This window comes from Amycolatopsis sp. NPDC059235, from assembly GCF_042754125.1.
GTDB classification, from domain to species: domain Bacteria; phylum Actinomycetota; class Actinomycetes; order Mycobacteriales; family Pseudonocardiaceae; genus Amycolatopsis; species Amycolatopsis albidoflava.
Window position 1 is genome coordinate 1 of the sequence record NZ_JBHZAG010000066.1, and the last position, 57,671, is coordinate 57,671.

A 57,671-nucleotide genomic window follows, 5' to 3' on the forward strand; every position below is an offset into this window, starting at 1 on the left:
CTGACGCGTGATGCCGAGGTCCGTGAGGGGAACCCTGAGGGACTCTGAGTCCCTCAGGGTTCCCCTCACGGACTTTCGGCAGGGACGGAGCCACACGGCCCGGCTGGCCCCAGGCGGTGCTCCGCATCCCCTGGCCAGGCGGTGCTACAACGAACCCGCCGCACACCTCACCACTGAGAAAACCTCATTGGGGCGCTCGCTCTAACCGCCATAAACACTCACCAAGCTCACGCGTGCTTCTGCGACGCCGCCTGCTCCAGCCCGAGCAAAGTCACCGACTGCTGGCGCATTTCCACCTTCCGCACCTTCCCGGTCACCGTCATCGGGAATTCCTCCACCACGTGGATATAACGCGGGATCTTGTAATGCGCCAGCTTGCCCTGGCAGAACTCGCGCACCGCTTCCGCGGTCAGCGCTTCCGCACCCTCGCGCATGCGGATCCAGGCCATCAATTCCTCGCCGTACTTGACGTCCGGCACGCCGATCACCTGTGCGTCCAGCACATCCGGGTGCGTGTAGAGGAATTCCTCGATCTCGCGCGGGTAAATGTTCTCGCCGCCGCGGATCACCATGTCCTTGATCCGGCCGGTGATGTTGAGGTAGCCCTCGTCGTCCATGATCGCGAGGTCGCCGGTGTGCATCCAGCGCGCCTCGTCGATCGCCTCGGCGGTCTTTTCCGGTTCCTCCCAATAGCCGAGCATCACCGAATAGCCGCGGGTGCACAGTTCGCCAGGAGTGCGCGCGGCACGGTCAGCCCGGTTTCCGGATCGACCACTTTGGACTCCAGGTGCGGGCCCACGCGGCCCACAGTGGACACCCGGCGCTCCACCGAATCGTCGGCGCGGGTCTGCGTGGACACCGGCGACGTCTCGGTCATGCCGTAGCAAATGGACACTTCAGTCATCCCCATCCGGTCGATGACCTGCTTCATCACCTCGACCGGACAAGGCGATCCGGCCATGATGCCGGTGCGCAGCGAGCCGAGGTCGAACGTCTCGAACTCCGGATGGTTCAGCTCGGCGATGAACATCGTCGGCACGCCGTAGAGCGACGTGCAGCGTTCGGCGGCGACCGCGGCGAGCGTCGCCTTCGGGTCGAACGCCGGGGCCGGGATGACCATGCACGAACCGTGGCTGGTGCACGCGAGGTTGCCCATCACCATGCCGAAGCAGTGATAGAAGGGCACCGGAATGCAGACCCGGTCCTGCTCGGTGTAATTGCACAGCTCGCCGACGAAATAGCCGTTGTTGAGGATGTTGTGGTGGCTGAGCGTCGCGCCCTTGGGGAAGCCAGTGGTGCCCGAGGTGTACTGGATGTTGATCGGATCGTCCGCGGACAGCCCGGCCTGCAGTTGCGCGAGCCTCGCCGGGTCGCCGCCGCGGCCGGAATCCATCAGCGCGGTCCACGAGGAAGTGCCCAGCAGCACGACCGCCTCGACGCCGGGGCAGTTCGGCCGCACCTCCTCGATCATCGCGGCGTAGTCGGACGTCTTGAACTTGTCCGCCGCCACGAGCATCCGGATGCCCGCCTGGTTGAGCACGTACTGCAATTCGTGCGAACGGTAGGCCGGGTTGATGTTGACCAGGATCGCGCCGATTTTCGCCGTCGCGTATTGGAGGAACGTCCATTCCGCCCGGTTCGGCGACCAGATGCCGACCCGGTCGCCCTTGCCGATGCCGGACGCGAGCAGCCCGTGCGCGAGGGTGTCGACCTCGGCGGCGAGTTCGCGGTAGGTCCAGCGAGCGCCTGCCTCACGGTCGACGAGTGCGTCCCGGTCGCCGAACGCGGCCACGGTGCGGTCGAAATTGTCCCCGATCGTGTCGCCGAGCAGGGGGACGCTGGAGGTCCCGGAGGCGTAACTCGGCAGTGCAGGCGCGTCAGGCATGGGTGCCTCCCGATGGCGGTCTTCGTCGACGAGCCTGAGTCTAAGCTTGATTTCGGACCTTTCCGCCACCCTCGTTATGGGGTGCGCTCGCACGAGCGGCCGATCGCCGTGCGCGTTCCGCTACCCTCGGTGCGGGTTGTTTCGTGCACGAGGGGACTGGGACGTTGCCAGAGGAATTTTCCCTGGGCTGGACCGAGACCGACGTGGCGGTGCGGCGCACCGGGCTGCCCGCGTCGTGGCATCCGTTCGAGATCCGCAGCGCGGGCGCGACGATGACCGAGCACAACCGGCTGGCCGAGGAAGCATGGACCGCGCTGCGCGGCCGGGGCCTCGCCGACGCGGAGAAACTCGACCGGGACGTCGAAGCGACCCTGCGCGCCTGGACGAGGCCGGACGTGCTGATCATCGTGCGCGCGGCCGAACTGCCGTCCGAGACGGTGTTGTACCGCGCGTGCATCGGCGAGGGTCTCGGCGTGTTCTCGGAGCAGGTCGACGACGGCCTCCGCTTCCGGCAGGTCCGGCCGGAGCGGCTGGTGGATCTGGTGCTGAGCATGTTCCCGCCGTATCCGGCGCTGCCCGTTCCCCCGGTCGCGATCACCCAAGCCCCGGCGCCGAAACGCAACGCCCCGGCTCCGGCCCCCTCGCGCCAGGACCGCGACGCGCTGGCGGGGTACTCGCAGTGGCCGCTGCACCGGCACGGAACCGTGGAACTTTCGCTGCGGCCAGGACAAGGCACGCTGCGCCCGATCTCGACGGCGACGTTCGTGGACACCGACGGCGGGCGGTACCTGACGTTTTCGGAACCGTTGGCCGACGGCGGCTTCCGGCTGCATTTCACGCCTTCGACGGGCACACACCTGCGGAAATGGCTGCTGGAGACCATCGAAGAGGGCGTGCGCTGAGAATTCAGGGCTAATCCCCGATGCCCTCGCCCGCTCAGCGGAGCAGGATCGGTGCCATGGACCCGAGTGCCCAGAACGAATTCCACCTCGTCGACGCCTTCACCGACCAAGCCTTCGCCGGCAACCCCGCGGGCGTCGTCGTGCTCGAACAGCCCGCAGACGCCGGGTGGATGCAGCAGGTCGCGGCGGAGATGAAGCACTCCGAGACCGCCTTCGTCGTCAACAGCGGCGAAGGAGCGAAATCGCTCCGCTGGTTCACGCCGACCGACGAGGTCTCGCTCTGCGGGCACGCCACCATCGCGGTCACGCATGTCCTTGGCGGACACCAGGTTTACGACACTCTCAGCGGCCAGCTGACCTGCACCAAGGTCGACGGATGGATCGAGATGGACTTCCCCGCCGACCCGCCCGTCGAGACCGGCGAAGACCTCACCTACATCCTCGACCTGCCCGCGAAATTCACCGGGCGAGCGCGCGAGAACCTCTTCGTGGTGCTCGAAAGCGCCGAAGCGGTCCGAACCGCGCAGCCAGACCTCGACGCCCTCCGCGCCACCTGGACCGGACGGCTCATCATCACCGCGCAGGGCGACGACTTCGTCAGCCGGTTCTTCGGCCCCGGCGTAGGCGTCGACGAGGACCCCGTCACCGGCTCCGCGCACTGCTCGCTGGCCCCGTACTGGGCCGGGCAGCTGGGCAAGAACACTCTCGTCGGACGGCAGATCTCCGCGCGGGGCGGAACCGTGCGCACCGAAGTCCGAGGCGACCGCGTGCTGCTGCGCGGACAGGCCGTCACCGTAGCGAGCGGGGAGCTGTACGTCTGATGCGACTGATTCTGAACGTGATCTGGCTGGTCCTCGCCGGTTTCTGGATGGCGCTGGGCTACCTGCTGGCCGGGGTCATCTGCTGCGTCCTGATCGTCACGATCCCGTTCGGCATCGCGTCGTTCCGGATCGCGAACTACGCGCTGTGGCCGTTCGGCCGCACGGTGGTCGACCGGCGCGAGGCCGGGGTCGGCTCGTTCGTCGGCAACGTGATCTGGTTCCTGGTCGCCGGGCTGTGGCTCAGCATCGGCCACCTGGTCACCGGGGTGCTGCAGTGCGTCACGATCATCGGCATCCCGCTGGGACTGGCCAACTTCAAGATGATCCCGATCTCGCTGATGCCGCTGGGCAAGGAGATCGTGGACGCGTGAGGTCCTGATCCGCCCGAGGTCAACCGGACACCCGGTTCACCTCGCGGCGGATCAGCACCTCCAGCCGAAAAATAATTTTGTCTTGACAACTCAAATCATCGGCAGCAGGCTGAGCCGCATGACAACCACACGCAAGCTGGTCCTGGGTTTCTACGTCTCGCTCGACGGCAAGAGCGCCGACGCCGACAACGGCATCCGCGACGTCATGATGGCCACCGACGACCCCGAACAGGAGGAATACTTCGTCGACCAGCTCTGGGACGCCGGGGCTTTCCTCATGGGCCGCAACACTTACGAGGCCATGGCGGCCTTCTGGCCCACCTCGGACCATCCGTCGGCCAAGGCCATGAACACGATCCCCAAGGTCGTCTTCTCCAGAACCCTGACCACCGCCGACTGGCCGGAGACCCGCATCGCCAGCGGTGACCTCGCGGAGGAGATCGCCAAGCTCAAGGCCGAGCCCGGCAAGGATCTCGTCGCCGCGGGCGGCACCGAATTCCTGCACTCGCTGATCAAGCTCGGCGCGGTCGACGAGTACCGGCTGTGGGTGCTGCCCGCCGTCACCGGCAAGGGCGCGGCCCTCTTCCCGGAACTGGACGAGGCCCGACGGCTGCGGCTGGTGAAAAGCACGGCCTTCCCGTCCGGGATTCTCGAACTGCGGTACGCCCCGGCGGACTAATCCTCCGGCTCGAAGGGCAGCTTCACCACGAGGCACGGCCCGCCGACGAACAGGCCGCCGTCGATGCCCAGCGCTTTCCCGCCGGCGTAGAGGTACGGGCCCTCGATCTGGGTCGGGTGGATGCCCAGCTGGTCGGCGATCACGCTGTGCCCGTGGACGATCCGCGAACCGCCCAGTGCGTCGAGGAGGCGGTCCGCGTTCTCCTCGCCGTCCGGGCCGCGGAAGGCGTACCGGGTGGTCATCCGGCGCCACACGTCCCACCAGGCCTCGATGTTGCTGCCGGAGAGAATGTCGCGCGCGGTGGCGTTGATCGCGTCGAGGTCCTCGCCCCAGTCGAGGTACTCGAGGGTGTCCGAGTGCAGCAGCAGATGGTCCTCGTCGACCGCGACCAGCGGCCGTTCGGTGAGCCATTCGATGTGCTCGGGGGTGAGCCGGTCCTGGTCCGACAGCAGGCCGCCGTTGATCTCCCAGCTGCGCGCGAAACTGCGCGGCCCGAAGTCGGACGGCACCGGGCGGTCGCCGAAGTGGTACATCCCGAGCAGCAGGATCTCGTGGTTGCCGAGCAGCATCTGCACCGAGCCGCCCGACTCCTCCGCCTGCTCCTGGAGTTCGCGCACGAGATCGATCACCCCGACGCCGTCCGGGCCGCGGTCGGTGAAGTCGCCGAGGAACCACAACCGGTCGTCGACGCCGGCCCACTTGCCGTCGCTGTCGACAAGGCCCTCGGCGCGCAGTGCGTCAACCAGGGCGTCCCGGTGCCCGTGGACGTCGCCCACCACATAGACGCTCATCGCTCGACGATATGCCCTGATCCCGGGCGGTGGGCGGTCAGCCTTCGCCGAACGGGTCGAGCGTTCGCCCGATCAGGTCGGCGACCGAGCCGATCACCTTCGTCGGCCGGTACGGGTAATTCTCCACCGACTCCTCGTTCGAGATGCCGGTGAGCACCAGGATGGTCTGCAGCCCGGCCTCGATCCCGGAGTGCACGTCGGTGTCCATCCGGTCGCCGATCATGAGCGTCGACTCCGAATGCGCGCCCAGCCTGCGCAGCGCCGAGCGCATCATCAGCGGGTTCGGCTTGCCGACGTAATACGGCGAGCGGCCGGTCGCCCGCTCGATCAGCGCCGCGACCGAACCGGTGGCGGGCATCGAGCCCTCGACGCTCGGGCCGGTCGCGTCCGGGTTGGTCGCGATGAACTTCGCGCCGCCCTCGATCAGCCGGATCGCGCGGGTGATCGCGCTGAAGCTGTACGTGCGGGTCTCGCCGAGCACGACGTAGTCCGGGTCGCGTTCGGTCAGCACGTAGCCGACCTCGTGCAGCGCGGTGGTGAGCCCGGCCTCGCCGATCACGAACGCCGAGCCGTTCGGCCGCTGCGAGGCGAGGAACTTCGAGGTGGCCAGCGCCGAGGTCCAGATGGACTCCTCCGGAATGTCCAATCCGGTGCGCAACAACCGCGCGCGCAAGTCGCGCGGGGTGTAGATCGAGTTATTGGTGAGCACTAAAAAGTCGATATCGTTGTCCCGCAGTTCGGCGAGGAACTCGTCCGCCCCCGGGACGAGGTGTTCCTCCCTGACCAGCACACCGTCCATGTCGGAGAGATACGTCCACCGGCCTTCGCTCATGCGCGAAAATCTATCACGCGCGCGAGACGTCTGCGGCATACGAGGAAAACGGCTACAGTGAAAATTGCCGGGCAACGCGAGGGGAGTCGCGCTCCCGGTCACCGAGGGGGTTCGGGGGAATCTTTTCCGTAAGCACCGGCTTAATGGTCGTTGCGCAATTCTTCCTGCCCCTTGCTTTGAAGGGGAGAAAGCACATGACAGAAATTGCCGAACGTCCGGCAACCGTGGGTCCGATCACCGGGCCCACCTGGGGGTTGACCAAGTTCCTCGACCCGCTTCCGGTTCCGCCGGTACTGCGGCCGCCGTGGTGGGGACAGGACATGATCACCATTCCGATGACGGCGAAGCAGCAGCAGCTGCACTCGCAATTGCCGCCGACGACATTGTGGACTTATGCGGGACATTTCCCGGGTCCGACAATCGAAGTGCGCAGCGGCAAACAGCTGCGGATATCGTGGTCGAACGAAATAGAAGGCAAGATCCCGCTGGTCGCCGTGCAGGGCCCGGTGACCGACGGGCCGACCACCCGCCCCGGCCGCGAACTCGACCGGCCCGGTTACTCGATCGTCGACGGCGTCGCGGACCTGCCCGCCTGGACCGTCGTCCACCTGCACGGAGCCCGCACCAACGCGGGCAACGACGGCTGGGCGCACAACGCCGGTCTCCAGGGCACTTCGCAGCTCGTCGAGTACCAGAACCGGCAGCAGGCGATGCCGCTCTGGTACCACGACCACGCCATGGCGATCACGCGCTTCAACGTCCACACGGGCCTGGCCGGGATGTACCTGATCCGCGACGACGAGGAGGACGAGCTCGACCTGCCGCGCGGCGATCGGGAGCTCCCGCTGATCCTCGCCGACCGCAACCTCGACATCGATCCGGCGACCGGCCGGCTCACCGGGCAGCTGCTGTACAAGTTCCCGTACGTGCCGAACGGGCCGATGATCCCGTTCTCCGGCCCGTTCACTCTGGTCAACGGCGTGATCTGGCCGCATCTCGAGGTCAGCGCGCGGTGGTACCGCTTCCGGGTGCTGAACGCGGCCAACGACCGGTTCTTCACACTCAACCTGGTCGACGAGAACAACGTGCCGCAGAACGACGCTGTCCGCCTGATCGGCACCGACGGCGGGTTGCTGCCCGCGCCCGCGCCGCTGCCGTCCGGCGGCTTGACCGTCGCGCCCGCCGAACGCTTCGACGTGCTGATCGACTTCAGCCGGTTCAAGGGGCGGAAAGTCAAGCTGCGCAACGCCAAACCGGGCGGGGTCGAGCCGGACGTCATGGAGTTCCGGGTGGACAGCCGCCCGAAGCACGATTCGTTCGAACTGCCCGAAAAGCTCTCGACGTCCTACGTCCGGATCAAGCACGGTTCGACGCTGCCGGAGGACCACGACCACGTCTGGGTCGCGCTGCTGCTCAACGCGAGCGGGCATCCGGAGATGTGGGACCTCGAACAGGTCGACGCCGATCCGGGCGGCAAGGGGATCATCCAGATCAAGGACCCGGCGGGCGGGCTCAAGACGTTCCGGATGATCGGGCGGCTCTTCGACGACACCACCGGCATCTTCATCAACCACGACAAGTGGGCGGTGTGGAACATCGTGCACGTCGCGAACGGCGGGCCGGCGCATCCGTTCCACATTCACCTGACCGAATTCCAGGCGCTCTTCCGGCGCGGCTTCACCACGACGTTCGACCCGGCTTCCGAGCGCACCACCAAGCCGATCGACGGGTTCGCCGACGTCCCGCTGGAAAAGTACGAGGAGGGCTGGAAGGACACGATCATCGTGAACCCCGGCCAGTGGGTGAGCGTCGCCGGCCAGTTCGGCGGCGGCACCGGCGAGTTCATGTACCACTGCCACATCCTCGACCACGAGGACGAGGGAATGATGCGGCCGTTCGTCGTGCACCCGCCCGAGGTGGCGAAGTTCCACGTCCACCCGGGCGGCGGCCACCACCACGGCGGCTGACCCGGGAGCCGAGCGCACGTGGGGGGCGCTCGGCTCAGGAGGCCGCGGCCGGGCGCACCGCCACGGTCGCGGCCTCCACCGGCTGTGCCGCCTTCAACGGAGGCACCGCGCGCACTCGATGCGGCGTTCGGCGCGTCCCGGGACCACAACTCCACCTCGGCGTGTCTCCGCAGCGGGCGCAGTGCCGCCAGAACGCGGCGTTTTCCCCAGCCGCTCAACGCAATCCGCCACCGCTGCGGCTGGGAGTGTGCTGTCCGTGAGGGGAACCCTGAGGGACTCTGAGTCCCTCAGGGTTCCCCTCACGCACCTCTGCCAGGGCAGGGCCGCGCACAACGGCAGCGGAGAAACCTCCCGGGACGGCGTGGCTCAGGAGGCCGCGGCCGGATGCACCGCTACGGTCGCGGCCTTCACCGACAGCGTCACCGCCGAGCCGGGCTCCAGCGCGAGTTCGGCGACCGCGGCCGGGGTGAGGTCGGCGGTCAGGCCGTGTGCCCAGCCGTCGCCCTCGGTCCGGACGCGGATGACCGGGCCGTGCGGTTCCAGCGCCGCGACGAGGGCGTCGGCCGTGTTGCGCGGGCTGCCGTGGTGCTCGCCGTCGTGCGGGTAGACAGCGACGGCGTTCGGCTCGAACACCGCGACCGCATCCTCGCCGACCACCGTGTCCGGCGTCAGCAAACCCGTCACCACCTCGCCCGAGGGCGTGCGCAATCCTTCCGCCACCGCCACTCCGGACACCAGGTTCAGCCCGGCGATCCGCGCGGTGAAAGGCGTCCGAGGCGCCGCGAGCACCTCCCGCGTCGGCCCGCGTTCCACGATCCGGCCGCCGTTCATCACCGCCACGTGGTCGGCCAAGGCCAGCGCGTCCAGCGGGTCGTGCGTGACCAGCACGGTGGTCGGGCCGTCGCGCAGCACCCGGCGCAGCAGGCCGCGGATCGCCGGCGCCGAGTCCACGTCGAGCGCGGCGAACGGTTCGTCCAGCAACAGCAGATCCGGCGCGGACGCCAAGGCCCGCGCGATCGCCACCCGCTGCTGCTGCCCGCCGGACAGCTGGCTCGGCCGCCGGTTCGCGAACTCCGCCGCGTCCACTTCGGACAGCCATCGCGAGGCGATCGCCCGCGCGTCCGCCCGGCCGGTACCGGTCGAACGCGGCGAGAACGCGACGTTGTCCATTGCGGACAGATGCGGGAAAAGCAGTGCGTCCTGGGACAGCAGGCCGATCCGCCGTTCGTGCGGCGGCAAGTCGGCCCCGTCCCCGGCCAGGCGCCGATCGGCGAGCGTGACGTCGGCCGAGGTCACCGGCAGCAGACCGGCGAGGCTGCCGAGCACAGTGGACTTCCCGGAGCCGTTGGGTCCGAGCAGCGCGAGCACGGACCCGCCGGGCACAGTGAACTCGACGTCGAGCGAGAACTCGCCGCGGGTCAGCGCCAGCTTCGCCGAAAGCGTCACCGCAGCCCGCCTTCCCACGACCGCGGCCGCGCGACCGCGATAACCAGGACCGCGACCGCGATGAGCAGCAACGCGAGCGCGACCGCGCTGTCGATGTCCACTTCGGCCTGGGTGTAGACCTCGAGCGGCAACGTCCGGGTGACGCCTTCCAGGCTGCCCGCGAACGTGATGGTCGCGCCGAACTCCCCGAGCGCGCGGGCGAAGCTCAGCACCACGCCGGAACCCAGCGCCGGGAGCAGCAACGGCAGCGTCACCCGGCGAAACACCGTCCACGGGCGCGCGCCGAGCGTCGAAGCGACCTGCTCGTAGCGGTCGCCGGAGCCGCGCAGCGCGCCTTCCAGGCTGACGACGAGGAACGGCATCGCCACGAACGTCTGCGCGATCACCACCGCCGCCGTCGTGAACGGCACCTGCTCGCCGGTCAGCCAGTTGATCAAGATGCCGAGGAAACCCTTGCGGCCCAGCAGGTACAGCAGGGCCAGGCCGCCGACCACCGGCGGCAGCACGAGCGGCAGCAAGACGATGGACCGCAGCATCCGCACGCCCGGTACCCGGGAGCGGGCCAGCACGATCGCCAGCGGGACGCCGAGCAGCACACAGGCCACTGTGGACAGTGCGGCGGTCACCAGCGACAGCCGGAGCGCGTTCAGCGACGAGGACGTGACCAGCAGCGACGGCAGCCGGGTGAGATCGGACCGCACCAGCAGGCCGACGACCGGCAGCACCACGAGCGCGAGCGCGGCCACGGCGGGGAACCAGAGGATCAGCGGAACCCGGGCGTGCGGCGGCCGGGTCTCGGCCGCCGCGCCCGCCTTACTTGCCAGGGCCGAACCCGATCTTGGCCAGTTCGGCCTTGCCCTCGGCGCCAAGGATGAAGTCGTTGAACTGCTTCGCCAGCGCCGCCTGCGGGGCGTTCTTGACCACCGCGATCGGGTACTGGTTCACCGCGCCCGAGGACTCCGGGAAGTCGACCTTGTCCACTTTGCCCGCGGCCGACGTCGCGTCGGTGACGTACACCAGGCCCGCGTCGGCGTCGCCCGACTGGACCTTGGCCAGCACCTGCTTGACGTTCGTCTCCTCGCTCACCGGCTTGAGCGACTTGCCGGTGCTCTGCTCGACCTTCTGCGTGGCCGCGCCGCACGGCACCTGCTGCGCGCACACCACCACGTTCAGGCCGGGCTTGGTCAGGTCGGCGAAGGTCTTGATGCCCTTCGGATTCCCCTTGGCCACGGCGATCGCGAGCTTGTTGGTGGCGAACACCGTCGGCTGGCCGTCGATCACGCCGTCCTGCACGGCCTTGTCCATGTTCTTCTGGTCCGCCGAGGCGAACACGTCGGCCTTGGCCCCGTTGTCCAGCTTCTGCACGAGCGCGGAGGAACCCTCGTAGTCGAAGGTGACCTTGACGCCCGGGTGCGCGGCCTCGAACTGCTTGCCCAGCACGTTGAAGGATTCGGTGAGCGAGGCCGCGGCGAACACGGTCAGCGTGCCGCCTCCCGGAGCGGGGGCGGACGCGGAACCCGCACCCTGGCTGGAGCTGGGCTGGTCGCCGGAGCTGCAGGCGCCGGCGAACAACGCGATCGCCGCGGTTCCGGCGACGGCGAGGGCGAGCTTCTTCATCTGGATCCTTCCGGGGTTTCCACCACGACGGTGGTCGCCTTGACCACGGCGACCGCGAGCACGCCCGGGCGCAGCCCGAGTTCGCGGACCGCCTCGGTGCTCATCAGTGACACCACTCGGTGCGCCCCGCACTGCAGTTCGACCTGCGCCATCACCTTGTCGGCGACGACCTCGGTGACGAGCCCGACGAAGCGGTTGCGGGCGGAGCGGCCGACCGCCGACGGGTCGTCCGGTTCGGACGCTTGCGCGCGGGCGAACCCGGCGAGCTGAGCGCCGTCGACGACCTTGCGGCCCGCGGCGTCGTCCGTCGCGGTCAGCTGACCCGCGCGGACCCACCGGCGGACGGTGTCGTCGCTTACGCCGAGCAGCCGAGCGGCCTCGGACAACCGAAATTGCGGCATGGCCGGAACATTATCCCCGCAGATGCGGAAAAGCTATGCGGGATGCGCATTTTCGCGTAACGCTTCGAGCATTGCGAACTGATAACGCCCGAGGACTTTCCGTTCTGCGGAAGTGAACTCCGCGAGCACCTCGGCAAGGCGCTCGCGCTCCCGGCGCGAGATCGCGTCGAGCCGCTCGCGACCGGCTTCGGTGATCGTCACGAGCACCTTCCGCCGGTCGGTCCGGTCGCGTTCGCGGAGCACCAGACCGGCCTTCGCGAGCCGGTCGAGCACGCCGGTCACCGCGCCCGTCGACAAGCCGGTGAGCTGCCCGATTCGGCCTGGAGTAAGGGAATCCGCGGTTTGCCCGGCGAGTTCGAGAGCTTGCAGCTCGGTCGCCGAGAGCCCTTCGCGGGCGGCGTCGCGCGCGTACCGGAGGACGGTGTGCGTGCGCAGTCTCGCCGCCCGCGCCGCGAAGTGAGTCAGCTCACTATTCGTCTCGCCGGTGCTCACCGAGTGCCTCCACATCGGAACCGAGGGTGGTTTCCAGGTTTTTCGCAAGACTGCCTTTTCCGACGCCGCAAGCTATCCTGAGAGTAATGACAGCAGTACATCTCGGGTTTCCTCGCGTCCCCGGCAACCGAGGCCCGTCCGGCACGCCCCGGCCCGAGCACCCCGGTCTCGTCGATTCCTTCGGCCGTGTCGCGACCGACCTGCGGGTCTCGCTCACCGACCGGTGCAATCTCCGCTGCACGTACTGCATGCCCGCGGAGGGTCTCGACTGGATGCCCGCCGACCAGGTGCTCTCCGACGACGAACTGGTCCGGCTCATGCGGATCGCGGTGGAGATGCTCGGCGTCACCGACATCCGGCTCACCGGCGGCGAACCGCTGCTGCGCCCGGGCCTGGAGCAGATCGTCGAGCGGATCACCGCGCTCGAACCGCGCCCCCGGGTCTCCATGACCACCAACGGGATCGGGCTGGCCAAGCGCGCCCCCGGCCTCGTCTCGGCCGGGCTCGACCGGATCAACGTGTCGCTGGACACCATCGACCGCGAGCGCTTCGCCGAGCTGACCCGCCGCGACCGGCTGCCGCACGTGCTGGCCGGCCTCGCCGCCGCCCGCGACGCCGGGCTGTCGCCGGTGAAGATCAACTCGGTGCTGATGCGCGGGTACAACGAGCACGAAGCGGTCCCGCTGCTGAAGTTCTGCCTCGAAGAGGGCTACCACCTGCGGTTCATCGAGCAGATGCCGCTCGACGCGCAGCACGGCTGGAACCGCCGCGACATGATCACCGCCGAGGAGATCCTCGCGATGCTCGGCGAGGCTTTCACCCTCAGCCCGTTCCCCGCTCCCCGCGGCGGCGCGCCCGCTGAGCGCTGGCTGGTTGACGGCGGCCCCGGCGACGTGGGCGTGATCGCGTCGGTGACCAGGCCGTTCTGCTCCGCCTGCGAGCGCACCCGGCTGACCGCCGACGGAGCCGTCCGCTCCTGCCTGTTCTCGAACGACGAGACGGACCTGCGTTCCCTCGTGCGCGCGGGCGCGCGCGATGAAGAGGTGGCGAACGCGTGGCGCGACACGATGTGGCGCAAGCTCGCGGGCCACGAGATCAACGAGGCCGGTTTCGCGCAGCCGATCCGGCCGATGAGCGCGATCGGCGGCTGAGCCCATGACCTCTCCTTCTCTGTCCCCTTCCCCGGTGACGGTCGTCGTCCGGTACTTCGCCTCGGCGCGGGCTGCGGCGGGCACCGAAGAGGAGAAGGTGGAGCTGGCGGCGGGCGCGACGGTGGCGGACGCCGTCCAGGCGCTGCGCGAGCTGCACCCCGGGCAACTTTCCCGCGTTCTCGACGCGGCGAGCTTCCTGGTCAACGAGGTGGCGGTCCGCGATCGCGGCCGTGCGCTCGGTGACGGCTCCCACCTGGACGTCCTCCCGCCGTTCGCCGGCGGGTGAACTCCCGGAAAGCCCCCGTGCACCCGGCTGAGCGCCGCACTGACCGGCGGAGCCGCCGTTCCCGGCCGATTGGTCCGAACCACGGTGAATGGCGGCACTGGCGCGCTGAGCGGTCGGCACGCTTTATCCCTACGCTCCGAAGTGTTTCGCTCACGGCGTATTTGCGCAGCTCAAAGAACCACTCGGCGGGCAGTGGCCGACGGTTGACGAGTGGTTTAGAGTGCCCGCACTTATCTGCTGCGAATGGCCCCTTGACGCGTTATCGACGTGACCCAAGCCTCACGATCCGTGAAATATCTCGGCAAGAAAACGGCCAGATAACGGCGCTCTGACCTGCGAAAACAGGCGGATCGAGCGAGGTTGCATGCCGTTACTGTGACGTAGGTCACACCTCGAATGATTTCCGATCACGCTCGGAATTACGTACCGTCGCTTTTCGGTTGGCCCCGACCGACCAAGCAACACCGGGAATCCGTAGCGCCCAGCTCTGTCCAACGGATCCCCGGACCCATACCCCGAGCGAAAGCATTTCCGGACAGAGACGAGGGGACGAAGACGGCGCGTCGTGCGACGTCCGCGTCAGCCGCCCGGCAACGGGCGGACGGGCTCCCAACCCGACCCGCAGCAGCAAGCTCGTAGGCGCAGGAATCGAGAAGTTCTCAAATGTCGTACCGAGGCAAGCACCGCAAGATGTCCGCTGCCACCCGCACCATCGCCCGTGTCGCAGTCGCGGGTATCGCGGTCGGCGCCCCTCTCGCGATCGCCGCGACCCCCGCGTCGGCGACCAACTGGGACGCCATCGCGCAGTGCGAGAGCGGCGGCAACTGGAACACCAACACCGGAAACGGCTACTACGGTGGTCTCCAGTTCACCCAGAGCACGTGGAAGGCCTACGGCGGCACCGGCAGCCCGCAGGGCGCGTCGCGCGACCAGCAGATCGCTGTCGCCGAGCGCGTGATGCAGGGCCAGGGCCCCGGCGCGTGGCCGGTGTGCAGCAAGAAGGCCGGCAGCTCGGCCTCCGCGCACAAGGCGACCCCGAAGAAGAGCACCGCCACCAAGAAGGCGGCTCCGAAGAGCGTTGCCCCGAAGAAGGTTGCCGAGCCGGTCGCCGCGCTGGTGGCGAACTCCAACCCGAACGGTGACTACACCGTCAAGGCTGGCGACACGCTCTCGAAGATCGCCAAGGAGCACGGCGTCCAGGGCGGCTACCAGAAGCTGCAGGACCTGAACAAGCAGTACGTGTCGAACGCGAACTTCATCGTGGTCGGCCAGAAGCTCGCCACCAAGTGAACCCTGGCCTCCTCGTGAGGCTGGTTCCGGCGCAGCGACTGCTGTGACAGAACGTTCGAAGGGCCCCACCGCGTCAAATCCCCTGGCGGTGGGGCCCTTCGTCATGTCCGGGCTCGTGAGTGTTCCTGCCGGTCAGAACCGGCTTCGCCACTCACGAGGGGGTCAGGGCGAGTTGACCCATTCGTCGGTGCCGTCGGTGAAGTGCTGGTGCTTCCACACCGGAAGCCGCGCCTTCACCTCGTCCACCAGTTCCGCGCACGCGGTGAACGCCTGGCCGCGGTGCTCGGCGGCGACCGCACAGGCGAGCGCGACGTCGCCGATCGCCAGCGCGCCGACGCGATGGCTCACCGCCACCGCCCGCACGCCCTTCCAGCGCGCCGCGAGGTCGTTGACCACCTCGGCGAGCACGTCGCCCGCCGTCGGGTGGCCCTCGTAGGTCAGATCGCGCACGCCCTTGCCGCCGTCGTGGTCGCGGACCACGCCGGAGAACGTGACCACCGCGCCCGCCGCGTCGTCCTCCACCAGTTGCGCGTGCTCCTCGACCGACAGCGGCTGGTCGCTCACGTCCGCCCGCAGAATCCGGACCGCGGGGCCGGCCTTCGCTGTCTCGCGCGGATGGTCGCCGCCGGCGAGCTGGTCCACCGCGTGGTCGAGGATGTCCTCCAAGACCCGCAGACCGTCCTTCACGCCGCCGCTCGACCCCGGAAGGTTCACGACGAGGGTCCGGCCCGCGACGCCGGCCACGCCGCGCGAGAGCACCGCGGTGGGCACCTTCGGCAGCCCGGCCGCGCGGATCGCGTCCGCGACGCCGGGCAGCTCGTAATCCAGCACGCCGCGGGTGACGTCCGGGGTCCGGTCGGTCGGCGAGATGCCGGTGCCGCCGGTCGTGAGGATCACCTGGACGCCGTCGGCCACCGCGGCCCGCAGCGCGACGCCCACCGGGTCGCCGTCCTCGACGACGACCGGCGGCGGCACGTCGTAGCCGCGGCCGGTCAGCCAGGCGACGAGCACCGGGCCGGTCTTGTCCTCGTAGACGCCTCGAGCGGCGCGGTTGGACGCGACGATGACGCGCGCGGTGCTCATGGCCGCTCCCAGGTTCCGGTCTTGCCGCCGTCCTTGCGCAGCAGCCGCACGTTGTCGAGCGTCGCGGCCGGGTCGACAGCCTTGATCATGTCGTGCAGCGTCAGCCCGGCGACCGCGACGGCGGTGAGCGCCTCCATCTCGACGCCGGTGACGTCCTTGGTCTTGGCCGTCGCGCTGATGTGGACAGCGGCGCCGTCCAATTCGAACTCCACCTTGACCCCGGACAGCGCGATCTGGTGGCACAACGGGATCAGCTCGGGCACCCGCTTGGCGCCCATGATCCCGGCGATCCGCGCGGTCGCCAGCGCGTCGCCCTTGGGAAGGCCGTTGGCCGAAAGCAGGCCGACGACCTCCGCCGTGGTGTGGACGGTCCCGCCGGCGAGCGCGGTGCGCGCGGACGCCGTCTTGCCGGAAACGTCGACCATCCGGGCAGCGCCGGACTCGTCGACATGGCTGAGTTCACTCACGCCCGCGAGGCTACTGCGCAACTTCGCCCAAAGTCCGTGAAGGGCTCCTTGAGGGAATCTGATTCCCTCAAGGAGCCCTTCACGGACGGAACGAGGCTGGGTCAGCTGGCGCGTTCGGCGCGGACGGCGTTGCGCACCGCTTCCGCGACCGCGGGAGCCACCGCGCTGTCGAACACGCTCGGCACGATGAACGACGCGTTGAGCTTGCCGTTGTCCACCACGTCGGCGATCGCGTCGGAGGCGGCCAGCAGCATGTTGTCGTCGATGTTGTGCGCGGCGGCGTCGAGCAGGCCGCGGAAGACGCCGGGGAACGCCAGCACGTTGTTGATCTGGTTCGGGAAGTCGCTGCGGCCGGTGGCGACGACGGCGGCGTGCTTCTGCGCCTCCAGCGGGTCGATCTCCGGGTCCGGGTTGGCCAGCGCGAAGACGACCGCGTCGTCGTTCATCGTGGCGACCTGCTCCGCGCCGAAGAGGTTCGGGGCCGAGACGCCGACGAAGACGTCCGCTCCGACCAGTGCGTCGTGCAGGGTGCCGGACTTGCGGTCCTTGTTCGTGTGCTCGGCGATCCACGTGAGGTTGTCGTCGAGGTTGCCGCGCTCGGGGTAGACGATGCCGTCGATGTCGGCGGCCACGATGTCGCCCGGGTTCTTGCGCAGCAGCAGGCGGATGATCGCGGACCCGGCCGCGCCGACGCCGCTGACCACGATCTTGCAGTCCTCGATGTTCTTCCCGACCACGCGCAGCGCGTTGCGCAGGGCGGCGACCACGACGATCGCGGTGCCGTGCTGGTCGTCGTGGAACACCGGGATGTCCAGCTGCTCGCGCAGCCGCTTCTCGATCTCGAAGCAGCGCGGCGCGGCGATGTCTTCGAGGTTGATGCCCGCGTACACCGGCGCGAGCGCCTTCGCGATCATGATGATCTCTTCGGTGTCCTGGGTGTCCAGGCAGACCGGCCACGCGTCGACGTCGGCGAACTTCTTGAACAGCGCCGCCTTGCCCTCCATCACCGGCAGCGCGGCGGCCGGGCCGATGTTGCCGAGGCCGAGCACGGCGGACCCGTCGGTGAGCACCGCGACGGTGTTGCGCTTGATGGTCAGCCGGCGCGCGTCCTCGGGGTTCGCGGCGATCGCCTGGCACACGCGGGCGACGCCCGGGGTGTACGCGCGGGAGAGGTCGTCACGGTTGCGGAGCGCGACCTTGGGGCTGACCTCGATCTTGCCGCCGAGGTGGATCAGGAACGTCCGGTCCGAGACCTTGCGCACGCGCACGCCCGGCAGCGAATCGAGCGCCGCGGTGATGTCCTGCGCGTGGTTTTCCGACAGCGCGTTGGCGCTGATGTCGATCACGATCGTGTCCGCGTGCGATTCGACGACGTCGAACGCCGTCAGCACGCCGCCGACGCGGCCGACCGCGGTGGTGAGATCGCCCGCGGCCGTGGACGAGGCCGGGGCCTCGACCCGGACGGTGATCGAATACCCGGGACCGGGAACCGGCATGACACGTACTCCCCGCTGGTGGAGTGGGTTGGGACGGCTCGAATCTAGTCCGGTGACCCGCGCCACCACACCCCAACCGGGTGACTGACCAGTAACTTCACGCCCGGGCCGCCGCTGCTCGCGGCGTTCCCGGACGCGGTCCGCAGGTCAGCGGTTGATCTCGGTCTCCGGGTGCACGTAGGGCACCTGCTCGAGCGGGAAGGTCAGGTCGCCGAACGGCGAAAGCGCTCCCTGCCGGTCCGAGGACAGCTCGGTGACCGGGTGCTCGCCCGGCTCGCCCGGCCACGTCGGGTCGATGCCCTTGCTCTGCTTGTCGCCCTTCGCCACTGCTTCCTCCGAGGCCCTCGTCCGGCAAACTCGACCACAGTCTGCCCGAACACGTCTCGTGCGCGCGCACCCGCCCGGTATCCTGGGTGTCTATGCCCGCGACCTCTCTGGCGGACTGGCTGCGTGCGGTGTCCGACGACGCACTCGCCGAACTGCTGCGCACGCGTCGCGATCTGTCCACCCCTCCTCCGTCCGACACCACCGTGCTCGCCACGCGCGCGGGCACGCCGGGGTCGGTCGCTCGCGCCTGCGAAGACCTCGACACGTTCACCCTCGCGGTGATCGACGCGCTCCTGGTCGCCGGTGCCGACGTCGAGCCGACGCCGGTGTCCGCGGTGACGGCGCTGATCGGCCGCGACGTCAGCGAACCGCTCGCCCGGCTGCGTGCCCGGGCGCTCGTCTGGGGCACCGACGACGAACTGCGGGTGCCGCCCGCGGCCCGCGACGCGCTCGGTCCGTTCCCGGCCGGGCTCGGCGCGCCGTCGCCCGCGCTGGCCGCCACCGACATCGACGCGCGGCTCGCGGAGGTCGGCGAGGACGAGCGGGCCGTGCTCACCGCGCTGGCCGCCGGGCCACCGATCGGCCGCACCCGCGACGCGAGCTTCGACGTCAGCCTGTCCGACGCGGCCACTCCGGTGCAGAAACTCCTCGCGCGCGGCCTGCTGCTGCGCCGGGACGACCAGACCGTCGAACTTCCCCGCGAACTCGGCCTCCTGCTGCGCGGCGGCCACGCGTTCGAGCCGGACACGCTGGTCGAGCCGGAGCTGCCCGTCCATCCACATCGGACGGACACGGTGGACCAAACGGCGGCCGGCGAAGCGATGGAGTTGTTGCGGCAGACGGAATCTCTGCTGCGGATGTGGTCGGATTCGCCGCCGCCGGTGCTCAAGGCGGGCGGGCTCGGAGTGCGCGAGCTGAAGAAGGTCGCCAAAGACCTCGAAGTGGACGAGACCCGCGCGACGCTGCTCGCGGAGCTGGTCGTCGGCGCGGGACTCGTCGCGGACAGCGAAAACACCGCCCCGGAGTACGTGCCCACCATGCTCACCGACAGCTGGCTCGCGTCGCCGTCGGTGCAGCGGTGGATGACGCTCGCGCAGGCGTGGCTGGAGCTGCCGCGGCTGCCCGGTCTCGCCGGTGGCCGCGACGCGAAAGACAAGCCGATCGCGCCGTTGTCCGAGGAACTGCGACGGCCGCTCGCGCCGGTTTCGCGGCATCGCGTGCTCAGCGCTTTGGCGGCGCTAAACCCAGGCGCAGGCGTGAAAAGCATCGACGAACTGGTCGCCGTCCTTGCCTGGCGCGCGCCTCGACGAGGTGGCCGGCTGCGCGACGAAACCGTCCGCTGGACGATGGCCGAGGCGACCGCGCTGGGCCTCGTCGGCCTCGGCGCGCTCACCACCGCCACCCGGCTGCTGCTGGAAGACGACCGCCCCGGCGCGGTCGAAGCGATGCACGACGCGCTGCCCGCGCCGGTTGACCACGTGCTGGTGCAAGCCGACCTGACCGTGGTCGCGCCAGGCCCGCTGGAGCCGGAACTGGCGGCGGACATGGCCGCGGTCGCGGACGTCGAATCCGCTGGCCACGCAACGGTTTACCGCATCACCGAGCCGTCGGTGCGGCGCGCGCTCGACACCGGGCGGACCGCGGACGAACTGCACGCGATGTTCCGCAATAAGTCGGCGACGCCGGTGCCGCAAGGCCTCACGTATTTGATCGACGACGTCGCCCGCCGCCACGGCCGGTTGCGCGGCGGCACCGCGGGCTCATTCCTGCGCTGCGACGATGAGGCCCTTCTCGCCGAAGTGCTGGCTCACCCGGTGGCCACGGAATATGACCTGCGCCTGATCGCGCCGACGGTGCTGATCAGCTCCGCACCGCTGGCCGAGGTGCTGGAAGCCTTGCGCGGCGCGGGTTTCGCTCCTGCGGCGGAAGGCCCGGACGGCCGAGTGGTCGACCTGCGCCCCACCGGACGTCGACTGCCCGCCCGCGCCCGCGCGGCTCGCGCGCGGCCGGGTGAGCAGGCAGTGCTGACCGACGACCAGGCGACGCGGATCGTGTCGAATCTGCGCGCGGGAGACCAGGCTTCGGCGCGGCGCCGGGGTTCCACGGTGCGCGCTCCCGGTGGCGGCGGCGCGGACACGACGGCGACGTTGGACCTGCTGTCGCGCGCGACGCTTGAGCAGCGCGAGGTGTGGATCGGTTTCGTCGATTCGCGCGGTACGGCGAGCCAGCGCGTAGTGCGCCCGCTGCGGGTCGGCGGCGGGGTGCTGGAAGGTGCGAACCACGAGCGATATCCGTTGCACCGCATCACTTCCGCGGCGCTGGTCGAGGACTGACGTCGCCCTGATCCGGTCTTCTCAGTAGGAGCTGCGCAGGCCCCGTTACCGCGATGCTGGTCCGCGCGGCTTGCCGGTCCCGCAAAGGTCCGCGGTGCGCGAGGCAAATGTCCGTGAGGGGAACCCTGAGGGAATCAGATTCCCTCAGGGTTCCCCTCACGGACGTCTTCGGGAGCGTCCCACGCACCCAATGTGGCGTTGGGGCGGTTTCCGGTCTAGGGCACCGGAATCGCGCGGGCGGGGCGGAACGGCGGGGCGAACGCGGCGCGGAACAGAGCAGGGCGAGTCAAGGCAGGCGAGCGCGGCGCGAAGCAGGGTGCAGCAAACGAGGCAAGGAGGGCGAACTGCACGCCCCGCGTGCGAGAGAGCCGGGCGAGGCAAGGTCAGAGGTTGCGAAGCCCCTGCAGCACCCGCTCCATGAATTCCCTCGACGACCGGTCCCCCAGCACCAGGTCGGTCTGGTGCAGCATCACGAGACCGATGTCGGCCATATCGCCCACCAACACCTTCACCACGCCGAGCGGCAGATGCAGATGCGCGGCGATCTCGGCGACCGACCGGGTGTCCAGGCACAGGTCGCAGATCCGCCGGTGCTCGATCGAGCGCACCCCGCGGTAACGACGGCCCTCGTCGCTCGTGGAGACCAACGCCTCGAGCGCGAGGTTGTGGTCCGAACGGGTCCGGCCGCGAGTCCGCGCATACGGCCGCACGCGCGATTTCGTCGGCTGCGCAGGAGGTTCCGGCTGCGCGGGCTCCTCGTTGGACCAGAACCGGTCCAATTCGGACACTCCGGAGGCCGGGCCGGGGCCGGGGTACCGGTCCTCGGGCTCTTCGACCAGCGCGTGCCTGCTCCGAGTGGCTTGCTCGACGTGCTGACGCTGGTACGCCGAGCCTTCCGGCACCACGCGGTCGTCCGCGCCGGGCGAACCGGCGTACTCGTCGAATGAGTACGGGTCGTGCGCGGCGGGGCGGCTAGGCGGGGGCGGAGGGGGCGGCGGCTCTTCCCAGCGCTGGTTCTGCTGAGGCTCTTCCCAGTAACCGGATTCGCCGTCTTCGACCCATTCGTAGCCGTCGTCCCAGTTTTCCTCCTCAACCGGAGGAGGCGGGGCAACAGCCTGCTGCACCGGACGCGGAGCAGGTGCCGGAGCAGGCCGAGGCGCGGGCTCCGGACGCCGAGCAGCAGGCGGCGGAGGCGGCGCAGGTGAAGGGCGCGGCTGCCGATGCGGCAACCGCATGCTCAGCGAACTCAGCTCGTACCGGCTCGGCGAGTCGAACGACTCCCGTTCCGTGCCTTTGTGGAGGGCGTCCCAGGCGCCCGTGTCCTGGTCTCCGAATCCCGAGATCTTCATCGGCTACCCCAGCACCCCGCCGCCTTGCAGCTGCGCGCGCAGCTCCGGCGTGATCTGCTCGCCGACCCGCTCGACCAGCAAGGTCATCTCGTACGCCACCGTCCCGATGTCGCACGTCGGCGCGGCGAGCACCGCGAGACAAGACCCGTCCGAGACCGACATCAGGAACAGGTACCCGCGTTCCATCTCGACCACGGTCTGGTTCACGCCGCCGGCCTCGAAGCACCGCGCCGCGCCCTGGGTCAGGCTGATCAGCCCGGACGCCACCGCCGAGAGCTGCTCGGCGCGCTCCTGCGGCAAACCTTCCGAAGGCGCGAGCATCAGTCCGTCCGCCGACACCAGCACCGCGTGCGCCGCACCCGGGACCCGGCGCACGAAATCCGAGATCAGCCAGCTGAACGTGCCCTGGTCCGCTGGCCGGTCGGAATCGGTCACTGCCCCTCCAAGCTCCTCGAACGCTGCCGGACGCCCGTTCGCCGTCTGCCGGCCATCCTCGCCCGGCCGCGGTGAAGTCGTCGTTCCAGCGTATTCACGCACCCGGTCGTGTCGAGCGTGTGCCCGGGCACGGTACGTGTCTGCCGGATGTAACGTCGCGCGAACGCATGCACAACCACGCATTCGCGGGTCACTCGGTGGTGGCGGCGGCCACCGTGCGCAGCGGGATGTCCGTGCAGGTCACCGCCGGTCCGGCTCCCCGATCAGGGGCGGCCGGCCTCGGCCGCGAGGGGACAGGACTACTCAGCCTGCCCCGCTCGGAGGCACCACTCCCCGAAGCGGGTGAAGCGCGCGGAGTTCACTCCAACGGCCGCACCCGAGCCGGGGTGTAACGGGAATCTGGGAGTCGGCGTACGCCTCCTTCGCAGACGGCGGCGGGGACCGCGGACGGGACTAGCCCGCCCGCAAAGCCGTGTCGTGCGCGATCGCGTGCTGCACGACGGAGATCAGCACCTGCTTCGCCGACTCCCGCTCCCGCGCGTCGCACGCCATGATCGGCACCGACGGCGAGATGGTGAGCGCGTGCCGCACGTCCTCGATCTGGTGGTGCAGCAGCCGGTCGAAGCAGTTGATCGCCACGACGTAAGGCAGCTTCCGGTTCTCGAAGAAGTCGATGGACGGGAACGCGTCCGCGAGCCGCCGCGTGTCCACGAGCACCACCGCGCCGATCGCGCCGACGGCGAGGTCGTCCCACATGAACCAGAACCGGTGCTGGCCCGGCGTGCCGAACACGTACAGCACCAGGTCGGAGTCGAGCGAGATCCGGCCGAAGTCCATCGCCACCGTGGTCGTCGACTTGTTCGGCGTCGCCGACACGTCGTCGTGGCCCACGCTGGCCTCGGTCATCATGGCCTCGGTGGTCAGCGGGTCGATCTCGGAGATCGCCCCGACCATAGTCGTCTTGCCCGAACCGAACCCACCCGCGACCACGATCTTGGCCGACGAGGTCGGACCCGTATGCGGTGTGTTCGCGTCGGAGTCAAATTCTCCGAAGCCCACTGAGCACCCTTTCCATGAACTCGATACTGGGGCGGTCGCCCGAATTCGTGCTGCTGCTCGTGTGCACGAGCACCAGGCCGAGGCCCGCCACGTCACCAATCAGCACTCGCACCACGCCGAGCGGCAGCCGCAGCAGCGCGGCCACCTCGGCGACCGACCGGGTGTCGAGGCACAGGTCGCAGATGGACCGGTGCTCCGGCACGCGGACGCGGTCAAGCACCCGGCCCTGCTCGCTCGTCGAGACCAGGGCCTCGATCGCGAGGTCGTAGGTCGGCTTCGTGCGCCCTCGGGTGCGGAAGTAAGGCCGGACCAGCCCGGAGGTCTCCACCTCGGCGGGCTCGTCCACGTATTCGCCGGCCGCCTGCATCGGCAGCGCGGCGGCCAGCTCGTTCGACGACGGTCCCGGCGACCCGTCGCGCTCGGCGCTGAACGCGGCGAACTCGGCCGAGTCGTACAGCGGTCCGCTCGCCCCGCCGAACAGCTCCGAGCCTGGTCCGCCGAGCAGCCGCTCGCGGTACCCGGGCACCGCGGTGATGCCCGGCTGCTGCCCGGCGTTGGAATCGGTCAGCCAGTTCGGCGGTTCGCGCACCGGCTCGGAATCCGCGGCTTGGACGTCCCTCGAACGCCATTCGCGGTCGACCCGGTCCCGGAAGGACTTCCAGTCCTCCCGGCTCTGGTCCCGATCGCCCCAGCCCCCGGTGTGCTCGTCACCGAGCCGGCCATCGCCGCGCAAGCGCCCGTCGTCCACGGTTTACTCCTGTAGTCCTAGGTCCGCCTAGCGACGGACCGCAGCGCCCTGCAGTTGTGCCCGCATCTCCGGTGTCAGCTGCTGGCCGACCCGTTCGACCAGCAGAGTCATCTCGTACACCACCAAGCCGATGTCGCTCTCCGGCGAGCCCAGCACCGCGAGGCACGAGCCGTCGGACACCGACATCAGGAAGAGAAATCCGTTCGCCATCTCGACCACGGTCTGCGCGACCGGGCCGCCCTCGAACACCTTCGCCGCCCCGCGCGCGAGGCTGGTCAGCCCCGAGGCGACGGCTGCCAACTGGTCCGCCCGGTCCTTCGGCAGCCCGCGCGAAGACGCGAGCAGCAGACCGTCGGCCGAGACGACCACCGCGTGCGCCGCACCGGGCACCCGGTGGACGAAGTCCGTGATCAGCCACGCGAAGCTGCTCGCCGCGCTGCCGCCGGCCTGCCTGCCGTTCGGCTGCACCGAGCCGCCTCCCGGCTGCACTCCCGCCCGTGTCACTCTCGCTCCTCACTGCTGTCGCTCACATACCCGGCCCCGGTGACGCGAACCCCGTCGTCGTCGAGCCGGGCGTCCGGCGGCCGCTCCTTCAGTGCGTGCCTACCGGACTTGTACCCACGCTGGAAGCTTGCCATCCGGCTGCGGGCAGCCGTCGCCGAGCGGGTCATCGCACCCGTTCCGGGCATTCCGGCGGTCGCGTCGGTGAACGAGTTCTGCGCCTGCGCCGGTTCCGGCGCGTTGCCGATCGAGCCGGGGACCAGGTACGCGTTGGGCACGCGCTTGGGCAGCCCGGCGGACGTCATCTCCTCGTTCTTGGACTCGAGCAGCGACTGCGCCGCGTGCCAGCCCTCGTCGGAGACGCTGTGCCAGCTGTCGTCCTCCGGCTCGTCGGAGCCGGGGTAGAGCGGCGTCGATTCGAGCGCCGCGGGCGCGGACCGCCGCTCGGGCTCGGCGGCTGTTCTCGTCTCCTCCGGTTCGGCCGGAGCCGCGGGAGTCTCCGGAGCCGCGGAGGCCTCGGCGGCCTCCGGTTCCGGCGTCGCGGTTTGGGGCGTCGCCGCGCCGTTCTCGCCGTCCTCGCCCTCGCTGAACCAGCGCGACAGCACCGACTGGTAGATCGGCAGCCGCCGGGTGGGCACGTCGTCCTCGAGCGCGGCGGAACCGTCCGGCTCGGCGGCGGACTGCTCCTTCGGCGCTTCCGGCGCGACGTACTTCGGCTCCCGCTTCGGCAGCACCAGCGGCGGGAATTCGGTCTGGGCCAGGCTCGCGCCCTCGCCGTACGACTCGCGAGTGAGCGGCGCGAGGTCCTCCGCAGTCGGCCACGCTGGCGTTTCCGAGGCAGGCGTCGCCGGGCTGAGGAACGGACCGGCCGCGCGGTTGCCCGCGACGAGGTCGTCGAGGCTGATCGGCTGGTCGAGCGGAACGAGCCCGCCGTTCTCCGACGCACCGCCTGCCGAACCCATCGCCTCGGTCAGCTCGGCGGCCGCGGGCGGCGGCGCGAGCGGAAGCGGGTTCGGCGGTTCCGGCTCGCGGTTCAGCGGCGGCAGGCTCGGGTGCGAAACCTCGTTGCGGTTCGGCGGCGGCGGGGTGTTCCGCATCGTCGGCGAAACCATCCGGACCTGGGTGAGCAGCTCGACCGGGACCACGACGCGGGCGATCACGCCGCCCTCGATGTCCTCGTTCTCGCGCAGCCGCACCTCGATGCCGTGCCGCTGGGCCAGCCGGGCGACCACGTACAGACCCATCCGCCGGGTCACCGAGACGTCCAGGTCCGGCGGGTCGGCGAGGCGCTCGTTGACCTCGGCGAGCCGCTCCTCGGTCATCCCGACGCCGTGGTCGGTGACCTGGATCGCCAGCGCCTTCTTGCGCGTGATGACCGCGCGGACGGTGATCTTGGTTTCCGGTTCGGAGAAGTACGTAGCGTTGTCGAGCAGTTCCGCGAGCACGTGCACGAGGTCGTGGATCGCGAGGCCCTGCACCGCCACCTCGGGCACGATGCCGATCTCGATGCGGGCGTACTGCTCGATCTCCGACACCGCCGCGCCGATCACGTCGGCCGCGGGCACCGGCTTCGGCACCGACTTCGCGAGGCCCGCGCCCGAAAGCACCAGCAGCGATTCGCCGTTCCGGCGCAACCGGGTCGCCAGGTGGTCGAGCTCGAACAGGCTCGCGAGATGGTCCGGGTCCTGCTCGTCGGCCTCGAGCCGGTCGATCACGCCGAGCTGGCGTTCCACCAGCCGCTGCGACCGCCGGGAGAGGTTCACGAAGATGCCGTTGACGTTCTCGCGCAGCAGTGCCTGTTCGGCGGCCATCTTGACCGCCTGCTCGTGCACCACGTCGAACGAGCGCGCCACTTCGCCGATCTCGTCGCGGGTGAGGACCGGGACCGGGTCGACCGCCTTCTTCGAGGCGTTGACCGGGTCCGGGTCGTCCAGGATGGCCTGCACGGTTTCCGGCAGCCGGGTGTAGGCGACGTCCAGCGCGGTCTTCCGCAGCACCCGCAGCGGGCGCAGCATCAGGCGGGCGATGACGAGCATCAGCATCAGCGCGGCGACCAGCGCGGCGAGGACGATGACCCCGCCGACCCACGCCGAGCGGACCGCGTTGCTGGCCAGTTCGTCGGCCTGCGCCCGCAGCTGGGTCAGCAGGTTGACCTCGACCGCGCGCAGCTTGTCGGCGGCGACGGTGGAGTCCTGGCCGAGCTTGGTGCCGTCGAGGTTGAGCGGCTGGCCGCCCTGGGCGAAGGAGAAGGCCTGCGTCTGCAAACGCCGACGCTCGTCGACCTCGGGTCCGGAGTAGGTGTCGTTGTAGAGCTGGACCTGGTCGCCGGTGGCGTTGGCCAGGAAGGCGGTGATCGACGCGTCGCCGCTGGCCTCGGCGGCCCGGGTCTCGTCGATCAGGTTGCCGGGGAAGTTGTCGCGGAACGCGGCGATCTGCAGCGCGGAGTCGCCGCGGAGGATGAACTCCTTCGCCTCGCTGATCGACTGGGTGCTCGTGCCGAGGCGCAGCAGGTCGCGGTCGGTGGTCGCGGTGGAGACCTCGCGGCCGAGCTGGATCAGCGAGTCGAGGACCGAGGAATAGGTGTCGAGCACCGCGCGGTCGGAGTAGGCCGACGTGGTCATCGCCGCGCGCAGCGGGCGCAGCGCGTCGAGGCGCTGGAGGCCGTGCGCGTAGCGGTCGCTGGCCGCCTGGTCGTCGCTCTCGAGGTTGACCGCGGCGTTGCGCAGGTCGTCGACGTCGCGGTCGACCTTCGCCATCTGCGCGTCGAGGCCGGTCTGGCGCAGCGGGTCGGCCGACGAGATCCGGACCACGGCCAGCGCGCGCTCGCGCTGCAGGTCGTGCACCACCGCGGTGACCTTCTCGGCGAAGGCGACCTGGTTGGCGGTGTGGTTGAGCTCGATCGCCGACCGCACGTCGTCGACCACGCGCAGGACACCGAGGACCAGCGCGGTGATCGTGGGAATGAGGAGAATGAGCGCGAGCTTCGACCTCAGCCGCCAGTTGCCGAGCGCGAGCCAGGACCGCTGCTGCGCGGTCCCCGCGTTCTCCTGAGCGGAGGCCTCCCCTGCCCCCGCGGTGTCTTCGTTCGGCACCGCCGCACCACCGTCCGGGCCCGAGGGGCCCGTTGATTCCGAACCTGCCGTGCTCGTGGCCACTACGCGCACGCTCCCGGCAGGTAATCCGCCACCTGAGTGGTCTGGACCGCGCCCCGGACTGTTACACCCTTTCGAGTGAAAAGATCGACTTCCCGCTGCGGCTGCCCGTCGCCTCGGGCGCGGAATCGGTTCAGGTCTGGCATGACGTTCGGTCCCCGCACGTGGTCGATCTCTTGGTCCGTTCGGCCGAGGCCACCCTCCGCCGACTTGTCGCCGGCGTGTGCGGAGAGCCTTTTCGCATGTCCTGCTCTCACTACATCGGTGGTCCACACCTCACACTGCAGGAGCAGAGGGTAGCGAACGCCTGGCCGATTTGTAACCCTCCAGAAGTTGCCCGGAGAGCACCCAGGCAGCGGATCAAGGCCCTTTGGGCACCCACGGGTCGTTCACATACCCCGGCATACCAGCGGATTCGATCACCTGATCGAGTGACCAGTGCCACTTCTGAATCGTATATGAACACCCATTGTGAGTGATCGTCCTGGTTCTCTACAGTAGCCGCGTGACTCCGGACAATGAGCCACCTTCCCCCCGCGTCCATGCCAGACGCGGGCCCATTTGCTAGGAGCGACCTTGTTTGAAGAAGCGGTGAGCAGCCGGCGCGATTACGGCAGGCGCGGGTTCCTGTCGCTCGCGATGGCGGGCGGCGTGGCCTTGACTGCCAGTGGATGCGGCCTGCTGGGCGGATCGGACGATTCGGGCAGCTCGAAGGGCGGCTCCGGGGTCGAGAAGGCCAAGATCAAGGTCTCGATCATGCCGACGATCGACGTGGTGCCCTTCCACCTCGCGGTCCAGAACGGCTACTTCAAGAACGAGGGACTCGAGGTCGAAGCCGTCGACGCCGCCAGCGGTGACGCCTCGCTGCAGAAGCTGCAGGCGGGCGAGGTCGACATCGCCTACGCGAGCTACACGCCGTTCTTCATCGCCAAGAGCAAGGGTGCCGCGGACATCAAGCTCGTCGCCGACGCCTCCTCGGCCGGCCCGAAGAGCACCGAGGTCGTGGCGATGCCGAACAGCAACATCAAGAACGTGCACGACCTGGCGGGCAAGAAGATCGGGATCACCGCCACCAACACGATTTGCGACACCCTGACCAAGTCGGTCATGCGCGACAACGGCGTGAACTTCAACGACGTCAAGTGGGTCTCGCTGCGGTTCCCGGACATCGGCCCCGCGGTCAAGCGCGGCGACATCGACGCGGGCTTCCTGACCGAGCCGTTCATCACGCAGTCGGCGAAGGTCAACGGGACGGTCGAGGTCATCGACACCGCTTCCGGCGGCACGAAGGACTTCCCGACCGCGGGCTACGGCTCGCTCGGCAAGTTCACCGACGCCAACCCGAAGACCGTCGCCGCGTTCCAGCGCGCGATGCTCAAGGCCACCAAGGAAGCGTCCGACCGCTCCAAGATCGAGCCGCTGATGATCCAGTTCTCGAAGGTGGACGAGGCGACCGCGAAGCTCACCACGCTGCTCACCTTCCAGTCCACTTTGGACGCGCGGCGCATCCAGCGCGTGCCGGACCTGCTGCAGCAGTTCGGTTCCATCCAGTCGAAGATCGACGTGCAGTCGATGATCGTCCCGCAGGCGAACGCGTCCTGACGTGCGCCTCGTCCGGAACCTGACCGGCCTGCTCGGCTTCCTCCTGATCTGGGAGGCCGTCGTGCGGGCCGGTCTGATCGACCAGAACGACCTTCCCCCGCCGACCGTCGTGTTCGCCCGGATCGGCGAACTGCTCGGCGACGTCGAATTCGTCCGCGACGTGGTCGCCTCGGTGCTCGCGTGGATGATCGCGCTGCTCATCTCGATCGCCATCGCGGTGCCCGCCGGCCTGCTGCTCGGCAGCATCCCCTGGCTGCGCGACGCGACCAAGGCGATCGTCGAATTCCTCCGCCCGATCCCTTCCGTGGCACTGATTCCGCTGGTGCTGATCGTCGTCGGCGGCGGTCCGGAAGCGAAGATCACGCTCGCCGTGTACGCGGCGGTGTGGCCGATCCTCTTCAACACCATCTACGCGCTGGCCGAGATCGATCCGCTGCTGCTGGAAACCGCGCGCACGTACGGAACTCCGCGCTCGCGGGTGCTGACCTCGGTCGCGCTGCCGCACGCCGCGCCGTTCGTGTTCACCGGGATCCGGTTGTCCGCCGCGATTTCGCTGATCCTGGTGATCAGCACGGAATTCCTGGCCGGTGCGAAACTCGGCATCGGGCAGTTCGTGCTCGAGGCCAGTTCCGGGCCGGGCCGGATGGACCTGGTGCTCGCCGGAACGGTCATCGCCGGGATCCTCGGCTTCCTCGTCAACGAGGGCCTGGAACGGTTGGGCCACCGGCTGTTCCGCTGGAGCAGCGCCGTCGAAGGAGCCGCCGCGTGAGTGTGGTCGAGAAGCCGTCCACCGTGACGCGCCGGATGAGCCGCGGGATCAGCGGGTTCGCCCGCAAGTGGCTGCTGTTCGTGATTCTGGTGGTGCTGTGGGAGATCGCGACACAGCTGAGCGAGAGCGTGTTCTTCCCGCCGCCGTCGAAGATCGCCGCCGCGGCGGCGAAACTGTGGTTCTCCGGACCGGCTTCGCAGCTGTTCCTTGGCGACCCGGTGTTCGACCACATCCTGCCGAGCCTCGGCCGGGTCCTCGGCGGCTGGCTGCTGTCGGTGGTGATCGGCGTCGCGCTCGGCACCGCGCTGGGCCGCTCGCGCACCGGAATGGACTACGTGGGGCCGCTGTTCGCGTTCTTCCGCGCCATTCCGCCGCCCGCGCTGGTGCCGGTGTTCATCATCCTGTTCGGCATCGGCCCCGGCATGCAGACCGCGACGATCATTTTCGGTTCGCTGTGGCCGGTCCTGATGAACACCGTGGACGGGGTCCGCTCGGTCGACAAGGTCAAGGTGGAGACGGCGCGCGCGTTCCGCACGCCGAAGCGGTACTGGATCGGGCTGGTCGTGCTGCCCGCGGCGCTGCCGAAGATCTTCGCCGGGCTGCGGCTGTCGCTCTCCATCGCGCTGATCCTGATGGCGATCTCCGAACTGGTGGGGGCGCTCAACGGCATCGGCTACGCGCTGCTCGCCGCCCAGCGCTCGTACGACTTCGACCAGATGTGGGCGTGGATCGTGCTGCTGGGCATCCTCGGGTACGGGTTCAACGCCGCGCTGCTCGGCATCGAACGCCGGGTGCTCGGCTGGCAGCCCGGCCGGAACTAGGAAGGTTTTCCCGTTATGTCGACCATGCTCGAGGTCTCCGGCCTCAGCCACCGCTACGGCAGCGGCGAATCCGCGCACGTCGCGGTCAACGAACTGTCGTTCACGGTCGAGACCGGGCAGCTGGCGTGCATCGTCGGCCCGTCCGGCTGCGGCAAGTCCACGCTGCTGCGCGCGATCGCCGGCCTGATCCCGCCGTCCGGCGGCACGGTGAGCCTGCACGGCGACCGCGTAACCTCGGTGCCGGACGATCTCGCCGTGGTGTTCCAGGACTACAGCCGTTCCCTGTTCCCGTGGCTGTCGGTCGCGAAGAACGTGGAATTCCCGCTGCGCTGGAGCAAACTCGACAAAGCGACCCGGCGCGCCCGGGCCGCCGAAGCGCTCGAAGCGGTCGGACTGTCCGCCGCGGTCAACAAGTACCCGTGGCAGCTGTCCGGCGGCATGCAGCAGCGGGTGTCGATCGCCCGCGCGCTGGCGAGCCGTCCGGCGCTGCTGCTGATGGACGAGCCGTTCGCGTCGGTGGACGCGCAGACCCGGTTCGAGCTGGAGGACCTGCTGCGCCGGGTCCAGGTCGAACAGGGCACGACGGTTTTGCTGGTGACGCACGACATCGACGAGAGCGTGTACCTGGGCGACCGGGTGCTGGTGCTGTCGAAGTCGCCGGCCCGGATCGTGGCGGACTTGAAGGTGGACCTGCCTGCGCAGCGGGACCAGATCACTACGCGGGAGTCGGCGGAATTCGTTTCGCTGCGCGGTGAAGTGGCGCGGTTGCTGCATGGTCCGGCGGTTCAGGCGGCGGCGGATCTGGCGGAGCAGGAGGCGGCGGAGGCTGCTGCTTCCGAGGCTTCGGAGACTGTTGTTTCGGAGAAGAAGTAGTCACAGCTTCAGGAACCAGACCGAGACGTCGGCAAGGGCGTCGAGGGTGCCGGAATCTACTTGCCCGGCAACGGTTTCCGTTTCGGCGACCACCATCGCCCGACCGTCCACTCGGGACTGGAAGTGGTGGCCGGAGAATTTCACGCCGTCGAGGCCGAGCAGGGCAGCGCCAAGGGGTTTGATGTCCCCGCTGCCCTGCACCTCTTCGACCTTCTCGCAGCCCTCGGCGTCACTTTTCTTCGGAAACCCCACGCGGGCAACGGAAATCACCGCGGCATTGCCGTGTCCGTCGCCGACGGCGAAGAGGTTTCGGTCCAATGAGGTGCAGCGGTGCTCCGCGAGATACTCGCGGACGCGGTCGGTGGAGTTCAGCAGGCAGTCGATCTCGTGTTTGGCCGCCTGCTTGAGCTGTTTGAGCTTGAAGCGGCTGAAGGTCTCGTCCTTGCGACCGCGCTTCGGAACCGGGTACACAGTTCCGTCACGACGGGTCCTGAAATCTGGCTCCGCCACCTCGCTGTCCCTCCCCTGGACACCAAGACCGAAGCGGTCAAGATAGCCCCTGAGCAGCGAGAACTCACCCGGTTCCGGTCGGGTTCACCCGTTCAGCCCTTAGCCCGGGAGTCCGGTCCAGTCTCGTCCGGACCGATCTCCGGCAGCGTCCGCACCCCGAGCACGTTCGCTCCCACCAGCCTCCGCGTCGCCAGGTTTCCCATCGGCATGAACGTGCTCGCCTGCACGTCCCGCCACATGCGCTCGAACGGCAGCGCCTTCGTGTACGACATGCCGCCCAGCGCGTCGACCAGCCGCTGCATCACCTGGACCGCGTTATTCGCCGCCGTGTACTTCACCACCGCGCTGCGGGCCACGCCGTCCTGGATGTCCCCGGTGAACAGGCGGCGGCTCGTCACCTCGTCGGCCTGGCGGTAGATCAGCGCGCGCGAGCTCTCCAGCAGGATCTGGCATTCGCCGATCACGTCCTGCAGCACCGGGTCTTCCGCCTTGCCGCGCTGGATCAGCGTCTGCACGGTCCAGTCCAGCGCGCCCGCCGCGACTCCCGTGTAGACCGCCGAGAACGCGGGCATCGCCCACGCCCACACGGTTTCCAGCACCCGCGAGTCGAGGTGTTTCACCGGCAGCGAGTGCACGACCGCGGCGTCCTCGACGAACACCTTGTCCAGTTCGACGTCGTTGCTCTGGGTGCCGCGCATGCCCATGGTGTTCCACGTCTGGTGGATCGTGACGCCGGGCTGGTCCAGCGCGATCTGGCACAGCAGCAGCCGCGGGCCGCCGTCGGCGTTCTCGTAGCGGGCGGTGGTCGAGCAGTGCGTGGCGACCGCCGAGTTGGTCGCGAAGCTCTTGCGGCCGGTCAGTTCGAAGCCGCCTTCGACGCGGACCGCACGGGTCTTCGCGTCCGTCATGTCGTTGCGCAGGCCCGTTTCGCTGGTGATCGACGCCCAGACCAGTTCGCCGTCCACCGCTTTGCGCAGCAGTTGCGCCAGCCGGGGAGCCTTCGTGCGCCGCCAGACGCTCGCCCACTGTCCCAGCGGCGACAGGTGCATCGTGAACGCCAGCGCGGTCGCGCCGTCGCCCATCGCCAGCCGTTCCAGCACCGGCAGGATTTCCGGCAGCCCGGCTCCGGAGCCGCCCAGTTCCTCCGGGACCGACAGCCGCAGGAAACCCGCCTCTCGCAGGTCGTCGTAGTTCTGGTGCGGGAACGTGTTGTCCCGGTCGTGCTCGGCCGCGCGCTCGGCGAAAATGTCCGCGAGCTTGCCGGCGCGGTCGACGAGGGCCTGCTGCTTCGGCGTCAGGAGAGGCTGCACCCGGCCATCAAAACAGCGTCCCGGATCTTGGTCAATCAGCCATTGTCCGTAGCCGCTTCAGTCCACAAGACACGCGCGAGCGCCTGCCCCGGCGACCGGGACAGGCGCTCGCGACAGCCGTGCTCAGCCGATCAGTTTGGACAGTCCGGAGCCGTTGAACGAACCCCAGCCGGTCGTCTGGTCGTAGCCCTTGCCGGCGGAGAAGCCGGTGGTGCCGTTGAAGGTGTTGTTGCCGGTGGTCACGTCGTGGAAACCGGAACCGTACGAAGACCCGTTGCCGATGCTGTAGAACTTCGCGTTCAGGTTGCCGAGGCCGCCCTTGTGGACCTCGTTCTGCAGCGCCGCGAAGCCGGCCCACAGCGGGGCCGCGCCCGAGGTGCCCCACACGTTGCCGGTCTGTCCGCCGGAGATGATCGTGTACGCCGAACCCTGCGCGGCGTCACCGGCGACGTCCGGGACCTTGCGCTTGGTCGTGCTCTGCTTCGACTGCCACGACGGCGCGGCGAAGATCGTCGAGATGCCACCGCCGCCTGCCCCGCCCGAGGCGCCGTCGTTCCACGTCGTCTCGCTGCTGTAGCCGTTCGACGAGTTCACCGTCAGCTGCGTGCCGCCGACGCCGGAGACGTTCGGGCTCGACGACGGGAAGTCCACCGCCTGGGACTTGCTGCCGGTCTGGCGGGCGCAGTCGGTGGTGCCGTCGTCGCCCGCGGCGGCGAAGTAGCTGATGCCCTCGGCGGTGCCGGTCGCGAGCGCCTTGTCGACGCTGTTGGCCGCGGCCGAGCCTTCCGCCGCCTCGCAGGAGCCCCACGAGATCGAGACGACGCTGACCTTCTTGTCCGACGCGATCTTCTGGTACATCGCCAGCTCGCCGGCGTTGGAGTTCGGGGCCTCGTACACGTAGTCGTTCGCCGGGGCGGCGAGCGCGTGCACGACCTCGATGTCCAGGTCGACCTCGGTCTGGCCGTCGCCGGGGCTGGAGTCGTAGTTGGCCCCGCTGACCGAAACCGTGTTGACCGAACCGCCCTTGAGGCCGTACTTCGTGTCGTACGCGGTGATGTCGGACTTCTTGTAGCCGTCGAACTCCACGAAACCGACATTCACGCCCGCGCCGGTGGCGGTCATGCCGCTGGTGCCGTACGCGGTCTTGAGGATGGTCGGCGTGACCGGCTTGACCGTGCGCGGTGCTGCCGCCGGCTTCGCGTGGTGCTTCACCGCGTGGTTGTCGAGGCCGACGACCGAATCGACCACAGAGGACACCGAGGCAGGCAGTTCCGGCGCGGAGTCGTTCGCGTAGAACTTCCGGCCGGTGACGGTGTCGGTGTAATTGCCGAGACGCGTATGGAAGGCGGATTCCAGCTGTCCGGCAGTCGCCGAGAAGGTGATCGCCTGACGGTTTCCGGAAACCTGAATATCCTGCGCGCCGCTGCGCTTGAGGAAATTGACCGCCTGCTCGGCTTCGGCCTGCGTTGGGCCGAATGCAGCAGTGAATTGCTCCGGAGAGAGGAATCGGTGGTACTGCGGCGAGGCCGGGTCCTGCACGTCGGAAAGGAACCGGGCCAGCGCCTGCTGGTTGTGCAGCTTGAGGGACAGCGCGGCGGGAATCTGCTGCTCAGCGGCGACATCGCCGGACCGCGCGCTGGCGGCGAGCGGTGCGGCGTTGCCGGAAAGGGCGACCAGCGGGTCGGCGTTCGCGACGCCGGCCACGGACAGGCACAGCAACGCCGGCAGCGGAACCGCGGCGGCGACGAGCTTGCGCAAGCGCATGAGAATTCCTCTCGAGAGGCGGGGACCGAGCCGGCTAAATCGCGGTACCGACCCGTATCACGACCCTAAAAAACCCCTCGAACCAAAGAAACCTACTTTTGGCTGACCTTATCCGGGTTGGTTTGTTTTCCACTTGCACGATTTATGCCTGATTCACGCCGCGATGTCCCGCCGAATCCGGAAACCATCGTAGGGCGCGAGGCGGAATCCCCGGACAATCCGGACCGGTTGCGCGCACACGCGCACTGTGGTCGTCAAGCGAAGAAGGGAACCTTGCCGGAATTGGAATTCCCGGCGAGGTTCCCTTCTCGAATGGACTAGAGCGTCAGCCTTTGACGAGTTCGGCCCATTCCCGCACGGCCGCCGCGTCCACCGGAGCGTCCCAACCGGACGTTCGCACCGCGCCGCCGACGTGGAATCCGCGCACGCCGCCCGCCCGCAGCAAATGCACCTGCTGTGCCCGCAACCCGCCACCGACCAACAGGGCCGGGCCGTCGGTGCGCCGCGCCAGCTGCTGCAGCACCGACAGTCCCCTCGCGACACCGTTCGCGTGCCCGGCCGCCAGCACGGTGTCGCAGCCGAGCTCGGTCAGCACGTCGTACGCGGCGATCGGATCGCGCGAGCGGTCGATGGCGCGGTGGAACGTCCACGGCAGCCCGTCGATCTCCTTCAGCAGCGCACGGCACGCGTCGACGTCGACTTCGCCGTCCTCGGTCAGGAAGCCGAACACGAACTCCCGCGCGCCCGCGGACACCAGCCGGGCCGCCGAGGCACGCACCTCGTCGATCGCGCGGGCGTCGAAAGTGTTCTCCGCGCGCAGCATCACGCGCACCGGCAGATCAGTGGCCGCGAGCACCTCGCGCACCGTCGCCTCGCTCGGGGTGAGCCCGTCGCTGGCCATGTCGGCGACCAGTTCGAGCCGGTCCGCTCCGCCCTCCTGCGCCCGCTCCGCGTCCTGGGAGCCCAGCGCGATCACTTCCAGCAGGGCGGTGTTCGACCTCATGCCTCATCCGTTTCGATCCAGTGGCGGGGTGTCTTCCCCCCTGGCGTGCCTGCCGCGCCGGAAGCCGCCTTGCAGGCTCGTCATCCGGGCGCGCACCGCGTCGGGGGAAAGCGAGAGTATCGGCCGCCGCTCCTGCGCCGCTGCGGGGCCGCCCGCCACGTCGGCGACCCGCAGGAACGGCCAGGTGTCCTCGGCCCCGTCCTCTTGTTCCAGGTGCTCCGGCGACGGCCACTCCGGCTGTTCCGCGTGCGCGGGGGCCGGCCATTCCGGGGCCGCCTCGTCCGGGTCGTCGGTCGGAAACTCCGGCGGTGCTTCGTAAGCGTGCTTCGGCTCGGCTGCCTGGTAGTCCGGCTCGAAGGCGGGCACCTCCGGCATCGGCGCGACGACGCGCGGCTCCGGCGCCACCGGCTCCTCGGCCGGGGCCGAGAGGTCGAACCAGCGCGACAGCACGTCGCGATAAGCCGGCATCCGGTCCGTCGGCGCGTCGATCTCCAGGTGCGACCGCGCCGATTCGACCGGCCACGACGGCGCTTCCTCGACCACCGGCGCGCGTCGCAGCGGACCGGCGTCGTCGAGGGTCGGCGCGACCAGTTCGGCGGGCTCCTCCGGCTCTTCGACCGGCGTCAGCGGCGCGAGCGGGGCCAGCAGCTCCGGCTCCGGCGCGGGTTCCGGTTCGATCGGCGCGGGCGGCTGCGGCAGCGGCGGGGCTTCGGTGATCAACGCCGCCGGGACGACGACCGTCGCGGTGAGACCGCGTCCCTCGGCCGGGCTCAGGTTCACCGCGATGGCGTGCCGCTCGGCCAGCGTCGCGACCACGAACAGCCCCATCCGGCGCGACACCTCGACGTCGACCTCCGGCGGATGCGCCAGCCGCGCGTTGGTCCGGTCGATCTCCGCCTGCGGCATGCCCGCGCCGCGGTCGGTGATCTCGATCCGCCACGCCCCGTCCGGAGTCCGCGCGCTCTCGACGGTGACCGCCGCCTGCGGCCCGGAGTACCGGGTGGCGTTCTCCAGCAGCTCGGACACCACGTGCACCAGGTCGTTCACCGCTTCGCCGCGCACCGCGAGCGCCGGGGCCGGGCCGACCTCGATCCGCTGGTAATCCTCCACTTCGGACAGTGCGGCCCCGATGATCTCGTCGGCCACCACCGGTCCGCTGTCCTCGCGCACGAGATCGGTGCCGGACAGCACCAGCAGGTTCTCGCTGTTGCGCCGCATCCGGGTGGCGAGGTGATCCAGTTCGAACAACCCGCCGAGGGTGTCCGGGTCCTGCTCGCCCGCCTCCATCCGGTCGAGCACGGACAGCTGCCGCTCCACCAGGTCCTGGCTGCGCTGCGACAGGTTGACGAACATCGCGTTGACGTTCTCGCGCAGCATCGCCTGCTCGGCGGCCAGCCGGACCGCCTCGCCGTGCACCGCGTCGAACGCGCGCGCGACCTGGCCGACTTCCTCGCGGGTGAAGATCGGCACCGGCGCGACCGCCGCCCGGTGCCGCAGGTTTTCGGGCGCCGGATCCGGCTCGGTGAGTAGCCGCTGCACGGCCTCGGGCAGCCGGTGGTCGGCGACCTCCAGCGCGGTGCGGCGCAGGATCCGCAACGGCCGCAGCAACGAGCGCGCGATCACCACCGACAGGACACCGGCGACCAACAGGACACCGATGACGATTCCGCCGTCCCAGATCGTCGACGCGCGGGCGCTGGCGGCTCGGGCGTCCGTTTTCTCCTGGAGCTGGACAAGCAGCGCCTGCTGGACCTGGTGGGCGAGATTGACCGTGTACGTCGACGCGGTGTCCCACTGGTTCGCGTCCAGGCCGGACAGCGACTGGTTGTTCTCCGTCCGCGTGAGCGCCGACTCGACCATGTCGTTGCCGATGTCGACGACGATGCCGATCACCGTGTCCGAGTACATCCGCTGCTCGTCCGGAGTGGCGAAGGTGCGGTAGTCGCTGCGCGCGGCGGCCAGTTCGGCTTCCGCGCCGAGCAACGCGCGCGTCCGGTCCCGGTTGAGCGTGCCCTGCGCGATCGCCTCGGACATGACCGCGCGCTTGACCGACATCTGGTCCTTGATCCGCGCGAGCGCGTTCCCGGCCAGCCGCAGCCGCGCGAGATCGGGTTCGGTGACGTCGGCCGCGGCGGTGTCACTGATGTCGAGGAGGCCGGAGATCAGCTCGCTGTAGGAGCGCAGCACCGCGTCGGCCGGATACGCCGAGTGTTCGGCCGAGTACCGAAGGCCGCCCAGCACTCGCAGCCGGTCGTCGCTCTGCTGCAGGTCGCCCGCCGCGGCATCGTCGAGCCGCGATTTGCTGTCGGCAAGCGACCGCTCGAACGCGCCGATCGCCAGGTCGACTCGGGTGCGCTGGCCGACGAGGACGTCGGTGGCCCCCTTCCGGTCGCCCGCGACGAACCGGACCGTGACGTCGCGTTCCCGCTGCAGCTGGTGCACGACCTCGGCGACCGTCGTGTCGACGCGGCAGCGGGCGGCGAACTCGGCGAGCTGGCGGGCGTCGCGCAGGTCGCTGTTGACCCGCAGGCCGACCAGCACGACCACGGCGAGCGCGGGGATCAGCAGGACGACGAAGAGCTTGGTGCGCAGCCGCCAGTTCCGCAGCCGCCACCGGCCGCCGACCGGGCGCGAGGCAGCCGGATCCGTCGCGTCACCCGAACGGGGACGGTCGTCGCGACGGGTCACCTGTGCTTCCTTTTCCGCCGCGGGAACCTCTGCCCACGGACGTCCTCGGGCTCCGGCCGAAAACTACCAAGCGGTAGCTTCCAGCGAAAAGATCGGGAAGCCACCCTGGCGGGGGCACGGCCCTGCGGGCGATCGTATGGGCAGCGGCCCATACGATCCAGCACGAGGCAGAGATTCTCCCGGCAGGGGATGGCGAGTGAAAGCGACCGGTCTGAGGTTTGCGCTGGTGGCGACGTTGTTCGCACTCGGCGGTTGTTCCATGTTCGGATCCAGTGACGCCGGACAAGCGCAACCGCCGGAACGCGCGACGCTGCGGGTCGGCGTCGCGAGCCCGATCGACACCGCCCCGCTGCGGATCGCCGTCGCGGCCGGAAAGTTCCGCCAGGCCGGGCTGAACGTCCAACTGGTGGAACTCGGCGACAGCGACGGCGTCGAAAAACTGAAAGCCGGACAGGTCGATGTGACATTCGGCAGCGACGTGTCCCTGTTCCGCGCCGCGGGATCGGGTACCGCACTGCAATTGCAAGGCGAGGCGTACACCTTCGGCCGCACAACTATCGCGCTCGTCACGTTGCCCGGGTCCGACTACACCGAACCGACCGCGAAGAAGTCGCCGACGATCGCCGTCGACTCCCCCGACGACATCGGCGCGCTCACCGCGCGGGCAGTCCTCGGCACGGCGGGCGTCGACAAATCGAAGATCCAATTCGTGGCCCGGCCGTTCGGGCAGATGCCCGCCGCGCTGCAGTCCGGGGACGCGGACGCGGCGCTGATGGTCGAGCCGTACATCACCCGCGCGGAGAAGGAGCTGGGCGCGCAGGTCCTCGCGGACGGCTCGACCGGCGCGACCCTCGACTTCCCGGCGTCGGGCTACGCGGCGACCGGCCAGTTCGCCGCCGCGAACCCGCGCACGCTGACGGCGTTCCGGAACGTCCTCACCCAGGCCCAGCTCGCCGCGTCCGATTCGGCGAAGATCCGCGACGCGCTGCCGTCGTTCTCCGACATCGACCAGACCACCGCCGCGCTGATCTCGCTCGGCAGCTACCCGACCACGCTGTCGGCGACCCGGCTGCAGCGCGTGGCCGACCTCATGCACAGCTCCGGGCAGTTGGCCAACCGGCTGGACGTGGCGGCGATGCTGCCGAACGCCTTGTAAGCGTCAGATGCTCGCCCCGGTCGGCTGCAGGCAGATCGTGCGCACCGGCGGCCCCGAGTAGACCAGCGACAAGTCCTTGTCACCGCAGCTCGACGCCGACTTCGCGCCGTCGTGCACGACCGCGCGCGCTTCCGCCTTGGGGTCGTCGCAGGCGACCTTGCCGACCTTCGATTCGTCCGAAACGTCGCGCACGCATTCGCCGGACGCGACGTTCAGCGCGAGGCACAGCGTCTGGGTCGGCCTGCCGCTGGTGCGGGACGACGACGAGTACAGCTCGAACCGCACGTAGTCCTCGCCGCGGCAGGAAGCCCGGCCCTTGACGACGGTGTCGACGCGGTAGGTGGCGGCCTGCGACGAACAGTCCGCGCCGGTGTAGGTCTGCGTCTCCGAGCCAAACGACGAGAGGTAGAGGCAACTGCCCGCGACCGGCGGTCCTGCCGAACGCGCGATCGCGGCGAACCCGAACGCGCCGAGCGTCCCGAGCCCGAGCGCCACGACGACGAGCCCGGCGAAGAGCGCCTTCTGCTTGCCCGACACCCGTTTCGGGCCGCCCTGGACCGGCAGCCGCGGGGGCGCCTGGTACGGGTTCGCGGCCGGCGGCACGCCGAACGGTGGTGTGGTCACTGGGTCCCCTCCCGCGGCTTCGTCCCGTCATCTTGGCATCCCCGGGCCGCGGTCCGGGAGGGAACGTATAAAGGAGAGGTGACTGATGGCCCCCTGATCGTCCAGTCCGACAAAACCGTGCTGCTCGAGGTCGACAATCCGCGTGCCGGCGACGCGCGGATCGCCATCGCGCCGTTCGCCGAACTGGAACGAGCGCCCGAGCACGTGCACACCTACCGGATCACGCCGCTCGCGTTGTGGAACGCGCGCGCCGCCGGGCACGACGCGGAACAGGTGGTGGACGCGCTCACCACCTATTCGCGCTTCCCGGTGCCGCAGCCGCTCTTGATCGACGTCGTGGACGTGATGGGCCGGTTCGGGCGGCTGCAGATCGCCAACCACCCCGCGCACGGCCTCGTGATGACCACGACCGACCGCGCGGTGCTGGAAGAGGTCTCGCGCAACAAGAAGATCAGCCCGATGCTGGGCTCGCGGATCGACGACGACACGGTGATCGTGCACCCGTCCGAACGCGGCCGGCTCAAGCAGGCGCTGCTGAAGGTCGGCTGGCCCGCCGAGGACCTCGCCGGGTACGTGGACGGCGAAGCGCACCCGATCGACCTCGCCGAGGAAGACTGGCACCTGCGCGACTACCAGCGACAGGCGGCGGAAGCGTTCTGGGCGGGCGGTTCCGGCGTGGTCGTGCTGCCGTGCGGCGCGGGCAAGACACTGGTCGGCGCGGCCGCGATGGCGCACGCCAAGGCGACCACGCTGATCCTGGTCACCAACACCGTCGCCGGGCGGCAGTGGAAGCGCGAACTGGTCGCGCGCACGTCGCTCACCGAGGACGAGATCGGCGAGTACTCCGGGGAGAAGAAGGAGATCCGGCCGGTCACCATCGCGACGTACCAGGTGGTCACGCGCAAGACCAAGGGCGAGTACCGCCACCTCGACCTGTTCGATTCGCGCGACTGGGGCCTGGTCGTCTACGACGAGGTGCACCTGCTGCCCGCGCCGGTGTTCCGGATGACCGCGGACCTGCAGTCGCGGCGCCGCCTCGGGCTGACCGCCACGCTGGTGCGCGAGGACGGCCGCGAGGGCGACGTGTTCTCGCTGATCGGCCCGAAGCGGTATGACGTGCCCTGGCGCGACATCGAGGCGCAGGGCTGGATCGCGCCCGCGGAATGCACCGAGGTGCGGGTGACCCTGACCGAGTCCGAACGGCTGCAGTACGCCACCGCGGACGCCGACGAGCGGTACAAGCTCGCGGCCACGGCGATGACGAAGATCCCGGTGATCCGGTCCATTGTGGACAAACATGCGGGCGAGCCGACCCTGGTGATCGGCGCGTACCTCGACCAGTTGGAAATGCTGGGCGCGGAGCTGGAAGCCCCGGTGATCCAGGGCGCGACGCGGAACAAGGAGCGCGAGGAACTGTTCGACAAGTTCCGCCGCGGCGAACTGCGCACCCTGGTGGTGTCGAAGGTGGCGAACTTCTCGATCGACCTGCCGGAAGCGTCGGTGGCGATCCAGGTGTCGGGCACGTTCGGCTCGCGGCAGGAAGAAGCGCAACGCCTCGGCCGGCTGCTGCGTCCGAAGGGCGACGGACGGCAGGCGCACTTCTATTCGATCGTCTCGCGGGACACAGTGGACACTGAGTACGCGGCCCACCGGCAGCGATTCCTCGCCGAGCAGGGATATGCGTACCACATCGTCGACGCGGAGGATTTGCGCCGACCGCTGTGATTTACGAGCCGAGATAACGGAGAACGGCCAGCACGCGTCGGCTGTACCCCTTCGCTTGCGGCAGGTCGAGCTTGTCGAAGATCGCGTTCACGTGCTTCTCCACGGCGCTCTGCGAGACGTACAGCAGCGTGGCGATGCTCGCGTTCGTGTGGCCCTGCGCCATTTTCTCCAGCACGTCGCGCTCGCGCGGGGTCAGCCGGGCGAGCGCGTCCTCGTGCGAGGTGCGGGCGACCAGCCTGCGCACCACCTCCGGGTCGAACGCCGCGCCGCCGGCACCGACCCGGTCCAGTGCGTCGAGGAAGTCGCCGACCTGCGCGACGCGGTCTTTGAGGAGGTAGCCGACTCGGCCGCCGTCGCCTCCTCCGATGAGCTTGGCCGCGTAGCGTTTCTCGACGTATTGGGACAGCACGAGCACACCGGTGTCCGGCCAGCGTTCGCGGATTTCGAGAGCGGCGCGCAGCCCTTCGTCGGTGTGGGTCGGCGGCATGCGGACGTCCGTGACGACCACGTCAGGCTGGTGTTCGGCGGTCGCTTCGAGGAGCTTCTCGCCGTCACCGACCGCGGCGAGCACCTGGTGACCTTCCTCCGCCAGCAGCCTTACGAGGCCTTCCCTCAGCAACGTCGCGTCCTCGGCCAGGATCACTCGCACGGCAGCGTCACCCGCACTACGGTCGGCCCGTTTTCGGGACTCTGTACGGAGAACTCGCCGTCCATCGCCGCTACTCGCCTTGCCAGCCCGGATAATCCGCCGCTCTCGCCTATTCTCGCACCGCCGCGACCGTCGTCAGTGATCTCTGCGAGGATTCCGGTTTCTTCACCGCGGACGTCGATAGTGACCTTGTTGGCACCGGCATGCTTGGCCGCATTGGTGACCGACTCCGATGCCACGAAGTAGACCACTGTGGACACCTCCGGCGACGGCTCGTCGAGCGCGTAACGAAGGTCGACCGGGATCGTGGCGCGCTCAGCCAAGGACTCCAGCGCCGCCTCCAGACCGCTTTCGTCGAGCGCGATCGGGTACACGCGCCAGCTCACCTCTCGCAACTCGCGCAACGCTTCCTGCGATTCTTCGTGCGCCTGCCGGACCAGCTCAGCCGCCCTGTCCGCGTCGCCAGCCCGACGCGCGCGGCCGAGCAGCACCCCGAGCGCGACCAGCCGTTGCTGCACCCCGTCATGCAAATCCCGCTCGATGCGACGCCGCTCGCCGTTGACCGCCTCGACCACTTCGCTCCGGGTCGTCGCCAGTTCGGACACCCTGCGCCGCAACAGTTCTTGACTGCTCGGCCCGAAGAACCGCCTCGCCAGCCTCCGGTCGAGCGCGGCTGCTCCGATCAGGCCTTGTCCACAAAGGAATACCGCGATCGCGCCGAGGGCCAGTACCGGGAGCCAGTCCAGAAACGTCCCGTCCGGAGTTCCGCCAGGCGCTCGCCCGGTGACCAGTTGGGCGAAGTAGAGCGCGCCAGCCACTGCGCCTGCGCCGATGCACACCCATACGCCCAGCGCGAGAAGCCCGGTGAGACTGCGCGGAACGAGGTACTGCAGGGCTCGGCGACCGTCGTAGTCGTCGCCGTTGCTGGCGTCGAAGAACCGCTCCAGGCGAGTGCGTTCTATTTCGGCGAGCCTGCGTGCGCCGCGGAGCACCTTCGGCCGCGCTTTAGGGATGACGAGGAGCGGCGCGGCGAGGACCACGTACGGCACCTCGATGAGCGCCGTCAGGGCACCTAGGCCGACGCCCGCCGTCCGGCGCAGCACTCGCGGTCTGTTCACGGTGATCAGGCTAGCCAGCCGGGCGGGGGCGGAGTACTGCGGTTTTCCGCATTTCTCGAGGTGGGCGTCGATGCCTTGGCCTACGCCCGCGCGAGCCTGCACGACGCGACACCGGTGATCCGGCTACGTCCGCCCGCGGCGGTTTCCTCGGTTCTTCGGACCAGCTCAACCCACCCGGCTGCGACTTCCCGCGCTTCTCCAGATCAGCGAGCACCCCACCGACCTCGCTGAGCAGGTTTCCCAGACCAGCGAACTCCACCCACCCTGCCGCCGTTTCCCGCGTTCTCCGCGCGAGCGAGCGCAATGCGTCGATTCCTCCGCCGCCACCCCACCAGCCCTGCTGCGGTTTCCCGCATTTCTCCGGGTGGCTGACAGCAATGTGTTGCGCGCCTTGCCTTTCTACCTTCGAAAGCGTCGCATCCGAAGTGAAAGGACTCCCGTGAACCTCTTGCTCGCCGCCCCCGCCGAACCCCTGACCGGACTCGCGGGCTGGGCCGTCGGCCTGATGGACTCCCTGGGCGGCATCGGCGCCGCGATCGTCGTCGGCCTGGACAACCTGTTCCCGCCGATCCCCAGCGAACTCGTCCTCCCGCTGGCCGGTTTCTCCGCGAGCCGCGGCACGTTCAGCCTCGCCGGAGCCCTCTTCTGGACAACCCTGGGCTCGCTGGCCGGCGCCGTGATCGTCTACTGGCTAGGTGCCCTGCTCGGCCGCGACCGATGCCGGGCCCTGCTCAGCCGCCTGCCCCTGATGAACGCCACGGATTTCGACCGGACCGAAGCGTGGTTCACCCGACACGGCGGCAAGGCCGTGTTCCTCGGCCGGATGGTGCCGATCTTCCGCAGCCTGATCTCGCTGCCGGCGGGCGTCGAACGAATGCCGTTCGGCCGGTTCCTCCTGCTGACGACGGCGGGCAGCCTGCTGTGGAACACGGCGTTCGTCGTGGCCGGCTACCTGCTCGGCGAGAGCTGGTCGCTGGTGGACCGGTACGCGTCGGTGTTCCAGTACGTCGTGCTGGCCGCGGTGGCGATCGCGATCGGCCTCTTCGTGGCGGTCCGGGTGCGCCGAGTCTCCCGGCGCTGACTTTTCTGGCCCTCGACCTGGGGTTCCTCCAGATTCACTCGAACGGATGAGCGAGCGGCGCGCTGGAAATTGTCGGTGGTTCGAACTACTGTTCGATATGCAGGCACCGAACACCAGTTCGAGGGGAAGCTCATGACGATCGCACCGTTCCGCCCCGGCGTCGGGGCACCGCCGGTCCAGACCTTGCCGCCAGGGCGCTGGCACGGGCGTATCTGGGTGTCGGAGGAGCCGCTCACGCGGCCGCAGCGGTACTTGAGCTGCGTCGCCGAGTTCGAGCGCTCCGGGCTGTGGCCGGTGCTGATCCCGCCCGACCAGCGCTTCACCGCCCGCGGCGAAGACTGGCTGGACGACCGAGGCCGCCTCGCGCCCGCCGGCCACCGCGTCGGCAACGCCGACCCAGCCGAAGTCCTGGCCCGCTGGTGGGACGGTTCCTGCTGTGATGGAGCCTGCCTGCGCCCGTTCGGCACCCGCTTCCCCGGGCTGGCGAAACGCTCGCACCGCCGCTCGGACCCACTGGCCGAAGCAGGCAACACCGGCTCGATCCTGGCCGCCCGCACGCCCCACCGGCTGGGCCTGGTGCAAGCCGACCGGCCAGCGGATGTCCCCGCTCTCATCGGCTGGACAGGCATGATCAAGTCGACGGACCAGGTCGCGGAACTGTCAGCGATCTTGCGCAGCTGGGAAGACCGCTTCGGCGCCACCCTGGTGACGCTCGGCTTCGACACGCTGGAACTGTCGGTCTCCGCCCCGCCCCGCACCCACGCCAGGGCCTTGACAGTGGCCGCCGAACACCGTGCCTTCAGCCTCCCGACGTACCTGGCCCAGCCGGGAAACCTGCGGGAGTACGCGAGTTCCCTGGTACAGAGCCGCCGATGGAGGTTCTCGTGGGCCTGAGGAAGTAATGAAGCACGGAGCGGGGCGGCTGGGCCGGGGCTTGCTCGGGTTCCGCCGATCCCGTGACGGGCGTGGCGAATTCGACGGGCCTCGTGGATCTAGCGGGTTTGGCGGATTCAGCGGACCCCGCGTATCTGGCGGGCCTCGCGGATCTGACGGACCCGACAGCCCTGCCTGGTTCAGCGGAGCAGCCTGCCGCGCCGGGCAGATTCCGCCGGACCGGGTCAGGGCTAGCCGGGCCAGCCGGGACGGACGTGAACCTGCCTCCCGCTGGGCGGCGCGGCCTGCCGGGTCAGGCGGGCATCGCCGGACCCATGACGGGGCTGGCCAGGCCAACTGCGACGAACGCGAACTCCCCTCCGGTCCCTCCGGCGACTCGGCAACCGGGCGGCTGGGCGGCTGGGCGGCTGGGCGGCTGGGCGGCTGGGCGGCTGGGCGGCTGGGCGGCTGGGCGGCTGGGCGGCTGGGACGAGCGTGCACTTGCCTCAGCCAGGTCCGGCAGGTTCGACGAGCCACGACTCAGGCAAGAGTCGCCCCGCCGAACGGGGAGAAGCGGTGCCCGCCACCCTCCTGCCGTTCCCCTGCCCCGTACCGCCGTCCGTGTCCTCGCGCCGCGCTCGCAGCTCCCGTTCGCGTCGCATTTCCGCGCCCCGTCGAAACTTCGCCCCATCGGCCCAGACTCCCGCGATCTTCCTTCCCTGCCGCGGCAATCGCCGCCGTCCGCCCATTCGCCTTCTCGCCGTCCCCTCCGCGTCCCGACCCGACGGCCAGGCAACGGAGTCAACCCCATGAGACCCACGTCCCTTCGATCAGGACGCATGTCCCAATCGTTAGCCCACCTGTCCGGAAAACAGCCGCGCGGACGGGTTTACCGCAACCGTCCGCACGGGAACCCTCGGCGGCGAAAGGCGGTGAGCGAGATCGGCCAGATCCGAGTGGGCACGTCCGGCTGGCGATACCCGCCGTGGCGCGGCTCGTTTTACCCCTCCGGCCTGCCGCAACGGCGCGAACTCGAGTACCTCGCCCGCCGGACGAACGCCGTCGAGATCAACGGGTCCTTCTACTCGCTGCAACGCCCGGAGCGATACCGCGGCTGGCACGCCGAAACCCCGGCCGGCTTCCTGTTCGCGGTCAAGGGCGGCCGGTTCATCACCCATCTCAAGCAGCTGCGCGACGTCGAAACCGCGCTCGCCAACTTCTACGCCTCCGGCGTCCTCGCGCTCGCCGACAAACTAGGCCCGTTCCTCTGGCAACTCCCGCCGAGACTGGCCTTCGACCCCGATCGAGTCTCCACGTTTCTCGGCCAGCTCCCGCACACCACCAGCGAAGCAGCCACGCTCGGAGCGAAGCACGACGACAAACTCAAGTCCGAATCCTTCCTGGAATCCGGCCCCGATCGACCAGTGCGGCACGCGCTCGAAATGCGCCACCCCAGCTTCACCACGACCGAGGCGACAGACCTGCTCAAAAAACATCGAGTCGCCCTGGTCACCGCCGACGCCGCCGCGCCGTGGCCGTACCGGGAGGACCAGACCACCGACTTCAGTTACGTCCGGCTGCACGGCTCGGAAGACCTCTACACCAGCAATTACTCCGACGCAGCCCTGCGCGCCTGGGCCGCGAAGATCACCGAATGGCACGACGGCGGCCGCCGAGACGTGCACGTCTACTTCGACAACGACAGCAAAGTCGCCGCCCCGCACAACGCCGTCACACTCACCCGCCTGCTCAACCTCCCCACCGAAACCGACCCGGCACAGTGAGCGGACAGTGAGCGCACTTCGGTTGGGTGGCGGTACGGGCCGCCGGTGGTCTACGTGCTGCCACTGGGGGTCGGCACGCGGACCACCGCGCCCGGCTGTCCGCACAATGACCGGCAGGTGAACGCCGATCGGCCGAAGCTAACCCCGCACCAACCCAGCCAGCTGCGCCCTCACCCGATCGGCATCCGGGTGGTCCAACCGAGTCAACAACCGGACCGCGCGTAGCCAGCAGTCTCGTGCGGCGGCGGTTCGGCCGTAGCGCAAATGCGCCGTTCCCAGTTCTGACAGGACATCCGCGGCCTCATACTCCTCGTCCATCGCGAAGAACATGTCGACCGCTTCCGACAGGCACTCGATTCCCTCCACGTGCCGGCCCAAGCCCAGCAGCGCGCGGGCGCGGGCGGCCAGTGAGAAGCGGCCCTGTGGCAAATCGTCCGGCGGGACCAAGGCCAGCGCCTCGTCTGCGAGCGACAGTGCCTGCGGGTAGTCGCCCATCATCGCGCACAGGTCGCCCAAAGCGCGCAAAACGTTCGCCTCCACCGAGATGAGACCCAGCTCCCGCGTGATTTCCAGTGAACGCAGGCCATGTCGATACGCCTCGGGGAAATCTTCGATGCCTTGCGCGGTCATCGCCAGGTTGTAGCGCGCCCGCGCCTCCCCGGGCAGCGAGCCCAGTTCCAGCTGCACGGTTAGCGCCTGCTCCAGGTATTCGCGCGCCAGCACGTAATTCCGGGCGACTCCCTCGATCACTCCGAGTCCATTGAGGATCGCCGCTTCACCATGCCGTTCGCCGGATTTTCGCGCTGCTCGCAGGCCGATCTCGAAGACGTACCGCCATTCATCGACTCGGGCGCGTCCGGCGAAGTAGGTGAACAGCGACCAGACCAGCCGCCAGCATTGCGCGTGTTGGCCGATCCGGAACGACCATTGGATTACCGAAATCAGGTTCCCGTGCTCTTCGCTGAACCAGGCCAAAGCTCGGTGGAAGTCCGAGAATTCCAGTGCACCAGCCGACGGGATCGAGCCGATTTCGTCCATCAGCTGGTTCGGGCGCATCGCCAAACCCGCGTTCCGTGCCGACGCGATGAACCAGTCGAGCAGCCGCGAGCTGGCTGCCGCACGCTCCGCGGCGTCGTCCTCCTGCTCCGACAATTCGTTCGCATAGGCGCGGATCAGGTCGTGGAACTGGTACCGGCCGGGCTTCGGCTGGATGAGCAGGTGAGTCGAAACGAGCGTGTCGAGAGCGCCGCGAGTCTCCTTTTCGGACCGTCCGCTGAGCGCGACTGTCATGCCCAGCGACAAATCCGGACCGGCGGACAGGGCCAGCAATCGCAGAAGCCGGGCCGCGGCCGGGCACAGAACCCGATAGGAGTAGGAGAAAACTGTGCGGATGTTGGTCTCGTCGCCGTCGCCAAGGTCAAAGGTGCTCAACCGGCCCGCGTCCGAGGGCAAGGCTGCTACGAATTCGTCCAGCGGCAGCCTGGGGAACTGGGCCGCGCGCACGGCGAGGATTCGGATCGCCAGCGGAAGTCCGCCGCAATACTGGACAAAGCGCTCGGCCGCGACGGGGTCCTCGTGCACTCGTTCGACGCCGATGGCCGACGCGAGAAGTTCCACCGCCTCTTCACTGTCCAATTCGGACAAAGCGATTCGGCGGGCGCCGTGAGTCGCCACCAGTCCGCGCAGTTGCCAGCGGCTCGTCACCACCACCAGACATCCGGGTCCGGGCAGCAGCGAACGCACCTGCTCGGTGCTGTTCGCGTTGTCCAGCACCATTAGCAAGCGCCGGCCGGTGGTGTAAGTACGCCAAGTCGCCGCGCGTTCGTCCAAACCGGACGGAATGCGGTCGGCGGGGACGCCCAGCGCGGCGAGCATCGTTTCCAGCGCGGCGATCGGCGACACTGGCGCGCCCGGGCCGTAGCCGCGCAGGTCCAGAAATACCTGGCCACCCGTGAAACGGTCGGCGATCTGGTGTGCGAAGTGGACAGACAGGGTCGTTTTCCCTTGTCCGCCCATGCCTTCCACCGAGGCGATCGGTGTGGAGGTGCCGTCGTCCAGGGCTTCCGGAAGCAACGCGCGCAGGGCCTTCAAGTCCGCCGCCCGGCCCGCGAAAGCGCCGAGGTCGGCCGGAAGCTGGTGCGGCACATGAGGTTCCAGAGGGGTTCGGAACCGGGTGCCCTCGTCGCCGCCCAGTACTAGCCGGTGTGCGCGCTGCAGACCGGCACCGGGGTCTAAGCCCAGTTCCTCGGCGAGCAACCCGCTGATCCGCCGGTAGACGTCCAAAGCTTCAGCTTGCCGACCGGAGCGGAGCAGCGCGTACATCAGTTGCTCGTGCGGCCGCTCGCGTAGCGGATGTTCGCGCGTCAGACGCTCCAGCTCAGGCACGACAGTGTCGTACTCGCCGACGGTCACCAGAGTCTCGGCCCACTGCTCGCGCACCCGCGTGCGTTCCTCGGCGAGCTGCCCGACCTCGTCCCGGTGCAGCGCGTCCGACTCCACGTTCTGCAGCGCCGAACCCCGCCACTGCCCCAGCGCGTCCTCGAAATACCCGGCCGCCCGCCGATGTTCGCCTCGCTCCGCCGCGCTGCGGCCGCGTGCCGCGAACTGCCGGAATCGGCCTAGATCCACCGCGTTCTCGTCGACTTCCAACAGGTAGCCGCCGCGTTCGGTGCGGATCGCCGCGCCGTCGCCGAGCGCCCGGCGCAGCCGCAGGACATACGTCTGCAGCGCGCCCTTCGACCGGCGCTGGTCGTCGCCCCACAGCCAATGGCTGAGCACGTCGACCGACACCAGCCGATTCGCCCGCAGCAGCAGTCCGGCGAGCACGATCAGCGGGCGGCTGCCGCCCAGCGGCACCACCTGGTCCCCGGCCAGCACCTCGGCCGGGCCGAGCACCCGGAAGTCGAGGCCGTCCACACGTTCCATTGTGGCGTTGAGACGGCCCCCGCGGCACCTCGGTTCCCGTCCCCGCCGCGATGGCATGATCGGCAGTCATGCAGGTTTACGCGCTCCCGCTGCACACCCGGTTCCGGGACATCACCGTCCGTGAAGGACTGTTGCTCCGCGGCCCCGCCGGCTGGGGCGAGTTCTGCCCGTTCGCCGACTATTCGGACATCGAGAGCACGCCGTGGCTCGCCGCTGCTCTCGAAGCGAGCGAAGAAGGCTGGCCCGCGCCGGTCCGCGACCGTATTAAGGTGAACACGACAGTCCCGATTGTGTCGCCCGAACGCGCACACGAACTGGTCCGTACCTCCGGCTGTCGCACGGCGAAGGTCAAGGTCGCCGACAAACGCGCGACGCTCGCCGAAGACTGCGCGCGCATCGAAGCGGTGCGCGACGCCCTGGGTCCGTCCGGCGCGATCCGGGTCGACGCCAACACCGCGTGGGATGTCGACACCGCCGTGCACGCGCTGGGCGAGCTGGACCGCGCGGCCGGTGGACTGGAGTACGCCGAGCAGCCCTGCCCCACGATCGACGACCTGGCCGCCGTCCGGCGTCGCGTGTCAGTGCGGATCGCGGCCGACGAATCGATCCGCCGCGCGGAAGATCCGCTGAAGGTCGCTGTCGCCGGAGCGGCCGACATCGCCGTGCTCAAGGTCGCCCCGCTCGGCGGAGTGCGCCGCGCGTTGGAGGTCGCGGAGGCGTGCGGGCTGCCCTGCGTGGTGTCGTCGGCGGTGGAAACCAGCGTCGGGCTGGCCGCCGGGCTCGCCCTCGCCGGGGCGTTGCCGGAGCTGGACTTCGCCTGCGGACTCGGCACGATGTCGTTGCTGCGCGGGGATGTCTGCACTGAAACTCTGTCCCCTGTGGACGGTTATCTGCCGGTGCCGCGGCAGGCCCCGGAACCCGACCGGTACCCCGAATTCGCCGCGTCGCCCGAGGTGGCCGCGGCGTGGCTGGACCGGTTCGAGCGGGTCCGCCGGATCAGCGGGTAAGGGAGACTTCAGGGTCGCGGCCCCGGGGCTATCTCCGGGGCGATCCCGGATGTGCGGCGCGCCCCGGTCGCGGAGTATTGCTGGCATGACGGACAACGTGCAGGCCGCACCGGCCAAGAAGATCTTCCGCAGCCGCTCCGACCGCATGCTCACCGGCGTGTGCGGCGGATGGGCCAACTACCTCAACGTCGACCCTTCGATGGTGCGCATCGCCGCGGTCGCCGGGGCCGTGCTGTCGGCCGGGGTGATCCTCCCGGTCTACGCCGCCGCGGCCGTGCTGACGCCCGAAGACTGATCGCCCGGCGCCGTGCCCCGGGAGCTAGTGCAGAAACGGGCGAAGCCCGGCCCACCGCGAAGGTGAACCGGGCTTCGCCGGAAAGCAGCCGAACTCAGAAGTCCATGCCACCCATGCCGCCGGTCGGGTCGGCCGGAGCGGCAGCAGCCTTCTCCGGCTTGTCCGCGACGACAGCCTCGGTGGTCAGGAACAGCGCCGCGATGGAAGCGGCGTTCTGCAGCGCGGAGCGGGTGACCTTCGTCGGGTCCGGCACGCCGGCCGCGAGCAGGTCCTCGTACTCGCCGGTGGCGGCGTTCAGGCCGTGGCCCTGCGGCAGCGACTTGACCTTCTCCGCCACGACGCCGCCCTCAAGGCCGGCGTTGATCGCGATCTGCTTGAGCGGAGCCTCGACGGCGACCTTGACGATGTTCGCGCCAGTGGCCTCGTCACCGGTCAGCTTCAGGCCCGCGAACGCGGCCTCGGCAGCCTGGATCAGGGCCACGCCACCGCCGGCGACGATGCCCTCTTCCACGGCGGCCTTGGCGTTGCGCACCGCGTCCTCGATGCGGTGCTTGCGCTCCTTCAGCTCGACCTCGGTCGCGGCGCCGGCCTTGATGACGGCCACGCCGCCGGCCAGCTTCGCGAGCCGCTCCTGCAGCTTCTCGCGGTCGTAGTCCGAGTCGGAGTTCTCGATCTCCGCGCGGATCTGGTTGACGCGACCCTGGATCTGGTCGGCGTCGCCCGCACCCTCGACGATGGTGGTCTCGTCACGGGTGATCACGGCCTTGCGGGCGCGACCCAGCCACGACAGGTCCGCCTTGTCCAGGCTGAGGCCGACCTCTTCCGAGATGACCTGGCCGCCGGTCAGGATCGCGATGTCCTGCAGGATCGCCTTGCGGCGGTCGCCGAAGCCCGGGGCCTTGACGGCGACGGACTTGAAGGTGCCGCGGATCTTGTTGACGACCAGGGTCGCCAGGGCTTCGCCCTCGACGTCCTCGGCGATGATCAGGAGCGGCTTGCCGGACTGGATGACCTTCTCCAGCAGCGGCAGGACGTCCTTGACGTTGGAGATCTTGGAACCGAAGAGCAGGACGTACGGGTCCTCCAGCTCGGCTTCCTGGCGCTCCGGGTCGGTCACGAAGTAACCGGACACGTAGCCCTTGTCGAAGCGCATGCCCTCGGTGAGCTCCAGCTCGAGCCCGAAGGTGTTGCTCTCCTCGACGGTGACGACGCCTTCCTTGCCGACCTTGTCCAGCGCCTCGGCGATCAGCTCGCCGATGGTGCGGTCAGCGGCCGAGATCGAGGCGGTAGCAGCGATCTGCTCCTTGGTCTCGATCTGGACGGCGGCCTTGTGCAGCTGCTCGGTGATGGCCTCGACGGCCGCCTCGATGCCGCGCTTCAGCGAGATCGGGTCGGCTCCGGCCGCGACGTTGCGCAGGCCCTCGCGCACGAGCGCCTGGGCGAGCACGGTGGCGGTGGTGGTGCCGTCGCCCGCGACGTCGTCGGTCTTCTTGGCAACTTCCTTGACGAGCTCGGCCCCGATCTTCTCCCACGGGTCCTCGAGCTCGATCTCCTTGGCGATGGAGACACCGTCGTTGGTGATCGTCGGCGCGCCCCACTTCTTTTCGAGCACGACGTTCCGGCCCCGCGGGCCGAGGGTCACCTTGACGGCTTCGGCGAGGGTGTTCAAGCCGCGCTCAAGACCGCGGCGGGCGTCCTCGTCGAACGCGATCAGTTTGGCCATTGCGGTGTGGTCCTCCGGTATTGGGCGCCACCGCCGCGCTGTCTCCAGCGGCGGCAGCAGGACACGTCCTCGGCCAGGCGCGGTGCCCGCGACGGACGACTGACCGGTGGGTCAGCCTCACCGTCCCGACCTTCAGGCAGGCGGTCGGTGACCGCTCGCCTAGCACTCGACGGCGTCGAGTGCCAATGCCGTGTTTAGCACTCTCCGGGGTCGAGTGCAAGGAGCGCAGGTCAGCGTCGGTGCTCTTCGGAGAGCAGGTCGGCCGGGTCAGTGGCTCGGCTGGATGTGGATCGACGACGGCGGCGGGCGCAGCGACGACGGACCGGCGGACTTCGAGCCGCCGGGGCCGACCGGGATGTTGGGCGCGGACGACGTCGGGGCCGTTCCGCCGGTGCCGTTGTCGTCCCCGCTGAAGAGGAAGATCGCGCCGACGACCAGTCCGGCCACGACGAGCAACCCCAGCGCGATCCACAGCCACTTCAGGCCGCCGCTCTTGGACTGCTTCTCGAACGCGCCCGCGCCGCCTGCCGGGGACGGCGGGCGCAGCCGCATCGGGTCGCCGAAGGCCTGCGGCGGGTGGCCCTGCTGGTTCGGCTGACCGGGGTAGCCGGGCTGGTTCGGGTAGCCGCCGTAGCCGGGCGGGGGGCCTTGCTGAGGTTGCTGACCTGGTTGGCCCGGCTGACCCGGGTAGCCGTAGCCGGGCGGGGGGCCTGCCGGGGCTTGGCCGGGGTAGCCCTGCTGGCCCGGCTGGGGCTGGCCGGGCTGTGCTGGATAACCGGGCGGGGGCTGGTTGCCGTAACCGGCGGGGCCGCCGTAGCCGCCCTGGGTGGCGTATCCGGGCTGGCCGGGCTGTGCCCACGCGCCGGGAACGGCCTGGCCGCCGGGCGCACCCGGTACGCCGACGCCGGGAGCGCCAGGACCTTGTCCCGCAGCCCCGGGGCCCCCCGGCTGAGCGCCTGGCCCGCCAGGACCGGCCGGTCCACCGGCGCCAGGCCCGCCAGCACCACCAGCTCCGCCGGGAACACCGGGTCCGCCCGCGCCGCCAGGTCCTTGCTGCATGCCCGCCTCCGGAAGTCCGTTCGGCCGGGCCGGGCCCGGCGGGGTGTCCGAGGTCGCGAGCGGGCCGAGCGCGACCCGGGCCGCGGCGATCATCGCGACGCAGTTGGGGTAGCGGTCGTTCGGGCTTTTCGCCATGCCCTTGCGGATCACGTCGTCCACGGCCGCGGGGAGCGCCACCACGCTCGCCACCGACGGCGGCTCTCCGCCGAGGTGGCCCTTGATGACGGTGGGGACGTCGCCGCGGAACGGCGGGTTGCCGGTCAGGCAGGCGAACAGCACACAGGTGAGGGCGTACTGGTCGGTGCGGCCGTCGAGCGGTTCGCCGCGCAGGTGCTCCGGGGCGGCGTAGGTGGGCGAGCCGAGGAAGTCGCCGCCGCGCGTGCGGTGGCCGGTGGCGCCGCGGCGGGTGAGGCCGAAGTCGGCGACGTAGACGTGCTCGCGCGAGGTCTCGCGGCTCGTGACGAGGACGTTGGCCGGCTTGACGTCGAGGTGCACGAGGCCGTGGTTGTGCAAGGTGTCGAGAGCGTCGGCGACCTGGTCGAGCAGGCTGAGCGCGCGGGACGGGCTGATCGGGCCCGCGGACATCAGGCCGGCGAGGTCGCCGCCGTCGACCATCCGCATGGCGATGTAGAGCATGCCGTCGAGTTCGCCGAAGTCGTACAGCGGGACGACGTTGGCGTGGTCGATCGCGGAGGTGTTGCGTGCCTCGTCGACGAACCGTTCGCGGAACTCGGCGTCCGCGCCGAGGTGGTCACCGATGACCTTCAGCGCCACCTTGCGGCCGAGCCGCGTGTCCGTGGCCTGGTAGGTCACGCTCATGCCGCCCTTGCCGAGCACCGAGTCGATGCGGTAGTGGCCCAGCTGGCGACCGGTGAGGTCCCCCGACACGTCGCCTGTCACGCAGCGCAGCTTAACGCGCCGGTATCCGCTGCCACTGCCGGTTCGCCCAACCGGTCAGCGGACCTGCCTCGCTAGACCTTGCGGACGTCCGCGGCCTGGCTTCGGCCGTCGCGGCCGGACTGGACTTCGAACTCCACCCGATCGCCCTCGTCGAGAGTGCGGAATCCGTCGGCCTGGATGGCCGAATAGTGGACGAAGACGTCCGGCCCCTCGGGGGATTCGATGAACCCGTAGCCCTTTTCCGAGTTGAACCACTTGACGGTGCCGACTGCCACGGCGCCCTCCCTCGGGACAAGAATCCGCTGTCCATCAGCGTGCGAAGTGGAGTTCACGCTACCGGAATCAGCGCTCCCGGCAATGGGGTAATCGGCAGATTCCCCTTACGCCTGCGACACTCGCCGGTTGCGCGATTGGACGAGCACGGTTCCCGGTCCGGCGAAATCGAGGACGAGTCCTTCGCCGGTTCGCAGCGACTGCGGACCGCTCGGGTCAAGCGCGCGCAACCGGCATTGCAAGGTGTCGGGATAGGCGAGCAGATAGTCCGGGCGCACGGTCACGATCTCGCCGCGGCCGAGGTCGAACGAATCCACCGGGCCGGGCGCGGTGAGCAGGAGCGGGCCGCGGCCGCTGTAATGCTCGAGGAACCCGGAATCGGCGCCGAACAACTGCTGCAGCGGGGCCCAGTTCTGGTCGACGCGGACCGTGCTCGGCCGGGCGAGCACGCCCTCGCGGTGCACCGACCAGCCGGTGGAACCGGTCAATTCGAGCGGATAGACGTCGCCGGGACCGAGCGGGGCCAGATCGACCCAGCCGCCTTCCTGCGGCGCGGTGAACACCGAAGGGCCGCCCTTGCGGCCGCGGTTCTGGTTCGTCTCGGCCACGTTGAAGCTGCTGGCCAGCAACGATTCCGCGGCGGCCTGCACGGCTTCGCCGGGGGCGAGCAGCACGCGGGCGACGCCGAACCCCGGCGTGTGCCTGGTGTGGACGCGCATGTCAGCGGGGGTTCGCGAGCGCGGCGCGCCCGGTCTGGTTGCGGACCCGAAACTGCATCAGAACTCTCCCCGTACTCCCCGGCTTGTGCCGGGAGAGTGTTGCACGACGGGCAGCAAGAGGGAGGATGGTCCGCGTGATCTCTGTCGACGCCTACCGCGAGACCGTGACCGAACTGCTCGGCCGCGCGCCCGTCCGCACTGTTCCGGTGGCCGAAGCCGCCGGGCTCGTCCTGGCCCGCGACGTGCTCGCCGACGTGGCGCTGCCGCCCTTCGACAACTCCGCGATGGACGGGTACGCCGTGCGCGCCGCGGACGTCGCCGAGGTCCCGGTGACGCTGCCGGTGGCCGACGACATCCCGGCCGGCCGGGTCGAGGTCAACCCGCTCGAATCGGGTACCGCTCAGCGGATCATGACCGGCGCGCCGCTGCCGCCGGGCGCGGACGCGATCGTGATGGTGGAGGACACCGACCGCGGCACGTCGGAAGTCCAGATCTCTCGCGCGGCCGCTGTCGGCAGCCACATCCGCCGGATTGGCGAG

51 protein-coding genes and 1 pseudogene (1 of these 52 running past the window's edge) are annotated in these 57,671 nt (G+C 69.5%); 21 read left to right on the forward strand and 31 right to left on the reverse strand.

Annotated features, from left to right (window positions below; genetic code table 11):
- Positions 1–227 precede the first annotated feature (227 nt).
- Positions 228–1,885, reverse strand: a pseudogene (locus tag ACFXI3_RS33160) (AMP-binding protein).
- A 143-nt stretch (positions 1,886–2,028) separates the two neighbouring features.
- On the opposite strand from ACFXI3_RS33160, the gene ACFXI3_RS33165 reads away from it, so the two are divergent.
- The 4 genes from ACFXI3_RS33165 to ACFXI3_RS33180 all read left to right on the forward strand — a co-directional run bounded on the left by ACFXI3_RS33165 (position 2,029) and on the right by ACFXI3_RS33180 (position 4,658).
- Positions 2,029–2,787, forward strand: coding sequence for an ESX secretion-associated protein EspG (locus ACFXI3_RS33165; protein WP_378404922.1), 759 nt, complete (start codon positions 2,029–2,031; stop codon positions 2,785–2,787).
- Positions 2,788–2,843: 56 nt separating this feature from the next.
- Entirely contained in the window at positions 2,844–3,608 is a 765-nt protein-coding gene (locus ACFXI3_RS33170) for a PhzF family phenazine biosynthesis protein (protein WP_378404924.1), read from the forward strand.
- A complete protein-coding gene (locus tag ACFXI3_RS33175) occupies positions 3,608–3,979 on the forward strand; it encodes a YccF domain-containing protein (RefSeq protein ID WP_370933794.1) in 372 nt (123 codons plus the stop codon). Before ACFXI3_RS33170 ends, ACFXI3_RS33175 begins: the two co-directional genes overlap by 1 nt.
- A 118-nt stretch (positions 3,980–4,097) precedes the next feature.
- Positions 4,098–4,658 (forward strand): dihydrofolate reductase family protein, encoded by a 561-nt coding sequence (locus tag ACFXI3_RS33180; RefSeq protein ID WP_378404927.1) that lies wholly within the window; start codon positions 4,098–4,100, stop codon positions 4,656–4,658.
- Here ACFXI3_RS33180 and ACFXI3_RS33185 read toward each other — a convergent pair.
- Together ACFXI3_RS33185 and ACFXI3_RS33190 are read right to left on the reverse strand one after the other, a co-directional pair.
- A complete protein-coding gene (locus ACFXI3_RS33185; RefSeq protein ID WP_344264830.1) occupies positions 4,655–5,449 on the reverse strand; it encodes a metallophosphoesterase in 795 nt (264 codons plus the stop codon). The two genes, ACFXI3_RS33180 and ACFXI3_RS33185, sit on opposite strands and share 4 nt — an antisense overlap.
- A gap of 37 nt (positions 5,450–5,486) precedes the next feature.
- Entirely contained in the window at positions 5,487–6,281 is a 795-nt protein-coding gene (locus tag ACFXI3_RS33190; RefSeq protein WP_344264833.1) for an HAD-IIA family hydrolase, read from the reverse strand.
- Between the two features lie 194 nt (positions 6,282–6,475).
- On the opposite strand from ACFXI3_RS33190, the gene ACFXI3_RS33195 reads away from it, so the two are divergent.
- Positions 6,476–8,248 carry a multicopper oxidase domain-containing protein gene (locus ACFXI3_RS33195; protein ID WP_378404929.1) on the forward strand — a complete coding sequence of 591 codons (1,773 nt, stop codon included), beginning with the start codon at positions 6,476–6,478 and terminating at the stop codon, positions 8,246–8,248.
- A 366-nt stretch (positions 8,249–8,614) separates the two neighbouring features.
- Here ACFXI3_RS33195 and ACFXI3_RS33200 read toward each other — a convergent pair whose 3' ends face one another.
- The 5 genes from ACFXI3_RS33200 to ACFXI3_RS33220 are packed head-to-tail and all read right to left on the reverse strand — an operon-like array spanning position 8,615 to position 12,204.
- Positions 8,615–9,694: a sulfate/molybdate ABC transporter ATP-binding protein gene (locus ACFXI3_RS33200; protein ID WP_378404931.1), complete on the reverse strand. Its 1,080-nt coding sequence runs from the start codon at positions 9,692–9,694 to the stop codon at positions 8,615–8,617.
- Positions 9,691–10,458, reverse strand: coding sequence for an ABC transporter permease (locus tag ACFXI3_RS33205; protein ID WP_344266648.1), 768 nt, complete (start codon positions 10,456–10,458; stop codon positions 9,691–9,693). The genes ACFXI3_RS33200 and ACFXI3_RS33205 overlap by 4 nt, the downstream gene beginning before the upstream one ends.
- A 49-nt stretch (positions 10,459–10,507) precedes the next feature.
- Positions 10,508–11,311, reverse strand: coding sequence for a molybdate ABC transporter substrate-binding protein (modA, locus tag ACFXI3_RS33210; protein ID WP_378404933.1), 804 nt, complete (start codon positions 11,309–11,311; stop codon positions 10,508–10,510).
- Positions 11,308–11,712, reverse strand: coding sequence for a molybdopterin-binding protein (locus ACFXI3_RS33215; protein WP_009083933.1), 405 nt, complete (start codon positions 11,710–11,712; stop codon positions 11,308–11,310). The genes modA and ACFXI3_RS33215 overlap by 4 nt, the downstream gene beginning before the upstream one ends.
- 33 nt (positions 11,713–11,745) lie before the next feature.
- Positions 11,746–12,204 (reverse strand): MarR family transcriptional regulator, encoded by a 459-nt coding sequence (locus ACFXI3_RS33220; protein ID WP_378404935.1) that lies wholly within the window; start codon positions 12,202–12,204, stop codon positions 11,746–11,748.
- An 86-nt stretch (positions 12,205–12,290) separates the two neighbouring features.
- Here ACFXI3_RS33220 and moaA point away from each other — a divergent pair, with 86 nt between their 5' ends.
- The 3 genes from moaA (at position 12,291) to ACFXI3_RS33235 (ending at position 14,931) form a co-directional block, all read left to right on the forward strand.
- Positions 12,291–13,355, forward strand: coding sequence for a GTP 3',8-cyclase MoaA (gene moaA / locus ACFXI3_RS33225; RefSeq protein ID WP_378404937.1), 1,065 nt, complete (start codon positions 12,291–12,293; stop codon positions 13,353–13,355).
- Positions 13,356–13,359: 4 nt separating this feature from the next.
- The gene (locus tag ACFXI3_RS33230) at positions 13,360–13,641 is read left to right on the forward strand and encodes a MoaD/ThiS family protein (RefSeq protein WP_344264861.1); all 282 of its coding nucleotides are present in this window, start codon (positions 13,360–13,362) and stop codon (positions 13,639–13,641) included.
- 663 nt (positions 13,642–14,304) lie between these two features.
- The gene (locus ACFXI3_RS33235; protein ID WP_344264864.1) at positions 14,305–14,931 is read left to right on the forward strand and encodes a transglycosylase family protein; all 627 of its coding nucleotides are present in this window, start codon (positions 14,305–14,307) and stop codon (positions 14,929–14,931) included.
- Positions 14,932–15,093: 162 nt separating this feature from the next.
- Here the strand turns inward: ACFXI3_RS33235 and ACFXI3_RS33240 are convergent, their stop codons facing one another.
- The 4 genes from ACFXI3_RS33240 to ACFXI3_RS33255 form a co-directional block, all read right to left on the reverse strand.
- The gene (locus ACFXI3_RS33240) at positions 15,094–16,014 is read right to left on the reverse strand and encodes a molybdenum cofactor biosynthesis protein MoaE (protein WP_378404940.1); all 921 of its coding nucleotides are present in this window, start codon (positions 16,012–16,014) and stop codon (positions 15,094–15,096) included.
- On the reverse strand, positions 16,011–16,481 hold the full coding sequence (gene moaC / locus ACFXI3_RS33245) for a cyclic pyranopterin monophosphate synthase MoaC (protein WP_116203502.1): 471 nt from the start codon (positions 16,479–16,481) through the stop codon (positions 16,011–16,013). The genes ACFXI3_RS33240 and moaC overlap by 4 nt, the downstream gene beginning before the upstream one ends.
- Before the next feature lie 101 nt (positions 16,482–16,582).
- Positions 16,583–17,977 (reverse strand): NAD-dependent malic enzyme, encoded by a 1,395-nt coding sequence (locus ACFXI3_RS33250; protein ID WP_344264875.1) that lies wholly within the window; start codon positions 17,975–17,977, stop codon positions 16,583–16,585.
- Between the two features lie 147 nt (positions 17,978–18,124).
- Entirely contained in the window at positions 18,125–18,304 is a 180-nt protein-coding gene (locus ACFXI3_RS33255; RefSeq protein ID WP_037361511.1) for a hypothetical protein, read from the reverse strand.
- Between the two features lie 92 nt (positions 18,305–18,396).
- On the opposite strand from ACFXI3_RS33255, the gene ACFXI3_RS33260 reads away from it, so the two are divergent.
- Entirely contained in the window at positions 18,397–20,637 is a 2,241-nt protein-coding gene (locus ACFXI3_RS33260) for a helicase-associated domain-containing protein (RefSeq protein ID WP_378404941.1), read from the forward strand.
- 383 nt (positions 20,638–21,020) lie between these two features.
- Here ACFXI3_RS33260 and ACFXI3_RS33265 read toward each other — a convergent pair whose 3' ends face one another.
- From ACFXI3_RS33265 to ACFXI3_RS33290, 6 genes are all read right to left on the reverse strand, one after another.
- Positions 21,021–21,986 (reverse strand): DUF742 domain-containing protein, encoded by a 966-nt coding sequence (locus tag ACFXI3_RS33265; protein WP_378404942.1) that lies wholly within the window; start codon positions 21,984–21,986, stop codon positions 21,021–21,023.
- 3 nt (positions 21,987–21,989) lie between these two features.
- Positions 21,990–22,421 carry a roadblock/LC7 domain-containing protein gene (locus tag ACFXI3_RS33270; protein WP_009083953.1) on the reverse strand — a complete coding sequence of 144 codons (432 nt, stop codon included), beginning with the start codon at positions 22,419–22,421 and terminating at the stop codon, positions 21,990–21,992.
- Between the two features lie 453 nt (positions 22,422–22,874).
- The gene (locus ACFXI3_RS33275) at positions 22,875–23,480 is read right to left on the reverse strand and encodes an ATP/GTP-binding protein (RefSeq protein ID WP_116204130.1); all 606 of its coding nucleotides are present in this window, start codon (positions 23,478–23,480) and stop codon (positions 22,875–22,877) included.
- Positions 23,461–24,228, reverse strand: a complete 768-nt coding sequence (locus ACFXI3_RS33280; protein ID WP_116204131.1) for a DUF742 domain-containing protein — start codon at positions 24,226–24,228, stop codon at positions 23,461–23,463. Before ACFXI3_RS33280 ends, ACFXI3_RS33275 begins: the two co-directional genes overlap by 20 nt.
- Positions 24,229–24,255: 27 nt before the next feature.
- Positions 24,256–24,732 carry a roadblock/LC7 domain-containing protein gene (locus tag ACFXI3_RS33285; RefSeq protein ID WP_369871052.1) on the reverse strand — a complete coding sequence of 159 codons (477 nt, stop codon included), beginning with the start codon at positions 24,730–24,732 and terminating at the stop codon, positions 24,256–24,258.
- Positions 24,729–27,821, reverse strand: a complete 3,093-nt coding sequence (locus tag ACFXI3_RS33290; protein WP_378404943.1) for a nitrate- and nitrite sensing domain-containing protein — start codon at positions 27,819–27,821, stop codon at positions 24,729–24,731. The genes ACFXI3_RS33285 and ACFXI3_RS33290 overlap by 4 nt, the downstream gene beginning before the upstream one ends.
- Positions 27,822–28,520: 699 nt before the next feature.
- Between ACFXI3_RS33290 and ACFXI3_RS33295 the strand changes: the two genes are divergently transcribed.
- The 4 genes from ACFXI3_RS33295 to ACFXI3_RS33310 are packed head-to-tail and all read left to right on the forward strand — an operon-like array spanning position 28,521 to position 31,946.
- Positions 28,521–29,483 (forward strand): ABC transporter substrate-binding protein, encoded by a 963-nt coding sequence (locus tag ACFXI3_RS33295; RefSeq protein WP_344266653.1) that lies wholly within the window; start codon positions 28,521–28,523, stop codon positions 29,481–29,483.
- A 1-nt stretch (position 29,484) separates the two neighbouring features.
- Positions 29,485–30,252, forward strand: a complete 768-nt coding sequence (locus ACFXI3_RS33300) for an ABC transporter permease (RefSeq protein WP_344264904.1) — start codon at positions 29,485–29,487, stop codon at positions 30,250–30,252.
- Positions 30,249–31,073 (forward strand): ABC transporter permease, encoded by an 825-nt coding sequence (locus tag ACFXI3_RS33305; protein WP_378404945.1) that lies wholly within the window; start codon positions 30,249–30,251, stop codon positions 31,071–31,073. Before ACFXI3_RS33300 ends, ACFXI3_RS33305 begins: the two co-directional genes overlap by 4 nt.
- A 15-nt stretch (positions 31,074–31,088) precedes the next feature.
- On the forward strand, positions 31,089–31,946 hold the full coding sequence (locus tag ACFXI3_RS33310; protein WP_344264907.1) for an ABC transporter ATP-binding protein: 858 nt from the start codon (positions 31,089–31,091) through the stop codon (positions 31,944–31,946).
- On the opposite strand, the gene ACFXI3_RS33315 is transcribed toward ACFXI3_RS33310, so the two are convergent.
- From ACFXI3_RS33315 to ACFXI3_RS33335, 5 genes are all read right to left on the reverse strand, one after another.
- Positions 31,947–32,417, reverse strand: a complete 471-nt coding sequence (locus tag ACFXI3_RS33315; RefSeq protein ID WP_378404947.1) for a hypothetical protein — start codon at positions 32,415–32,417, stop codon at positions 31,947–31,949.
- Between the two features lie 131 nt (positions 32,418–32,548).
- The gene (locus ACFXI3_RS33320) at positions 32,549–33,766 is read right to left on the reverse strand and encodes an acyl-CoA dehydrogenase family protein (RefSeq protein WP_378404949.1); all 1,218 of its coding nucleotides are present in this window, start codon (positions 33,764–33,766) and stop codon (positions 32,549–32,551) included.
- A gap of 123 nt (positions 33,767–33,889) precedes the next feature.
- Positions 33,890–35,530: a protease pro-enzyme activation domain-containing protein gene (locus tag ACFXI3_RS33325; RefSeq protein ID WP_378404951.1), complete on the reverse strand. Its 1,641-nt coding sequence runs from the start codon at positions 35,528–35,530 to the stop codon at positions 33,890–33,892.
- A gap of 325 nt (positions 35,531–35,855) precedes the next feature.
- Complete coding sequence (locus tag ACFXI3_RS33330) at positions 35,856–36,533, reverse strand: copper homeostasis protein CutC (RefSeq protein ID WP_344264919.1); 678 nt, start codon at positions 36,531–36,533, stop codon at positions 35,856–35,858.
- 3 nt (positions 36,534–36,536) lie between these two features.
- The gene (locus ACFXI3_RS33335; protein WP_378404954.1) at positions 36,537–39,221 is read right to left on the reverse strand and encodes a nitrate- and nitrite sensing domain-containing protein; all 2,685 of its coding nucleotides are present in this window, start codon (positions 39,219–39,221) and stop codon (positions 36,537–36,539) included.
- A 259-nt stretch (positions 39,222–39,480) separates the two neighbouring features.
- Between ACFXI3_RS33335 and ACFXI3_RS33340 the strand changes: the two genes are divergently transcribed.
- Positions 39,481–40,377, forward strand: a complete 897-nt coding sequence (locus tag ACFXI3_RS33340; RefSeq protein ID WP_344264925.1) for an ABC transporter substrate-binding protein — start codon at positions 39,481–39,483, stop codon at positions 40,375–40,377.
- A 3-nt stretch (positions 40,378–40,380) separates the two neighbouring features.
- Here the strand turns inward: ACFXI3_RS33340 and ACFXI3_RS33345 are convergent, their stop codons facing one another.
- A complete protein-coding gene (locus tag ACFXI3_RS33345; RefSeq protein ID WP_378404956.1) occupies positions 40,381–41,001 on the reverse strand; it encodes a hypothetical protein in 621 nt (206 codons plus the stop codon).
- Between the two features lie 78 nt (positions 41,002–41,079).
- On the opposite strand from ACFXI3_RS33345, the gene ACFXI3_RS33350 reads away from it, so the two are divergent.
- Positions 41,080–42,726, forward strand: a complete 1,647-nt coding sequence (locus ACFXI3_RS33350) for a DNA repair helicase XPB (protein WP_344264931.1) — start codon at positions 41,080–41,082, stop codon at positions 42,724–42,726.
- Between the two features lies 1 nt (position 42,727).
- On the opposite strand, the gene ACFXI3_RS33355 is transcribed toward ACFXI3_RS33350, so the two are convergent.
- On the reverse strand, positions 42,728–43,375 hold the full coding sequence (locus ACFXI3_RS33355) for a response regulator (protein ID WP_378404958.1): 648 nt from the start codon (positions 43,373–43,375) through the stop codon (positions 42,728–42,730).
- Positions 43,366–44,493, reverse strand: coding sequence for a histidine kinase (locus ACFXI3_RS33360; RefSeq protein WP_378404960.1), 1,128 nt, complete (start codon positions 44,491–44,493; stop codon positions 43,366–43,368). Before ACFXI3_RS33360 ends, ACFXI3_RS33355 begins: the two co-directional genes overlap by 10 nt.
- 439 nt (positions 44,494–44,932) lie before the next feature.
- Between ACFXI3_RS33360 and ACFXI3_RS33365 the strand changes: the two genes are divergently transcribed.
- From ACFXI3_RS33365 to ACFXI3_RS33375, 3 genes are all read left to right on the forward strand, one after another.
- Positions 44,933–45,574 (forward strand): DedA family protein, encoded by a 642-nt coding sequence (locus tag ACFXI3_RS33365; protein WP_378404962.1) that lies wholly within the window; start codon positions 44,933–44,935, stop codon positions 45,572–45,574.
- Between the two features lie 132 nt (positions 45,575–45,706).
- The gene (locus tag ACFXI3_RS33370) at positions 45,707–46,468 is read left to right on the forward strand and encodes a DUF4253 domain-containing protein (protein WP_378404964.1); all 762 of its coding nucleotides are present in this window, start codon (positions 45,707–45,709) and stop codon (positions 46,466–46,468) included.
- 911 nt (positions 46,469–47,379) lie between these two features.
- Positions 47,380–48,231: a DUF72 domain-containing protein gene (locus ACFXI3_RS33375; protein WP_378404966.1), complete on the forward strand. Its 852-nt coding sequence runs from the start codon at positions 47,380–47,382 to the stop codon at positions 48,229–48,231.
- 138 nt (positions 48,232–48,369) lie between these two features.
- Here the strand turns inward: ACFXI3_RS33375 and ACFXI3_RS33380 are convergent, their stop codons facing one another.
- On the reverse strand, positions 48,370–51,156 hold the full coding sequence (locus ACFXI3_RS33380; protein WP_378404968.1) for a BTAD domain-containing putative transcriptional regulator: 2,787 nt from the start codon (positions 51,154–51,156) through the stop codon (positions 48,370–48,372).
- A gap of 68 nt (positions 51,157–51,224) precedes the next feature.
- Here ACFXI3_RS33380 and ACFXI3_RS33385 point away from each other — a divergent pair, with 68 nt between their 5' ends.
- Both ACFXI3_RS33385 and ACFXI3_RS33390 read left to right on the forward strand, forming a co-directional pair.
- Entirely contained in the window at positions 51,225–52,163 is a 939-nt protein-coding gene (locus ACFXI3_RS33385) for an o-succinylbenzoate synthase (protein ID WP_378404970.1), read from the forward strand.
- An 85-nt stretch (positions 52,164–52,248) separates the two neighbouring features.
- Positions 52,249–52,458, forward strand: coding sequence for a PspC domain-containing protein (locus ACFXI3_RS33390; RefSeq protein ID WP_037807882.1), 210 nt, complete (start codon positions 52,249–52,251; stop codon positions 52,456–52,458).
- A 94-nt stretch (positions 52,459–52,552) separates the two neighbouring features.
- On the opposite strand, the gene groL is transcribed toward ACFXI3_RS33390, so the two are convergent.
- From groL to ACFXI3_RS33410, 4 genes are all read right to left on the reverse strand, one after another.
- Complete coding sequence (groL, locus tag ACFXI3_RS33395) at positions 52,553–54,181, reverse strand: chaperonin GroEL (RefSeq protein ID WP_344264958.1); 1,629 nt, start codon at positions 54,179–54,181, stop codon at positions 52,553–52,555.
- Positions 54,182–54,448: 267 nt separating this feature from the next.
- A complete protein-coding gene (locus tag ACFXI3_RS33400) occupies positions 54,449–56,140 on the reverse strand; it encodes a serine/threonine-protein kinase (protein ID WP_378404972.1) in 1,692 nt (563 codons plus the stop codon).
- 71 nt (positions 56,141–56,211) lie between these two features.
- Positions 56,212–56,415 (reverse strand): cold-shock protein, encoded by a 204-nt coding sequence (locus tag ACFXI3_RS33405; protein WP_009083993.1) that lies wholly within the window; start codon positions 56,413–56,415, stop codon positions 56,212–56,214.
- Between the two features lie 105 nt (positions 56,416–56,520).
- Positions 56,521–57,132 carry an AIM24 family protein gene (locus tag ACFXI3_RS33410; RefSeq protein ID WP_344264966.1) on the reverse strand — a complete coding sequence of 204 codons (612 nt, stop codon included), beginning with the start codon at positions 57,130–57,132 and terminating at the stop codon, positions 56,521–56,523.
- A 134-nt stretch (positions 57,133–57,266) separates the two neighbouring features.
- Between ACFXI3_RS33410 and glp the strand changes: the two genes are divergently transcribed.
- Positions 57,267–57,671, forward strand: partial view of a gephyrin-like molybdotransferase Glp gene (gene glp, locus ACFXI3_RS33415; RefSeq protein WP_378404975.1) — the 5' portion only. 789 nt of this gene lie beyond the right edge of the window; only the first 405 of its 1,194 coding nucleotides appear in the window; its start codon is at positions 57,267–57,269; its stop codon lies beyond the right edge, outside the window.

Coding starts and splice junctions, on each gene's coding strand:
- ACFXI3_RS33170 (WP_378404924.1), top strand. CDS start 2,844: ATGGACCCGAGTGCCCAGAACGAATTCCACCTCGTCGACGCCTTCACC.
- ACFXI3_RS33390 (WP_037807882.1), top strand. CDS start 52,249: ATGACGGACAACGTGCAGGCCGCACCGGCCAAGAAGATCTTCCGCAGC.
- ACFXI3_RS33310 (WP_344264907.1), top strand. CDS start 31,089: ATGTCGACCATGCTCGAGGTCTCCGGCCTCAGCCACCGCTACGGCAGC.
- ACFXI3_RS33235 (WP_344264864.1), top strand. CDS start 14,305: ATGTCGTACCGAGGCAAGCACCGCAAGATGTCCGCTGCCACCCGCACC.
- ACFXI3_RS33240 (WP_378404940.1), bottom strand. CDS start 16,014: ATGAGCACCGCGCGCGTCATCGTCGCGTCCAACCGCGCCGCTCGAGGC.
- ACFXI3_RS33265 (WP_378404942.1), bottom strand. CDS start 21,986: ATGAAGATCTCGGGATTCGGAGACCAGGACACGGGCGCCTGGGACGCC.
- ACFXI3_RS33250 (WP_344264875.1), bottom strand. CDS start 17,977: ATGCCGGTTCCCGGTCCCGGGTATTCGATCACCGTCCGGGTCGAGGCC.
- ACFXI3_RS33185 (WP_344264830.1), bottom strand. CDS start 5,449: ATGAGCGTCTATGTGGTGGGCGACGTCCACGGGCACCGGGACGCCCTG.
- ACFXI3_RS33260 (WP_378404941.1), top strand. CDS start 18,397: ATGCCCGCGACCTCTCTGGCGGACTGGCTGCGTGCGGTGTCCGACGAC.
- ACFXI3_RS33215 (WP_009083933.1), bottom strand. CDS start 11,712: ATGCCGCAATTTCGGTTGTCCGAGGCCGCTCGGCTGCTCGGCGTAAGC.
- moaA (WP_378404937.1), top strand. CDS start 12,291: ATGACAGCAGTACATCTCGGGTTTCCTCGCGTCCCCGGCAACCGAGGC.
- ACFXI3_RS33190 (WP_344264833.1), bottom strand. CDS start 6,281: ATGAGCGAAGGCCGGTGGACGTATCTCTCCGACATGGACGGTGTGCTG.
- ACFXI3_RS33175 (WP_370933794.1), top strand. CDS start 3,608: ATGCGACTGATTCTGAACGTGATCTGGCTGGTCCTCGCCGGTTTCTGG.
- ACFXI3_RS33295 (WP_344266653.1), top strand. CDS start 28,521: ATGGCGGGCGGCGTGGCCTTGACTGCCAGTGGATGCGGCCTGCTGGGC.
- ACFXI3_RS33325 (WP_378404951.1), bottom strand. CDS start 35,530: ATGCGCTTGCGCAAGCTCGTCGCCGCCGCGGTTCCGCTGCCGGCGTTG.
- ACFXI3_RS33370 (WP_378404964.1), top strand. CDS start 45,707: ATGACGATCGCACCGTTCCGCCCCGGCGTCGGGGCACCGCCGGTCCAG.
- ACFXI3_RS33385 (WP_378404970.1), top strand. CDS start 51,225: ATGCAGGTTTACGCGCTCCCGCTGCACACCCGGTTCCGGGACATCACC.
- ACFXI3_RS33330 (WP_344264919.1), bottom strand. CDS start 36,533: ATGAGGTCGAACACCGCCCTGCTGGAAGTGATCGCGCTGGGCTCCCAG.
- ACFXI3_RS33380 (WP_378404968.1), bottom strand. CDS start 51,156: ATGGAACGTGTGGACGGCCTCGACTTCCGGGTGCTCGGCCCGGCCGAG.
- groL (WP_344264958.1), bottom strand. CDS start 54,181: ATGGCCAAACTGATCGCGTTCGACGAGGACGCCCGCCGCGGTCTTGAG.
- modA (WP_378404933.1), bottom strand. CDS start 11,311: ATGAAGAAGCTCGCCCTCGCCGTCGCCGGAACCGCGGCGATCGCGTTG.
- ACFXI3_RS33180 (WP_378404927.1), top strand. CDS start 4,098: ATGACAACCACACGCAAGCTGGTCCTGGGTTTCTACGTCTCGCTCGAC.
- ACFXI3_RS33340 (WP_344264925.1), top strand. CDS start 39,481: ATGTTCGGATCCAGTGACGCCGGACAAGCGCAACCGCCGGAACGCGCG.
- ACFXI3_RS33230 (WP_344264861.1), top strand. CDS start 13,360: ATGACCTCTCCTTCTCTGTCCCCTTCCCCGGTGACGGTCGTCGTCCGG.
- ACFXI3_RS33195 (WP_378404929.1), top strand. CDS start 6,476: ATGACAGAAATTGCCGAACGTCCGGCAACCGTGGGTCCGATCACCGGG.
- ACFXI3_RS33410 (WP_344264966.1), bottom strand. CDS start 57,132: ATGCGCGTCCACACCAGGCACACGCCGGGGTTCGGCGTCGCCCGCGTG.